Origin of the sequence: Nocardiopsis rhodophaea, from assembly GCF_039530945.1 — a bacterium.
In the GTDB taxonomy this organism is placed as follows: Bacteria; Actinomycetota; Actinomycetes; order Streptosporangiales; family Streptosporangiaceae; genus Nocardiopsis_C; species Nocardiopsis_C rhodophaea.
This window is the reverse complement of the sequence record NZ_BAAAPC010000010.1, coordinates 1-57,671: the sequence shown is the minus strand read 5'-3', so window position 1 is coordinate 57,671 and position 57,671 is coordinate 1. Positions and strand designations below refer to the sequence as shown.

The following is a 57,671-nucleotide window of genomic DNA, read 5'->3' as shown; positions in this document are numbered from 1 at the left end:
CGTACTGGCTGGCGGTATCGGAGGCGCGCGGTTCCTGCGCGGCCTCAAAGCGGCGCTCGGGATGGGAGCGGACACCACAGAGAACGATTCGACCATAACGGTCATTGGCAATACCGGCGACGACATCACCCTCTTCGGGCTCCGGGTCTGTCCGGATCTGGACACCGTGATGTACACGCTCGGCGGCGGCGCCAACGAGGCCCAGGGCTGGGGGCGCGCGGACGAGACCTTCGTCGTCAAGGAGGAGCTGGCCGCCTACGGCATGCAGCCGACCTGGTTCGGCCTGGGTGACCGCGATTTCGCCACCCACATCGTGCGCGCGCAGATGATGGCGGCCGGCTACCCCCTGTCCGCGGTCACCTCGGCCCTGTGCGACCGGTGGAAGCCGGGCGTGCGCCTCCTGCCCATGACCGATGACCGCGTCGAGACCCACGTGCTCATCGAGGACGACCAGGGCCGCCGCGCCATCCACTTCCAAGAGTGGTGGGTGCGGCACCGGGCCGCGCTGCCCGCCGAGCAGATCATCGGGGCCGGAGCCGCCGACGCCACGCCCGCACCGGGTGTGCTGGAGGCCATCGACGAGGCCGACGTCGTGCTGCTGCCGCCGTCGAACCCGGTGGTCAGCATCGGCTCCATCCTCAACGTCCCGGGGATCCGCGAGGCCGTGGCGAGGAAAACGGTCGTCGGGGTCTCCCCCATCATCGGCGGAGCGCCCGTGCGCGGCCACGCCGACGCCTGCCTGACCGCGATCGGGGTGGAGACCAGCGCCGAGGCCGTGGCCGAGCACTACGGCCCGGAGCTGCTGGACGGGTGGCTGGTCGACGAGGCCGACGAGGGGACGCGTGTGAAGGGCATCGAGGTCCGCTCCCGCCCCTTGTACATGAGCGACCCGGAGGCCACCGCCGCGCTGGCGCGGGCCGCGCTGGACCTCGCCCTGGAACTGAAGGAGCGCGAGCCGAGCGGAGAGCCCGGCGCGGGAACGGAGGCACGTTCGTGACGGCGGAGCTGCGGGTCCACGCGGTCACCGGACTTCCGGAGGTCCGACCCGGTGACGACCTGGCCGAGCTCATCGCGGGCGCGGCCGACCTTCGCGACGGCGACATCCTGGCCGTGACGTCCAAGATCGTCAGCAAGGCCGAGGGGCGCATCTACCGGATGGACCGCGAAGCGGCGGTCGACGCCGAGACGGTCCGGGTGGTGGCACGCAAGGGCCCGACACGCATCGTGCAGACGCGCAGCGGCCTGGTCATGGCGGCGGCCGGGGTGGACGCCTCTAACGTCGAGCCCGGGCATGTGCTGCTGCTGCCCGAGGACGCCGACGCATCGGCCCGCAAGCTGCGCTGCGCGCTGCGGGACCGGGTCGGCGTGCGGGTCGGTGTGATCATCACCGACACCTTCGGCCGCCCGTGGCGCAGCGGACAGACCGACGTCGCCATCGGCGCGGCCGGTATCGAGGTCCTGGACGACCTTCGCGGTTCCGCCGACAGCCACGGCAACGTGCTGGACGCGACGGTTAACGCCGTCGGCGACGAGATCGCCTCCGCCGCCGAGCTGGTCAAGGGCAAGATCGGCGGGGTCCCGGTGGCGGTGGTGCGGGGGCTGGAGGACCGGGTGACCGACGCCGACGGAGACGGTGCCGCCGCGTTGGTCCGCTCCGCCGACGAGGACCTCTTCCGGTACGGTTCGCGCGATGTGGTGCCGGCCCGCCGGACGATCCGCGAGTTCACCGCCGAACCCGTCGACCCCGGGGCGGTGCGCCGCGCCGTGTCCGCGGCGATCACCGCACCCGCCCCGCACCACACCACGCCGTGGCGGTTCGTGCTCGTGGAGTCGGCCGCGACCCAGACCCGGCTCCTGGACGAGATGCGGGACGCCTGGATCGCGGACCTGCGCGGCGACGGGTTCACCGAGGAGTCCATCGCCAAGCGGCTCCGCCGCGGCGACGTGTTGCGCAACGCTCCCTACCTGGTCGTCCCCTGCCTCGTGGCCGACGGGGCCCACCCCTACCCCGACGAGCGCCGGGCGGACGCCGAGCGGTCCATGTTCCTGGTGGCGATGGGGGCGGGCGTGCAGAACCTGCTCGTCGGCCTGGCGATGGAGGGCCTCGGATCGGCCTGGATCTCCTCCACGATGTTCTGCCCGGACGTCGTCCGGCGGGTGCTGGAGCTCCCGGAGGACTGGCAGCCCATGGGGGCGGTCGCCGTCGGCCACGCCGCCGCGCCTCCGAAGGACCGCCCCCCGCGCGACCCGGACGCCTTCATCGAGGTCCGGTGACCCCTCCGGCGCGCCGGAGGGGTCACCGGACCTCGCACTCGGCCCCCGGGGACGGCCGAAGCGGCGAGGTGGTGCGAAATCGGCACATCCGCCGCCGGATAGGTGACGAATCAATAGTTTAATCTTTTACTGAAAACTTTCTTTACGATTCCATTGACGCCGCAGCTGTCCTCGGCTTACGTTGCTCCCAATCCAAGATCCGGCCGGATCACGGACACAGCGCTCCGCCGCTCCGGCGGCGCCGGCCTCGCGCGGCCACCGGCTGTGTCCTGCCGTCCCGCTCTACGGATCATTCGGATACTGCGAGGAGCACATCCCCCATGCACGCTCCATCCAGACGCGCGGCCCTGCCGCGCTCGCTCTCCGCCGCCGCGCTTCTCGTGGCCGGCCTGTTCACCGCCTCGGCCCCGGCCACCGCCGCTCCCACTGCCGCTCCCGCTTCCGCTTCCGCTTCCGAAACGGAGCCCGCCGCGGCGCCGGGCGCCTCCAACCTCGGCGGGTGGCTCACCGGGTACTGGCACAACTTCGACAACGGCTCGACGACGCTGCGGGTCAGCGAGATCCCCTCCGACTACAACCTCATCGCGATCGCCTTCGCCGACAACCTGCCGGGCACCCCGGGCGGCATTACCTTCAACCTCGCCAGCGGCGAACTCGGCGGCTACACCGACGAGGAGTTCAAGGCCGACATCGCCGCGGCCCAGAGCGAGGGCCGCAAGGTCGTCATCTCCGTCGGCGGCGAGAAGGGCCACGTCAGCGTCGCCAACCCGGCCGAGGCCGCCAACTTCGCGGACACCACCTACGACCTGATGCGCGAATACGGATTCGACGGCGTCGACATCGACCTCGAACACGGGATGAACGCCCAGTACATGGAGCAGGCGCTGCGTTCCCTGCGGAGCCAGGCGGGCAGTGACCTGATGATCACCATGGCGCCGCAGACCATCGACTTCCAGGCGCCCACCTACGCCTACTACCAGCTCGCCGAGAACGCGCGCGACATCATCACCCTGGTCAACATGCAGTACTACAACTCCGGCTCGATGCTGGGCTGCGACGACCAGGTCTACGCCCAGGGAACCGTGGACTTCCTCACCGCCCTGGCCTGCATCGAACTGGAGATGGGGCTGCGCCCCGACCAGGTGGGCCTGGGGCTGCCCGCCGTCCCCAGCGCCGCGGGCGGCGGCTACCAGCCGCCGGACAACATCATCCGGGCACTGGACTGCCTTGAGGCACGGACCAACTGCGGGTCGTTCACCCCCGCCGAGGCCTACGGGAAGCTCGGAGGCGTGATGACCTGGTCGATCAACTGGGACGCCACCAACGGCTACCGGTTCGCCAGCACCATCCGGCCGCGCCTCGACGGTGAACCGGGCGACCCGGGCGACCCGGGCGACCCGGGCGACTGCACCGCGGCCGCGTGGTCGCCGACCACCGTCTACACCCGCGGCGACCGCGTCTCCTACGACGGCCGCACCTATGAGGCCCGCTGGTGGACCCGGGGCGACACCCCGGGAACCGGCGGCGCGTGGGGCCCGTGGAAGGACCTCGGCGCCTGCTGATCCCCACCCGACGCCGGCCCGACCGGGGTGCGTGCGACCTCCGGTCGGGCCGGACCACGTCCGTCGTACCGAGCCCCCGACCGGCGGCCCTCAGACCACGGGCAGGCGGGGCCGGAGCACGCTCTCGGCGACGCCGTCGTGCGCTTCGGCGACCGCCTGCCGCTCCACGCTGACCTCGCCGTAGGTGGTGGTGCGCTGGCGCAGCGGGCGCCCGGTGGGGGCGACCATCGCCCGGATGTCGCTGATGGTCTTGAACGACCCGTTGTCCGAACCGGCCATCCTGCTGATGGTCTCCTCCATCAGCGTCCCGCCCACGTCGTTGACGCCCCCCGCGAGCAGCTGGCGGCAGGTGTCCTCGGCGAGCTTCACCCAGGAGCACTGGATGTTGTCGATGGCGCCGTTCAGCAGCAGCCGGGCCAGCGCGTGCACCGCGCGGTTCTCCCGCACGGTCGGCCCGGTCCGGGCCAGTCCGGCGAGGTAGATCGGCGAGTTGGTGTGCACGAAGGGCAGCAGCACGAACTCGGTGAACCCGGGCCGGCCGTTGCGCTCCACCGACCGCTGCTGCAACGAGCGCAGCAGTTTGATGTGGGCGACCCAGTGCGCCGGGGTGTCGACGTGGCCGTACATCATCGTCGACGTCGTGGGGATGCCCAGATCGTGCGCGGTGGTGATGACCTCGATCCACTCCGCGGCCGGCAGCTTGCCCTTGGTCAGCACCCAGCGGATGTCGTCGTCCAGGATCTCGGCGGCGGTCCCGGGGATCGAGTCGAGCCCGGCCTCCCGCGCCCGCTCCAGCCACTCGCGGATCGACAGGTTGGTGCGGGCCGCCCCGTTGACCACCTCCATCGGGCTGAAGGCATGGACATGCATGTCCGGGACACGCTCCTTGACCGCCCGCGCGATGTCGAAGTAGGCGGTCCCGGGCAGATCCGGGTGGATCCCGCCCTGCATGCACACCTCGTTGGCGCCGGCGTCCCACGCCTCGGCGGCCCGGTCGGCGACCTGGTCCAGGGAGAGCGTGTAGGCGTCGGCGTCGGTGCGGCGCTGGGCGAAGGCGCAGAAGCGGCAACCCGTGTAGCAGACGTTGGTGAAGTTGATGTTCCGGGTGACGGTGAAGGTGACGTCGTCGCCCACGGCGTCCTTGCGGACGGCGTCGGCGAGGGAGGCGAGCGCCTCCAGCTCCGGTCCGTCGGAGTGCAGCAGCGCCAGCGACTCGGCGTCGCTCAGCCCCGCCGGGTCGGTCTCGGCGTGCCGCAGGGCGGCGCGGATCTCAGGGTCGAAGCGCCGCGGTGCGTCGGCCCCCGCCCCGGCCGGTGCCTGGGGCAGGCGCTCGCGCAGCTCGTCCCAGTCGCCGTACACGGCGTCGAAGTCACCGCGCCGGTCAGTGGTGCGCCCCTCGGTGTCGATTCCGGTGTGCAGATCGGTGCGGCCCGAGGCGGTCATCTGGGTCTCCGGCTCCTGCCAGGGGATGCCCACGACCGGGGCGTCCTCGTTGGCCAGGCCGGTAGCCGGGTCGGCCAGCGCGCGGACGTGCGGTGCCACCCGCGGGTCCAGCCACGGCTCGCCCTGCCGCACGTACTCGGGGTAGGCAGGGAGGCGTTCGCGCAGCTCGAAGCCGAGGTCGGCGCTGCGCTCGGCGAGCTCGTCGACCTGCGGCCACGGCCGCTCGGGGTTGACGTGGTCGGGGGTGAGCGGCGAGACGCCGCCCCAGTCGTCGATGCCCGCGCGCAGCATGAGCTCGTACTCGCCGCCGATGAGGTTGGGCGGCGCCTGGATCCGCATGCGGGGCCCCAGAACCAGTCGCGTCACGGCGATGGTGGCGGCGAGGTCACAGAGCTCGGCGTCGGGGCGGTGCATCATCGCGGTGTCGGGCTTGGCCCGGAAGTTCTGGATGATGAGCTCCTGGATCGCCCCGTACTCGCGGGCGGCGGAGCGCAGCGCGAAGATGGAGTCGGCGCGCTCGGCCAGGGTCTCGCCGATGCCGATGAGGAGCCCCGTGGTGAACGGGACGCTGGAGCGCCCGGCGTCCTGGAGCACGCGCAGCCGCACCTTGGGGTCCTTGTCGGGGCTGCCGTAGTGGGGTTGGCCGCGCTCGGTGAACAGCCGCTCGGAGGTGGTCTCCAGCATCATCCCCATGGACGCCGCGACCGGCTTGAGCCGCTGGAAGTCGCTCCAGCCGAGCACACCGGGGTTGAGGTGCGGCAGCAGGCCGGTCTCCTCCAGGATCAGGATGGACATGGCGCGCACGTAGGACAGGGTGTCGTCGTAGCCGCGCGCGTCGAGCCACTCCTTGGCGGCCGTCCACCGGTCCTCGGGCCGGTCGCCGAGGGTGATGAGGGCTTCCTTGCACCCCATGGCGGCGCCCTGGCGGGCGATCTCCACCACCTCGTCCGGGGAGAGGAAGGGGGCGTGGAGCTTGCCGGGGACCGTGGCGAATGTGCAGTAGTGGCAGCGGTCCCGGCACAGCCGGGTGAGGGGGATGAAGACGCTGCGGCTGTAGGTGATGACGCCGGCTCGGCCGGCCGCCTCCAGCCCCGCGTCGCGGACCCGCTCGGCATAGGTGAGCAGGGTGTCGAGGTCATCGCCTCGCGCGTGCAGCAGCACCTCGGCCTCGGCCGCGTCCAGTGCTTTTCCGTCACGTGCCCGCGCCAGCGCGCGGCGCATGGCCGACGCGGTGGGTTCCTGGTCGCCGTTCACTTCGCCCTCCGTTGGATGCCGTGCCCTTGAGCCCGGTGGCGCATCCCGCTTCCCGCACAGCAGGGCAGGAACGACCGATTCGCCTGCGGGGCGATCGGCGCCCGGTGGAGAGTCCCGGGCTGACGGTACTGCGGAGCGGGAACCAAGCGCGCGTTTCCTTTCCTTAGTGCATGTTTGTGGGCTGGGCCCAGCCCGGCTGGTGCCGATCATGTACGGATCGGTGGTTCGCCGAGCGGCTGAGCAGCGGGATCCAAGGGTCCCACTACTGGTCGAGGGGAGGGGTCAGGGGGTCAGGACTCCTCCGCCCATAACCGCCCACCCTACGCGCCAGTAGCAGGCCCTACCGCCGCCAGGGGCGCAGAATCCGCGACCACGGGGACCGCTTTCGCCGTTGCGACAGGTGACCGTCGAGATACCGCTCCCAGCGGGCGGTGACGGCGTCGATGTGGTACTCCGCCACCGTGGCGGCCGTGGCCGCTCCCATGCGGCGCCGCTCGTCGGCGTCCTCGACGAGTCGCAGCAGACCGGCCGACAGCGCGTCGACATCCTGGTCGGCGACGAGTAACCCGTTGTGGCCGTGGGTGATGAGCTCACGAGGGCCGAAGGGGCACTCGAAGCTCACCACCGGCACGCCTACGGAGAACGCCTCGACGATCGTCATCCCGAAGCCCTCCTGCTCGGAGCTGACGGCGACGACCGACGCTTTGGCGAACTCGTCGGTGATGGCGGGGGTACGCCCCATGAGGGCGACCCTGCCGTTGAGTCCGAGTTCGTCGATGGTGGCCCGGATCTCCCGTCTCTCCGGGCCGCGGCCGTAGATGCGCAGCTGCCACTCGGGGTGCTTGTCCGCGACGGCCGCGAAGGCTCGGACGAGGATCGGGTACTGCTTGACGGGGACGAGGCGCCCGGCGGTGGCGATGATGGGGTTGGTCAGCCGCGAGCTGGCGTACAGCGCGTCGGGAATGGGGTTGGGCATGGTCGTCGCCCAGCTGTCGGTCCGGCCGACGAAGGTCGTGTACGCGTCGCGGTCGGAGTCGGTGAGGACGGTGAGCCCGTCGAGGGCCGTGTGCACGTCGCGGATGTGCTCACGCACGTCGGCGGGCTGCTGGCCGAGGTTCTGGTGCTCCTGGCCGATGCGTAGGTAGTCCGTACGTCCGAACGTCGCCAGCAGGGAGTTGAGGCCAGGGTTGGTAGCCACGACGACGTCCGCCTCGACCCGCTCCAGGTAGCGCCGGACCTCGCGCTCGGTGGCGGCGTTGAAGACGTTGGCCCGCTCTGCCTCGCTGCCGGGAACGTGCGCGGCGGGCTGGAGTTCGAGCTCGGCGGTCTCGGGATCGGGGGCGGGGCGCTCGGTCCAGCCGCGGCTGTGGGTCAGCGTGTGCAGGCGGACCTTGGGGCTGATGGCGAAGAAGGGCTCCGCCGCGTTCTGCGCCAAGCTGACGATCTCGACCTCGTGCTTGTCCGACAGCCCGTTGGCCAGGCTGGTGGTCGCGCGGATCGTCCCGCCCATGCCGTAGATGTTGCCGATGAGGAAGGTGATGCGCATCGTCAGGCTGCCTCGCACAGCGCGCCGTCAGCGTCGTCGGCGTCGTCGGCGTCCTCGGAGGCACCGGCGCCCTCGCCGGTTACGGCGACACCCAGGAGGGACAGGCCGTCCTTGACCGTGTAGTAGGGGCGCAGCCCGATGGTCGCGGCACCGGCCGCGATCCGGGTCTCCCGGAAGCTGACGCGGCCCTTCTTGCCGACGATGTCGTCGACGTGGGAGCCGAGGCGCAGGTCGGTGTCGAGTCCGGGGACGCGCAGCCACAGGTCCCACTCGTTGTGGTCGCGGGCGTCGTCGTGAGCCTCGGCGAGGGGGCGCAGCGGAATCCGGCCCGCGAAGGAACGGCCGGTGAGCTCGGCGGGGAAGATCCGCTCCTCCCCTTCCCGGTGGCGGCCACGGATCACCAGGTGGGGGGTGGCGTCTTCCGAAGCGTCGGCGGAAGGCTCGGGGGCGTAGGCGAGGAAGCCGGCGACGGTGATCCGCTCGCCGAGGCTCCGCACGCGTCGCACTTCGGCGTGGGGGCGGACCGAGCGGACCTTCACGCGCAGGCGGCCGGTGGACGTGCGAACGGCGCTGAACGCGCGGGACCGGGCCCGGGACGCGTAGTCCTCGGCCTCGGCGGCGTCGTAGCAGGGGTCGGTGGTGAGGATCGGCCGCTGGGTGCCGTCCGGCCCCTCCCAGCGCAGCGCCCAGGTGCCCGTGGCGAGCCCACCGAGGTCGGCCAGGGCGCGGTCGCCGTCGGTCCGCAGCGGCAGGACCTCCTGGATGGCACCGGACTCCTTGAGCTTGCCGACCGGCTTGCAGACGAGGTTGGCGCCGGTCGGGTCCGGCGCGGCGGGGATCAGTTCCAGAACGTCGTCCGCTAGGACCCGGCTCGTGGCGACGCGCATAGTTCCCCCGACATCACAGAAATGGTCATTCGTGAACGATCCGACAAAACTAGAGAGGGGCGGTTCACGGCATCACCGCGGTCGTGCCAAGAAACCGCCAAGGATTTCCCCAAATAACGACATTCCACAGTAAAAGCAGGGCAAAAACACCTGCTGTGTTCGGGGGTGGTGCGGAAATCCCCGGCTACGGCGTCCGCATTATCCGAGTGACTTCGCGCGGCGGCGTTCGGCGAAGAACTCTTCCCACTGGTCGGTGATCAGCGAGATGTCGTAGTCGGCGGCCGAGCGCGCGGCCTCCTCGGCCATGCGCAGCCGCTCGTCCCGGTTCTCGACGAGTCGCAGCAGCCCGGCGCCCAGCGCCTTGACGTCTTGGGCGGGCACGAGCAGGCCGTTGCGTTCGTGGTCGATGATCTCCCGCGGGCCGTAGGGGCAGTCGAAGCTGACCGTGGGCACACCCACCGAGAAGCCCTCGATGATCGTCATGCCGAAGCCCTCGACACGGGAGCTGACGGCCAGCAGCGACGCCTTGGCCAGCTCGCCGGTCAGGTTCTTCGTACGGCCCATGAGGGTGACCTGGTTGCTCAGGCCCATCTCGACGATCTTCTTGCGCAGCTTCCCGTCCTTGCTGCCGCCGCCGTAGATGCGCAGCCGCCAGTCGGGGTGCTTCTCGGCGACCATGGCGAAGGCGTCCAGCAGCTTGGGGTACTGCTTGATCGGCGTCATGCGGCCGGCCGCGACGATGATGGGGTTCTCCTGCGTGGAGCGGGGGTACTCCGCGGCGGGCAGCGCGTTGGGCATGACGCGCAGCCAGGCCGGGTCGGTGTTGAGGAATTCCAGGTACGCGTTCCGGTCCGCCTGCGTCAGGACCGTCAGCCCGTCGAGCCGCGGATAATCCACCCCGATGCTGCCGCGCACGTCGCCCTTGTGTTCGGCCAGGTTGACGTGCTCCTGGCCGATGCGCAGCAGGCGTTCGGGCGCCCACCGGGCGATCAGAAGGTTGATCCCGGGCCGCGTACCCACGACGACGTCGGCGTCGGTCTGGCGCAGGTACTTGCGCAGTCCCTGGGCGGCGACGCCGGTGAAAGCGCCGTTCTGCTCGATCTCGGCGGGCGGGACCACCCCGCTGAGGCGGTTGAAGTGCCACCGGTTCAGCAGCCCGCGCGTGGTGTGGTGCGGCCCGCCGACCTGGGTGCCCAGGGGGGCCAGCGGCACCAGGCGGACGCCCTCGGGCACGGTGAAGAACGGCTTCTCCTGGTGCCGGGCGAGGCTGGCGATTTCCACGTCGTGGCGGGCGGCGAGCCCGCCGGCGGTGTTGAAGACGGTCCGGATCGTGCCGCCCATGCCGTAGGCGTTGGCGATGAGAAAGGAGATCTTCACTTTCCGCCCTTATCCGCCAGCGTCGCCAGGAGGGAGAGGTCGTCCTCCGCCGTGTAGTAGGGCCGGACGTGCACGGCGGGCTCTCCCAGCGTCGTGTCGGGGAAGACGAACTTCTTCTTCTTGCCGACGATGTCGTCGGCGTGCGCGGCGAGGCGCAACTCGGTCTGGGAGCCGTCCTCGCACAGCCACAGGTCCCACTCGTTGTGGGCGCGCTCGGGGTCGTGCGCCGCGACTATCGGGCGGAGCGGAATCTCGCAGGTGAAGCGGCCGTCAACGAGTTCGGCGGGCGCCTCCACCACGCCGGAGCGGGCGCGCTGGCGGGCGATGACCCGCGCGGAGGTGCTGCCGTCGCGCTGGGCGGTGTAGGCGAGAAGACCGGAGACGGTGACCGACGCGGCGCCCGTCTCGACCCAGCTCACCTCGGCGTACGGGGTGACCGCGCTGGAACGCAGCCGCAACCGCCCCCGCGGGTCGCGGATCGCCCGGAGTTCACGGCTGCGCGGACGGCGCAGGTAGGCGACGCGCTCGGAGATGCTGAAGCCGGGGTCGCGCGTCGCCACGGGGGTGGACCGCCCGTCGGCTTCGACCCACAGCACGTCCCACGTGCCGTCGTCGAGCTGGAGGCCGTTGAGGTCGGCGCGGACGCGGTCGCCCGCGCGGCGCACCGTGGTGATGGGGATGACGGCCTCGGGGTCACCACCGCGGCGCAGCGCCAAGGAGGCACTGCCGCCCGCCTCGGTCTTGTGGCCGTCGCTCTCGCGGAGACGGAGCTCAAGAACGTCGCCGCTGTCGACTCGACTCAACTCTGCCTGCACTGGCCCCCCACAGCCCATGAGTGTCCCGCGCGCCCCACGCTGCTCGGCGTGGATCACGCTGGCGCCCGATGGTTGGATCATTTCGACCGTGAACGGGACGGTCCGCGCATCAGTGGCGTCGTCGCGCAACCATCCCCCGATGGCGCGTCCGCCCCACCTACGCCTTGAACCGTACATTTCCGCTTTTAAAGCGCAAGTAAGAAACTGCCCGCACACACGCCTGGAATGTGATCTATTCCGTCACGTCAATGCGGGTATCGCCGGTATGGGCGAGAAAGGTTTACATGAGAAAAATTATGGCCGGATGCGGCCAAGGTCACATAAAAGCGTGGTTATGTGAAGCGCTTCCGCGCCCTCACCAGGACGATGCTGCCCCGCGCGTTCGGCTGTCGCGTGTCGCCGAACGCCACTACGGGAATCAGCGGTGCGGCGGCGTTGAAACCGGCGCGCCCGCCGTGCGCCGACAGGGCCAGGTAGGTGCGTTCCGCAAAGCGGCCGCGGAACTGATAACTGTGCTCCACCACGTCCAAGCCCTGCCCGCTGAGCAGCTCGGCCAGCGTCTCGTGGGTGTAGGTGCGCCGCACGTGGTAGCGCCTTCGATGTTCCTCGAACAGGTCGGGCCACTCCGTGCGGCGCGAGAGGCAGTCGGCCGACATGACGAGTTCGCCGCCGGGCCGCAGAACGCGCGACATCTCTCGCAGCGCGGCCGGGCCGTCGTCGAAGTGCTCGATGGCGCAGATCGACATCACCTTGTCGACCGAGGCGTCGCGCACGGGCAGCCGTAGCGCGTCGCCCTCGACGAGGGCCGGAGCGTGACGCAGCCGCGCGCCGCGCACCATCTTGTGCCGCGCCAGGTCCACCGAGACCGCGTTGGCGCCGCGCCGCCGGGCCTGCCCGGCCCAGTATCCGTCGCCGCCGGCAACGTCGAGCACGGTCTGCCCGCGCAGGTCATCGCCGAGCCAGCGGAGCAGGGTCCGCGCCTCGCGGTAGCGGCAGACATGGACCTGGTGGCCGGCGAAGGCGACAACGTCTGGCATTCCCACGGGGACACCCTAGGACACGCCCCGGTTCCGGCCGCCCCTCCCCATTCCCTCTCTCCCCTTCCGTCCCTTTTGCCGCCTCTGTTCCTCAGTGGCCCGTCAGCGAGATATCAGGCGGATGGCCGCACCCCGGCCTAACGTGCTCACACAGGCGGCTGAACAGGCCGGGACCGCAATTGGAAGGGGGCAACCGTCGATGGCGAAGACCGTTCCGGCGCCGCCGCGCGAGGTTCGGATCGCGGGAGCGCCGGCCCTCGCGGTACGGGTCCGGGAGCCGGAGTTCGCGGAAGACGGCGCGCCGGGACCCCCCATCGTGCTGGTGCACGCCCTGGGCCGGACCCTGGAGGACTGGGAGGCCATGACCCCCCTCCTCACCCGGCGGCACCCGCTGTACGCGATCGACCTGCGCGGTCACGGCCGGTCCGAGGACGGCGCCTGGACGCTCGACGGCCTGCTCGACGACCTCATCCGGGTGATCGGGCACTTCGGCCTGGAGCGGCCGGTGGTGGTCGGCCACCAGCTGGGCGGGATGCTCGCGGTCGCCTACGGGGCGCGCTCGTCGCGCCTCACCGCCGTGGTGAACATCGAGGGGCATGGGTGGCCGCACGCGAAGGACGTCAGCGAGCGCCTCGGCCTGTCGTTGGAGGAGGCCGAGGGCCACGTCGCCGCCTTCCGCCGGTACGTCGTGGAGCAGGTGTCGTGCACGCTCGCGCCGATGCCACCCGGCGCCTTCGACCGCATGGTGGAGGCCTATCGGAGTGGCGTCATGGGGCTGCCCGGACCGGTGCTGGCGGCATCCGCGCTCCGTTCGGCCGTCATCGCCGACGGTGTCGTCTCCCCCCGACCCGGCCCGCGCGCGGCCCGCGCCCTGTGCTCCGCCTTCGACCCCTTCGACCCCGACCTCCATTACCGCGAGCTGAAGACTCCCGCCCTCACCCTCGTCTCCACGGCCCCCGCTGCTACTCCGCCGGGGGCACCGGCCCGGTTCTCCGAGATCCTCACCATCCAGGCCGAACACGAGCTGATCCCGCGCGGCGACCACCTCCCGTCCCGCGGCGTGGACGCGCACTACGCCATGCACATGTCCCACCCCGAACGCGTCACCTGGCTCATCGAGGACTTCCTGGCCGGTATCTGATCGCCCCTCTCCCGTTCTCCCGTTCTCACGCCGCCCACGCGGGCGCGCGGCGGGTGGGCGACCACACCGAAGGCGCCTTACGCTGGCGACGTGCTGAGCCGGTTGCGCGACCACCGTTGGGTGCGCCTGATCACCATCGTGATCGTTTTGGGCTGCGCGGGATACGCGCTGTACGCCCGCTGGGACGAGGCCGAGGACGCGCTGCGCACGCTCTCCCTGGAATTCGTGGCGGCGTCGGCGGTGGCGGCGCTGGCCGGGCTCGGCGCGCAGATGATGGCGTGGCGGGCGATCCTCGCGGACCTGGGGTCGCCGCTGCCGGTCGGCGCCGCCACACGGGTGATGTTCGTCGGCCAGCTCGGCAAGTACCTACCCGGCTCGGTGTGGGCCTTCGTCGCCCAGGTGGAGCTGGCCCGGGACCGCGACGTGGCCCGGCAGCGGGGCATCACCGCGACCGTGCTGGCGGTAGCGGTCACGCTGACGGTCAACCTGGCCGTGGCCGCCGCGACCCTGCCCTTCGCCTCCGAGGAGGCGGCCCGCCGCTGGTGGTGGGTGCTGGTCTGCGCGCCCTTCCTGCTCGCAGCGCTGCACCCGCGCGTCGTGACCTGGGTGATCCACACGGCGCTGCGGCTGGTCCGGCGGTCCCGGGGCGTCCCCGACACCGAACTGGAGCGGGTCAGCAGGCGCGGCATGGCGGCCGCGGTGGGCTGGTCGGTCCTCGCGTGGGTGCCACTGGGCGCGCACATCTGGGTCCTGGTCCTGGGCGCGGGCGGACAGGGGGCCGCCGCCCTCCCCGCTGCTGTCGGGGCCTACGCGCTGGCCTGGACGCTGGGCGTCCTGTTCGTCGTCGCCCCCGCCGGGATCGGCGTCCGCGAACTCGTCCTCGTCGTCGCGCTGTCCCCCGTCCTCAGCCCTGGCTCCGCGCTGGTCGTGGCCGCGCTGTCGCGTCTGGTCATGACGGTGGCCGACATCCTGTGGGCAGGCGCGGCGCTGGCGTTCACCCGGTCGGCGGCGCGGTCGCGGTGAGGGCCGCGACGTAGGCGTCCCAGTAGGGGTCCGGGTCCACACGCCGCACCCCGCCGCGCAGCCGCAGCGCCTCACCCTCGGCGTAGAACGCGTCGAGAGCGCGGGCCAGGTCGGCGGTGTCGTCCGGTTCGCAGAGCAGACCGTCCACGCCGTGGCGAACGTGGTCGGGGAGGGTGCCCGCGCGCGTGGCGATGACGGGCACGCCGTGCGCGTGGGCGAGCCACACGTTCTGGGTGGCGGTCGCCGATCGGTACGGCAGCACGACAGCGTCGGCACCGGCGAACAGGGCGGACAGCTCAGTGGCCGGGACGTAGCCCGCGCGGAAGTCCACACGGTCAGCGACCCCGAGGGCGGCGGCGAGCGACCGCAGCTCGGCCGACCCGCTCCAGAACTCCCCCGCGATGGTCAGCCGCACCGTCGGCGGTGCCCCCTGGGCGAAAGCCCGCAGTAGCACGTCCACGCCCTTGTAGGGCCGCACGATCCCGAAGAACAGCAGGTGGTGGAGGACGCCGTCGGGGCGCGTGGGCGCGGGCCCGATCGTCTCCGGCAGGTGCGGAGGCATCTCGGCCGTCCCCACCCGGGTGTCGGTTCCCTGGACCAGCCCGCGCGCGAGGTGCGCCTGGTCGGGCGAGTGAGCGAGCACGCCGTCGACGCGCCGCAGCAGGGCGCGCATCAGCGTGGCGTCGGCGGGTCCGGGCTCGTGCGGCAGAACGTTGTGGCAGAGCGCGACCGTGCGGCCGCCGCGCCCCACACCCGCCAGGACACCCAGATAAGGCGGCACCTGCACCGGGGAGAACACGGCCAGCACGGTGAGGTCGCTGAACCGGCCCGCCCGGCGCCCCACGCGCCACCAGCCGTCGGGCCGGTACCAGGCCAGGTCGTCGCGCGTGTCGGGGAAGAGCTCCCCTTCGGGAACGTCGATGGTCTGGCGCCCGGGGTAGAGAACCGACGGGTACTGCGCACGCCAGGACTCGACGACGACCTCGTGGCCCCGCTCCGCGAGCCGGTGCGCGAGTTCCGTCGTGTGCCGAGCGCCGCCGCCCTTGTACGGATAGGCCGGGCCGACCAGTGTGATGCGCATACGCCCCCTTTCCACTCCCCTGTCCGCCCACTCCCCTGTCCGCCCACGTACCCCTCGTCGGATTCCAGACTCAGGAGTTGTTGCGCGACCGAACGATCAGGTCCGCTAACAGCGCCATGGACCCCACGATCAGCCCCGTCATGAACAGCATGATCGTGTTGTTCGGGATGTACAGCGGCTCCTTGACCATGTCGAAGACGAACTTCACCGAGCCGATGCCGATGAGCCACAGGGCCAGCGGCATCAGCACCTTCAGCGGGTTGAAGTACATGACCATCCGCAGCACCTGAAGGATGTAGCGGTAAGCGTCGCGGACGAAGTGGAACTTGGAGTTGCCCGCCCGCTTGGCGTAGGTGATGGGCACGTAGTGCACCGGGTGCTGGTTGGACAGGAACGCCAGGGTGATCGTGGTGACACAGGAGAAGCCGGGCGGCAGCAGCCGCAGGTAGGGCAGGGAGACCTCGCGGCGGAACGCGCGCATGCCGGAGTTGAGGTCCGGGATGGTGGTGTTGGTGAGCCGTTCGGCGATCTTGCGGATCACCCACTTGGTCGGGACCCGGAGGAACTTGTGGCTGCCGGACTCCTGCGTGCGCGCGCCGACCACCTGGTCCATCTCGGGGTTCTCATCGAGCATGGCGACGAATTCGGGGATGCGCTCGTTGGGGTAGGTCATGTCCGCGTCGGTCCACACGACGATGTCGCCGCGTGCCCGCTGGGTGCCGATCCGCCGCACGGTCCCGGAGCCGCCGTTGTGCCCGAAGGCGATGACCCGCATACGCGGAAAGCGCCGCTTGGCCGCGCGCAGCCGGGCCAGCGTCGCATCGGTCGAGGCGTCGTCGATGGCGAGCAGCTCGTAGGCGTAGCCTGACCCGTCCATCGCCGCACAGATCCGCTCGACCTCCGCCACCACGTGATCCTGCTCGTTGTAGCAGGGAAGCACGATGGTGACGCGCGGGCTCGCGGCCTCGGCGTCGGCGGCTGCTCTCTCCGGTACTTCCTGCATCTCGCTCACGGTCGGCCAAGAATAGCGGGGGGTCTTCGGGCCGCGGCGCTCACCCGGCCACGGCGATCCACACGTCGCCGTTGAAGGCCCAGGGGCCGGACGGCGGCTCCATCAGGGTGCTCGGATCCGACGCGCTGTGCACGTCGAAGGGGTGTTCCTTGGGGGTGGTGGGCGGGACGTAGCGGTCCAGGGTCTCCGGTGAGGACGCCGCGAGGACGGGGGTCCGGCCCCGCTCCCGGATCCGGGCCGTCACACGGTCCACCACCGCAGCCTCATCGGTCAGGGTACGGGCGGTCGGAACCCCGCACACACCCCGGATGAGCTGCATGTAGTTCCCCGCCGAACCGTCCACCATGAGGACGCTCGCATCCTTGGGCAGCGCCGCGCAGAGCTCCCGTGTCCCCGCGACCGATCCGATATCGGATCGATAGCTCATCACCCCGGCCGCGGTGACCGCCGTGGGGACCAGCATCACCAGGGCACCGGCCGCGGTCACCACGGCGGCGCCCCTGCGCCCGGCGCCCGGACGACTCCCGACCAGCGAAGGAAGCTCGGTCGCGAACCGCCGCGCGAGCCAGGCCACGAACCAGACGGCGAACAGGATGAACGCCGGGATCACCAGGACGATGAGCCGCCGACTGGCCCACGGGTGGTCGGGGGTGATCGCGGGCCGGAGCAGGGTGGTGGCGACCGTCCAGACCAGCACCATGGTCGGCAGCACCCACTGTGGCTCCCGGCGGAGCAGGATCCGGCGGAGCAGCAGGGCCACGCCCAGCGTCGCGAGGAGCACGGTGCTCGCCCCCACGTACCAGCTCACCCAAAAGAGGCTCATCTCCTCATAGGTGCGCTCCGGGTCGACGGGCAAGCCCTCGATCTCCTGCACCTGGCCGATGAAAACGCCGGTGGCCTCGTCACCGTGCCCGTACTGGACGAAGAACAGGGGCCGGAGGGCGAGCGCGACCACCACCAGCACCGCCAGCACGGCGACGGCCGTGGGCAGCCAGGGCGGACGGTCCGTTCGCGGAACACCGTGCCGCCACAGCAGTGCGGTCGCCAGCGCGACGCCGACCACGACGACCGCGCTGAGCACCAGCAGCGGATCGAGTGAGTCCGAGAGGTAGTCGAGGTAGGGCTTGGACAGCCAGAACCCGGCGACGAACCCGTATCCGAGTCCCAGCGCCAGCCCGGCGAGCATCGGCAAGGCCTGGCTCCGGCGGGCGAGCAGCAGCAGGGCGATGAAGCCGACGACCGGGAGGAGGTCGCGGATCGCGTCGATGCGCACGACCAGACCGAGGCCGAACACCAGACCCGCCGCCCCGGCGAGGGCGTGCGTCGCCCCCCAGCGCGCCCGCAGGCCGGTGCGCCGGGACAACGCGTTGGGTGTGCTGGCGCGGCCGCTCGCCCACATGTCGAAGGCGAGCGCCAGCGCGCCGAGCATCAGCACCTGGGCGGCGATCTCGCTGTAGGTCGAGCGGCTGATCCACTGCTGGGTCTGGCAGACGGCGAGGATCAGGGCGGCCATCGGGGCCCACCGCACCCCGATGAGCCGGGCGGCCAGCCCCGCGAAGGTCAGCACGCCCAGCGCGCCGATGAGCGGGGCCATCACCAGCATGCCGGGGATGCCGCCGATCCAGTACCCGACGGACAGGATCAGCGGAAGCCCGGAGAGGAACTGCGGCCAGACGTCCGTCCCGACCTCGTAGTAGGCGAGACTGCCGTAGCCGAGGGCGGGATCATCGCCCGCGATCAGATCGCGGTCCTGCGGGATCGGGAGCGACCCGTGCTGCGCGATCCACGCGGTGAACTGGGCGTAGGAGGCGGGGTCGCGGCGGATCACCAGCGCCTCGGCGTGATAGGCGACCTGCACCGCCGCGAAGGCCACCGTGATGAGGACGACCGCGGCGACGGGCCACCACGGCACGCCGTCCTCGGGAGGCTCGGGGACCCACCGCGGCACGAACAGCAGCGCGGCGATCACGGCCGGTCCGCCCAGGAGGGCGCCCGTCAGCGGGGTGAAGTGGCCGATGAGCAGCAGGGGAAAGGCCACCAGCAACCAGGCGGCCAGGGCGACGGCGGGAACGATCGTGAGGCGGGCGAGCAGGCGACCGGCGGTCAGGCGCATGGGGGCAACTGTTCCAGTTCTCGGCCGCGCACCGGGTAAAGAGCAGACCGCGCCCGCACGGGTCGTGGGTCTTCCCGGCCGCGGCGCGGCGGCGGGTCGTGGGGCCTCATGTCCTCACCGGCACGCTGAGCGGGGTGCGGAGATCTCGGATATCCCGGCGAACCTACCGAACACCCGGGTCGTACCGCACCATCCGACCCCGATTCGGGCGGTACGGAACCCGCGACGTGGCGGCACGACGCCGAGGGACAGCCGACCAGCGCGACCCGCACGTAGCATGTGCGCGACCCCGTCCATGCCCGTCCATGCCCGTACAGCCCCGGGCCGAACACGAAGGACCCCTGGTGACCGCGGAAACCCCATGGGCGCTGTGGCGCGCCGTTGTATCCACCGACCAGTCCCGCCCGTTCCTCACGGCTTATGACGCCGACACCGGCGGGCGTGTGGAGCTGTCGTACGCCACGTTCGACAACTGGGTGGCCAAAACCGCCAACATGCTGCTCGACGGCCTCGCCGCCGAACCCGGAGACCGCGTCGTGCTCGCCCTGCCGGTCCACTGGCAGTCCCTGGTCTGGCTGCTGGCCTGCTGGTCGACCGGTCTGACCGTCGTCCCGGCCGCCGCCGGGGAGGTCCCCGAGGGGGACATCGCCGTGGCCGACGCCGCCCGCCTGGAGGCCGCCTTGGACACCGGCGCACGCGAAGTCGTGGGGACCTCCCTGCACCCGCTGGGCGCCCCACTAGCCGACTGCCCGCCCCCGGCGATGGACTACACGGTCGAGGTGCGCTCCTACGGCGACCACTTCACGCCGGAGGTACCGGTCACCCCGGACACGGTTCATTTGGATGGGAAAACCCGGCTTACTGGTGCTGATCTGGTGACCGGAGCCCGGAACACGGCAACGGATTGGCAGCTGACAGTCGACGACCGAGTGGCTATCATCACGTCAGCGTCGGATTCCCTCACGGTGCTTGGAAGCGACCTCTCCCACTTCCTCGCCCCGGTGTCCTGCGCCGTGCCGCTTGTGCTCCTTCCCGGTATCGATTCGGCTAACCTGCAATCACGGCTTGATATGGAGCGTGCCACCGCCCTCGTTGGCGCGCCGCCCGACACCCCCGCGCTTCCGGGCAACATCAGGCCGTTGTCCTGACGCCTACTTCGTTGGTGCCCAATGCCCAGAAAACGCCCCTCATCTCGCGGCTCCGCGCGGGGCCACGCCGCGCCGAAGAACCTGTCCAGGTCCCTGCCCGCGAAGAAGCGCCTCTCCCCCAGCGCGTGGATCGCGGTCATCACGACGGGGGTCGTCATCGGCAGCAGCCTGACCGCCTACGCCGCCTACGTCGACATCACCGGCGGCATCAACCGGGAGAACGTCGACACCGACGCCTTCGGTGACCGGCCAAGCAAGGTCGAGGGCGTGGTCAACATCATGATCATCGGATCCGACAAGCGCGACGGGGCCAACGCCGAATACGGCGAGGCCGAGGGGGAGCGGCCCGACACCCTCGCCATCGCGCACATCTCTCCGGAGAAGAAGTCCGCGACGATCGTCAACCTCCCGCGCGACTCCATCGTGCAGCTGCCCGCCTGCAAGAAGACGGGCGACTACCCCGGGTCCGAACCGCAGCAGGGGATGATCAACTCGGCGATGAGCTACGGCGGTGTGAGCTGCCAGTGGGACACCGTCGAGAAGGCGACCAACATCCGCATCGACCACTTCGTCAGCCTCGACTTCACCGGGTTCAAGGGCATGGTCGACGCGCTCGGCGGCGTGGACATGTGCATCCCCCACCCGATCCACGACCCCAAGGCCGGCAACCTTGAACTCGACGCCGGGGAGCAGACCCTCACCGGTGAGGAGGCGCTCGGCTACGTGCGCTCCCGCAAGGGGCAGGGCGACGGCAGCGACCTCATGCGGATCGACCGCCAACAGGACTTCATGGCCGCCATGGCGCAGAAGGTCATGAGCGGGGACACCCTGAAGAGCCCGTCCAACCTGTACTCCTTCCTCAACGAGGTCACCAGCTCCATCACCAGCGACGACGAACTCACCGTCGACACGATGGCCGACATCGCCATCGCCATGCGCGAGGTCGACCTCAAGGACGTCAACTTCGTCACGGTCCCCAACCACCCCTGGGAGCAGAACAAGAACCGGGTCGCGTGGGACGAGCCCGACGCCCAGCAGCTGTTCCAGGCCATCGCGACCGACGAGTACGGCGGCGATGACGACAAGGACAAGCAGGACGACGACTCGGGAGACGACGCGAAGGACGTCGACCCCGGCGATGTCAGTGTCGAGGTCCTCAATGGAATCGGCACGGCCAACCTGGCCAACCAAGTCTCCGGGATTCTGACCGAGCGCGGATTCGGCGTCAGCGGCACGGGCAACCCGCAGGGCATGGTTCCGGAGGCGAGCACCGTCTATTACGGACCGGACGGCAAGGCCGCGGCCGAGCTCCTCGCCCAAGAACTGACGAACGCCACCCTCGCGGAGGACCCCTCGCTCAGCGGCAACTCGGTCCGACTGGTGATGTCCGACGACTGGAGGGGATTCAAGACCGCGGGCGGCACCGGCGGCGTGCCCGGTTCGGTGAAGAGCAAGAACGCCGCCGACAGCAGCAAGGAATCGGCCTGCTGACCCCCACGTCCCTTCGTTGATCTCGGCGATATCGACGGAGGTGGCGGCGTGACGGCGAAGTCCCGCACCCGGATCCGGGTGCGGGATTTCGCATGTGTCGCGAATCGAACGCGCGGACTCAGGCGGCGATCGCGCCCTGGAGGTCGACGGGCTCGGGGACGGTGCCGTTGACGATCAGGTCGGTCCACAGGGAGCACACCCGCTCCAGCGCGTAGTTCCCGGTGATCTCCGCCTTCGCGGCCAGGCGCGCGGCGTCGAAGCGGCCCTCGCTGACGGTCGCGTGGATCGCGTCGGCCATCGCCGCGGTGTCGTCGTGCAGCCAGCGGCGCGAGTAGATGGTGTCGGCCCCCGGCCAGCTGAGGACGGCGGGCACGCCGCCCGAGGCGGCGCACTCGGCGGGGGCGAGGTGGAAGCTCTCGTCATCACTGGTCGACAGCATGAACCCGACCCGGCGCAGCCAGGCCGCCACGTCCGGACCGAACGGGTCGAACACCACGCCGTCGGCGAGGAGCGGGTCGCGTTGGACGGTGCGGTAGACGCGCTCGTAGTACTCGCGCTCCTCCGGCCGGTTCCAGATCCACCAGTAGTCCCAGGGCTGCTTGGACTTGACCGCGAGCGTGTAGCGCGGGTCGCGTCTCCGCAGCTCGGCGAGGACCTCCAGGCCCCGGTCGAGCCGCTTGCGCGACGGCGCGATCCCGATCATGCCCAGGGTGAACTCGGCGCCGGGCAGTTTGGGCCGGTCCAGCTGCCGGTCGTCCACCCAGTTGGGCAGGGTGACCACCTTGTCGGCCGGCCACGCGGCCAGCTCCCGCGTGAGGGACGCGTAGTGCGGGCTGACGCAGATGATGGCGTCGACCTTGTCGATGTCGAGCTTGCGCGGCCATTCCGCGTACAGCTCGAAGCGGTGCAGCCGGACGACCAGCCGCTGCCCCGGGCGCTTGTGCTGGGAGTAGAACAGCGCGTTGGGGCCGCACCACTCGCAGATGACGACATCGGCCCAGGCGGCCAGTTCCCTGCTGCGGTACTGGTCGTGGTCGCGCAGGCCGTCCCACTCGTCGAGGCGCACGTCCAAGCCGGGCAGGGACATCAGGTGGTCGGCCAGCCGGGTGAAGAACTTCAGGTCGTGCCCGGCGATGACCACCTTCAGCGGGCGCTGGGGATCGGTTCCGGCCGGGGCGGTGGGGTGCGCCAGGTCCAGGTAGCCGCGCAGCCGATCGGCGGCCTTCTCCAGGGTGAAGCGGGCGGCGGCGTCGCGGCAGCGCTCGGCCGCCTCGGCGTAGATCCCAGGGTCGGCGGCGAGCGTGAGCGTGTCGGCGACTGCGTCGACGCCGCCGCCCCCGTCGGCGAACAGCGGGTAGTCGGCGCCGAGCAGATCCTCGTGCATGGGCGTGCGGTTGAGCACGACCGGCAGACCGAGCGCTCCCAGCTCCAGGACCTTGGTGGACAGCTCCAGACTGGCGTCCAGCTCCGGGTCGCGCCAGGACAGCCCGATGTCGCACTCGGCCGACAGCCGCAGCGCCTCGGCGCGCGGCTTGCCGCCGTGCCACCGCACGTCCGGTGTGCCTTCCAGGGCCTTGGCCATCCGCTTGGCCCACTCGGGGGAGTCGCGGTGGATCTTGTCGCCGATCATGTGCAGCTCGGCGGAGACCCCGCGCTTGGCGAGCGCGGCGGGCAGCTCGGTCATCTCCAGCGTGTTCCAGCGCGGCGCGAACTTGCCGGTGTAGACGAGGCGCAGGCGATCGCTCGGGGCGCCGGGGCCGGACACGCCCTCGGGGACCACGACCACCGGCGGGAACAGCACGCTCTTGCCGCAGGCCGCGGGGACCGCCGACTCCAGGAAGCAGCGCAGCTCCTCGGTCTGGCAGAGCAGGAAGCGGGAGGCCACCGCGATGTCGGTGAGTTCGGAGACGGCCGTGGAGGTCATCTCGGCGACGTTCTGCGGCACGTCGGTGAGGTAGGTCCACAGCCGCCCGGCCAGCACCTCGGACTGCGCGGCGATCGAGGCCAGCCTGCGCCCGCGCACGACCACGAGGTCGAAGCGCTCGTCGGCGTCGAGCCGGGTCATCAACGTGACGGCCTGGTCCGGGGTGAGTCCGCGCGGTCCCAGGTCGCTGAGCAGCTTCTCCTCATAGGGGCGGCGCAGCGTGACACCGGCCGCACCGTCGAGCGGCGCCACCAGCCGGTCGGTGGTGACCGGGGCCTTGAGCAGCAGGGTGACCTCGCATCCGGCGGCGGCCAGGCCCTGGGTCATCGACTGCGCCCAGATGGCCGAGCCGTCGATGATGTTCAGATCGACATCCCCATAGACGAGGGCGCGTAGCGGCTTCGCCCGTTGTTGGTCGGTCACGTGTTTCCCTTCAAGACCCGTCCCCGGGGCTCACCCCGGGTGACGCCTGCGCGGCCGCCGTGCTCGACGGAGCGGGGCGGACACGGATGTATGGCCGCTGACTCTTCATTCGTGCGCGTCGACGCCGTCCGCTCACCCCGCATCGGGCGTGCTCCCCACCTGGCCGGGCTCTGCCTCCCGATCGGCGTCGGGCTGGGGGCCGAGGGCGAGCAGCCGCGCCCCGTGCCGGTTCCACACCCCTGGCTGCAGACCGCGCCGGACCAGCTGCGTGCGCGCCAGATCCGGCTCGATGGCGCTGACGAAGACATAGTCCTGGCCGGCCACGGCGTCATCGATGGCGCTGCCGCCGTCGCCGCCATCGGCGGACGCCGGGGCGCCACTCCCCCACCAGGGCACCGCGGGGCCGACGGCGTCGGCCCCGGAGCATTCGGCGGCGCACAGCACGTCGGCGAGGAACGCCGCGCCTCTGGGCGCCCGCCACAGCGCCACCCACGGAGAGGTCGCCCCGCGGGCCAGCGCGGCCCACGCGGCGGGGCCGGGCGCGCTCCCGGACTCCGCGTCCGTGTCGATCCCCCGCACGGTCCGCATCGGGATGCCCGCGGACCGCAGGCGCGCCACCCCGGCGAGGTGGTCGACGCCGTCCGGCAGCACGATCTCGGCCGGGGCGTACTCCTGGTTGAGGATATCGTCGGCGAACGCCAGCGCGGTGATGTCGTCCGCCGGGGCGGCGAGCACCGAGACCTGGCGGATCCGCAGCGAGGCCGACGGACTGCCGGAGCCGGGCGCGAAGTCGACCCGGCCGAGGATGTCGGCGAGCCGGACGGGGGTGGCGTCGGTGAGGAACACCGAGCGCAGCACCAGCCGCAGCTCCTCCGGGCTGAGCGGACCGGCGGCGCGCACGCGGGCGAGCCCCTCGGCCGCCGCGCCCGAGCTCAGCGCCGAGGCGTCGACCGGAACCCGGACACTGCCCGGCGCGCGCCCGGCGCCGTTCGGCGGCTCGGCGTCCTCCTCGGGTGAGCCGCCCAGCAGCAGGGCGCGGGCGCCGCACGCCATGGCGCGGTCGGCCAGGGCGGGGTCATCGACGACCACGGTGCTGGCGGCGCGCAGCGTAGCGGGTTCCTCGGCCCACCCGGGGTCGGCGCGGCGCAGGCCGCTGTCCCGGACGAGCATGTCGACGAGCCGGTTGGCCACGACGCCGCTGTTGCCGACCGACGGCAGGTGGACGGGGTCGGCCTGGCGCTCCGGTTCGGCCGCGATCGGGTTGAACCGGTGGAGCGGAACGCCGACGCCGCCATCGTGGACGAGGTCGAAGGGCAGCGTGGCCAGCGCGGGCGGGGCGGGGGCGTCGTTGAGCAGGATCGACGGCACGCCGCGCGACGCGGCGGCCTCGACCAGCCAGTTCAGCGCGCGGGTGCGGTCGCCGGAGGAGGGGTCGCCGACGTGGGCCCACAGGCTGCCGGTGGCCGCCGCGGAGGCCGAGACCAGGACGGCGTCGACGTCGACGGACTCGAACACGACCTGGGCGTCCTGCGGGCGCAGCGCGATGACGCGCACGTAGGGCTCGACGGCGGCGTGCACCTCGGGCGAGAGGACCCCGGCGACGACGAGGCGGTCGTCGCGGTTGCCGATGTTGCCGGCGAGCAGCCGCGCCTCTTGGCGCTCGGCGTCGTAGGAGCGCACCGGCTGGGGCCTGCGGCGCCCGCCCGCGCTCTGCCGCGTGGTGCCGCTCTTGCGCCACAGCCGGAACAGGTCGCGCGGCAGCCGGACCAGGCCGCGCCCGGGCCGTTTGGCCGCTGCGGTCAGTGCCCGCCCGACCTGCAGGGACGTTGAACCTTCCAGGGCGGCGAGGCGGGCCTGTGCTTCCCGCAACTGGGCTTCTCTCTCCGAGAGCGCCTGCCGCAGCTGTTCGGTCTGGCTCTGTTCACGCCGTTTCACGGATGTCATCCTGCCTTGCGGTGTCGAACGGTAGGGGATCGGTGGCGGGGTGCGCGTGTCATCGTGTCGCGGCGCCGTTCGCCAGGATGGTGGCGATGCGTTCTCCGGCGTGGCCGTCCCAGAGCGGGGGGACGTCGGCCACGGTGGCGGTTCCGGTTCCCTGCCCCGCCAGGATCGCGCCGACGAGGCCGGGGAGCTCGGCGTCGACCACGAGCCGGTTGGTGCCGTGGGTGATGGTCACGGGGCGCTCGGTGTTGGGGCGCAGGGTCAGGCAGGGCACGCCGAGGATGGTGGTCTCCTCCTGCACGCCGCCCGAGTCGGTGATGACGGCGGCAGAGCCGCGTACCAGGGTGACGAAGTCGATGTAGCCGAGCGGCTCCAGCAGCCGCATCCGCGGGTGGCCGCCCAGTCCCGCGTCGTCGAACGCCCGCCGCCCGCGCGGGTGCACCGGCATGACCACGTCCACCTGATCGGCGACCTCGTGCAGGCGCTTGGTCAGGCGCGCCACGATCTCGGGGTCGTCGACGTTGGCCGGGCGGTGCAGGGTCCCCACGACGTAGGTGTCCGGCAGGTCCAGGCGCCTGCCCAGCTCGGCGGTGTCGAAGCGGTCCAGGTTGCCCAGGAGAGTGTCGATCATGGGGTTGCCCACGAAGTGGACGCGGTCGGTCGCAACGCCCTCGTGGGCCAGGTGGCCGACGGCGTCGGGGCTGGTGGCGAAGCAGATGTCGGAGAGCTGGTCGGTGATGCGACGGTTGACCTCCTCCGGCATGGTCCAGTCGAACGACCGCAGCCCCGCCTCCACGTGGGCAACGGGGATGTGCAGCTTGGCCGCGACGAGCGCGGCGGCGACCGTGGAGTTCACGTCACCGTAGACGATGACCAGTCCGGGTGAACGGGAGATGAACTCCTTTTCCAGGCCCACCATAAGGGCGGCCGTCTGCTCGGCGTGCGAACCGGACCCCACGCCCAGGTCGACGTCGGGCCGCGGCAGTCCCAGTTCGCGGAAGAAGATCGCCGACATCCGGTCGTCGTAGTGCTGACCGGTGTGCACCACCGACTGCCGGACGCCCCGCTTCTCCAGGGCCGCCACCACGGGTGCCGCCTTCACGAAATTGGGCCGCGCACCGACGATGTGCACGACCTCGGCGGCCTCGGTCCCGACTGACGACATCACATTCCCTTCGAAGACGAATCGATCTTGACCAACGCTGGACGCCGTGGCGTCACCGGCAGGTCACTCCGGCGTGATTCCATGTCCCACCGTGCGCAACACCCTGAAAGCGGCGACCTTCACCGCGACCCTGACCTGGCGGCACCTGCGGACCGAACCCGCCCGGATGCCGTTGCTGGCCCTGCGGCTGCTGCCGGGAGGTGTCCGCCGACGCATCCGCGCAGCCGCCGGACGGCTCGGTACGCTGCCCCACGCCTACGCCCTGTGGGACGCCGGCCGCCGCGACGAGACGCTGCGGACGATCCGCGACGCCGCCGCGGGCGCCGCCCCCGGCTCGCTCACCCGCATGGCGGCGTTCGCCCTGGCCATCGAGGAACCCGCCCTGGTGGAGGAACTGCTGGACCGGCTGCCCGAAGGCCCGCGCCGCGCCCGGTTGGCGCACCGGTTGGACGTCACGAGGGGACGTGCCGTCCCCGCCGACGCCTCTGACGCTCTCCCCAACCACGCTCTCCCCAACCAGCGGCACGACATCACGGTAACGCCGGGGCAGAAAACGCGACGCGACGACACGATGAACGCTGGGAGATACGCAACCGACGGCCTCCGCGTGCTGCACGTCGTCACCAACGCGCTGCCGCACACGAACGCCGGATACACCCAGCGAACCCACCGCATCGCGCTCGGCCAGCGCGCGGCCGGGCTCGACCCGCACGTGGTGACCCGGCCCGGCTACCCGCTCACCAAGGGCGTCTGGGACGCGCGTCCCCGCGTGGACGTCGACGGCGTGCCCTACCACCGCCTGCTGCCGTGGATCGCGCCCGCCGACGACGCCCGGGCGCTGCGCGCGGGGCTGCGCCGCGCGGCCCCGCTGGTCGAGCGGCTGCGCCCGCGCGTGCTGCACGCGGCGAGCAACCACCTCAACGCCCGCCTGGCGCTCAGCCTGCGCGAGCGCTTCGGCCTGCCCGTGGTCTACGAGGTGCGCGGGTTCCTGGAGGAGTCGTGGCTGTCGCGCGATCCGTCCCGCAGCGTGAACGACGCCTACTACCGGGCCGAGCGCGCCCGCGAGACCGCGTGCATGCAGGCGGCCGACCTCGTGGTGACGCTGGGTGAGACGATGCGCGCCGACATCGTGGCACGCGGTATCGCCCCGGAGCGGGTCGCCGTGGTGCCCAACGCGGTGGACGAGGCGTTCCTGGATCCGTTGCCCGACGGTGCCGATCTCCGCCGTGAGCTGGGCATCGGCCCCGAGGACTTCGTGGCCGGGACCACCACCAGCTGCTACGGCTACGAGGGGCTCGACACGTTGGTGGACGCCGTGGCCGAGCTGCGGCGCCGCGAGATTCCGGCGCACCTGCTGATCGTGGGCGATGGCCCGGAACTGGGGGCGCTACGCGAACGGGCCGCGGCGGCCGGGCTCGGCGGGGCCGCGCACTTCACCGGCCGGGTTCCGGCGGAGGCGGTCCGGCGCCACCACGCGGTCCTGGACGTGTTCGTTGTGCCGCGGCGCGATGCGCGTGTCAGCCGGCTGGTCACCCCTCTGAAGCCGGTCGAGGCGATGGCCGGGGGCCTCCCCGTCGTGGCCAGCGACGTCGAGGCGCTGCGCGAGATCGTGGAACCAGGGATGACCGGTGAGTTAATTTCTCCGGACGACTCGGAAGGTCTAGCGGACGCGCTGGAAAAGCTGGCTTACAGTCGTGAAACGCGAGAGGCGTTCGGTCTCGCGGGCCGCCAGCGGGTCGGGAATGCCCGAACCTGGCGAGCGGCCGCTTACCGCTATATCGAGGCTTATGAGGCAGTTATCTGAAAAGTGTCCGAACTAGGCCACGGTCTGTAATCGAGACCAGCCGCGAAGTACCCTCGGGCGTCTAGTCAGTATTCGGAAGTCCTCGATCGCTACCTCGATATTCCGCACCGAAAAAGAGAACCCGAGGGGGACCCCCTGTGGATGTCGCTACCTCTACGTCCGACCTGGTCGTCATCGGCCTCGGATATGTCGGCCTGCCTCTGGCGCACGCGGCGAGCCGCGTCGGCCTCCAGGTCACCGGGCTCGATGTCAGCCCGCGGGTCGCCGACGGGCTGAACGCCGGACAGTCGCACATCGACGACCTGGAGCCCAGCGACATCGCCGAGATGGTCGACGCGGGGTTCCGGGCCACCACCGACGCCGACGTCCTGAGCGGTGCCCACACCATCGTCATCTGCGTTCCCACCCCGCTGTCCGATGAGGGAGGACCCGACCTGGGCGCCGTCTCGGCGGCCGCCCGGTCCGTGGCCACCCGGCTGCGCCCGGGCACCCTGGTCATCCTGGAGTCGACCACCTACCCGGGCACGACCGAGGAGGTCGTGCGCCCGATCCTGGAGGAGTCCGGACTGGTCGCCGGGGCCGACTTCCACCTCGCCTTCTCGCCGGAGCGCATCGACCCCGGCAACCCGGCCTTCGGCATCGCCAACACCCCCAAGGTCGTGGGGGGCATGACCGAGCGCTGCGGTGAACTCGCCGCCACCTTCTACGGCAAGTTCGTGAACTCGGTCGTCCAGGCGCGCGGCACCCGCGAGGCCGAGATGGCCAAGCTGCTGGAGAACACCTACCGGCACGTCAACATCGCGCTGGTCAACGAGATGGCGATCTTCTGCCAGGAGCTCGGCGTCGACCTGTGGGACGCCATCGCCTGCGCCTCCACCAAGCCGTTCGGCTTCCAGGCGTTCTACCCGGGGCCGGGTGTCGGCGGGCACTGCATCCCCATCGACCCGAACTACCTCTCCTACAAGGTCAAGACGCTGGGCTATCCGTTCCGGTTCGTGGAACTGGCCCAGGAGATCAACGCCCGGATGCCCACCTACGTGCTGCAGCGTGCCCAGGAGCTGCTCAACGACAGCGGGCTGGCGCTGTCGCGGTCCAAGGTGCTGCTGCTCGGCGTCACCTACAAGGCCGGCATCGCCGACCAGCGCGAGTCCCCGGCCCGCCCGGTGGCCCGGAAGCTGGCGGCCAAGGGGGCCTCGCTCACCTACCACGACCCGCACGTCGACGAGTGGTGGGTCAACGGCGAGCGGGTCCCGCGCGCGGAGAACCTGGAGCAGGCCCTGGCCGATGCCGACCTCACCATCCTGCTCACCGACCACCCCGACTACCGGCCCAAGCTGCTCACCGAGCGCGCCCGCCTGCTGCTCGACACCCGCGGCGTGCTGCGCCGCCTCGACCCCGACGAGAGCGACGGCCGCCGCACCACCAGCCCGATCACCCGCGACGGCATCCAGGTCCTCTAGGGCAGCGTTCCTCTAGGGCAGCCGCACAGCGTTTTCCCCGGCCCCGGCCCCGTGGCGGTCCGGGGCCGTTGCCGTCCCCATCTCCCTCGCGCCTCGCGGACCCGCGGCACCGAAGGCAAGGAATCGCCAAAAATTGGGGCAATTTGACCCGGCGATGACGTCCCATGCCGGGGCATATCCGTGCTTTCCGGCCAGACGCGGCGACATCGGCACAGGGTCATTCACCCCCCTCACGTCTGTCCGTAACCCGACTTTTCACCTGTTGTTTCCCTAGCCGCATAGCGTGGCACGCGGACATTCGCACCTTTTCGCGCGAATGTTGGTCTAGGCCCCTTTGTGGCTACAAGAAGCAGGTGAAATCGGATATGCACGCTGTCGTGGCCACTGTGGTCCACCATCCGGAGGACGCGCGCATCCTGCACCGCCAGATCCGCGCCCTGCTGGACGCCGGACACACCGTCACCTACATCGCGCCGTTCCGCGAACGCGGGGTCACTCCGTGGCCGGAACTGACCGCCATCGACGTGCCCAGGGCGGCGGGACGGCGGCGTCTGCACTCGCTGCGGGCCGCCCGGCGCCTCCTGGCCGAACACGCGCCCAGCGCCGATGTCCTGCTCTTCCACGACCCCGAGCTGCTGCTCGCACTGCCCCGGAACCGCCCGGTGACCGTCTGGGACGTCCATGAGGACACCGCGGCCTCGGTGCTGACCAAGCCGTGGCTGCCCCGACCGCTGCGCCGCCCGCTGGGGCCGGTCGTCCGCGCCTGCGAGCGCCGCGCCGAGCACCGGATGCAGCTCATCCTGGCCGAGGAGGGCTACCGCGACCGGTTCGCGCTGCCGCACCCCGTCGTCCCCAACACCACCTACGTTCCCGAGCGCCCGGGGCGCCAGCCCGGCACCGACCGGGTCGTCTACCTGGGGCAGCTGTCGGCCGCGCGCGGCGCGGCCGAGCTGGTGGAGCTGGGTCGGCTGCTGCGGCCGCGCGGCGTGCGGGTCGAGGTGATCGGGGCCGCCGACCCGGAGATCCGGCCGATGCTCCGCCAGGCCCAGCGGGACGAGGCGATCCGCTGGTACGGGTTCGTCCCCAACGACCAGGCGCTGCGCATGGTGAGCGGCGCGATGGCCGGGATCTGCATGCTGCGGGACGCCCCGAACTACCGGCACTCGCTGCCCACGAAGGTCGTCGAGTACATGGCGCACGGCCTGCCGGTCATCACCACCCCCAACCCCGTGGCGGAGGATCTGGTCTCCGGCCGCCCCGAGGGCGACTGCGGCATGGTGGTCCCGTTCGGCGACGCCGAAGCGGCGGCTGAAGCGGTCCTGCGACTGCGTTCGGACCCGGCCCTGCGCCACCGGTTCGCGCGCACCGGCCACGAGATCGCGCGAACGGCCTTCCACTGGCCGGTCCACGCCGACGTGTTCGTCCGCCAGCTGGAGGAGTGGGTCAAGGCCACACCGGGCCACTGGCGCCAGATGGCCGACGACCCCGAGCAGGTCCCGCGGCAGAGCGCGGCCGTGCGGGCGCCGCAGCGGCTTCCGGTGGTGGACGCGGCGGTTTCCGACGGCACGGCCTGATCTGTGGCATTGCGTGCGTCACACGCGCCCACCCCACCGGAATACTTTCCAAGGAAGAAGAGTTGGGTCCGATCGACCGTGAAGTCCACGGTCCCCGCGACCCACGAGGGATGCCATGAGCGACACCGCCGAGCGGCTCGAACTCTCCAAGGAAGCCCAGGACCTTCTGTTCCGCGACGCGCGCACGGTCGGTGCCTTCACCGACGAGCCGGTCACCGAGGAGCAGATCCGGGCCATCCACGACCTGGTCAAGTACGGCCCGACCTCCCTGAACACCCAGCCGCTGCGCGTGACGCTGGTGCGCTCGGCCGAGAGCCGCGAACGCCTGGTCCAGCACATGATCGAGTCGAACCAGGGCAAGACGCGCGCAGCCCCGCTCGTCGCGATCCTCGCCTTCGACACCGCCTTCCATGAGAAGGGCGAGGAGGTCTTCCCCGGCCGCGGGGACATGATCAAGGGCATGTTCGCCGACGAGGCCGCCCGCGACGCCAACGGGCGGCTCAACGCGACGCTGCAGATCGCCTACTTTCTGATCGGCATCCGCGCGGCCGGACTGGCCGCCGGACCGATGTCCGGCTTCGACGCCGAAGCGGTGGACCGGGAGTTCTTCGCCGACGGCTCCCAGAAGAGCCTCGTCGTGGTGAACATCGGCACACCGGCCGAGGGGCAGCCGGCCTTCCCGCGCCTCCCCCGCTTCGAGTACGACGACGTCGTCACCGAGCTGTAGGTGGGGCCGGCCCCACCGCTCTCTTCCCCCGTCCCTCCGTTGATCTCGGCGAAGGGCCTCGGACCGCGGTGTGCGGTCCGAAGCCCTTCTCGTGTCGTAGGTCGGGTGTCCTCAGATGATCGGGGGGCGGCCGGTGCGGGTCATCCGCCACGCGGTGGACCACTTCATCGGCGCGCGCGGCCCCGCGTCCTCGCGCCACCCCTCCATGAACCCCCGGAACCAGGCGCGGAGCGCAGCGCCGTTGCGCTCCCGCAGGACGGTGATGCCCACCCAGTTCGCCAGGTAGACGGCGGCCAGCGGCCAGGGCAGGTTGCGCCGGGCCAGCCAGACCCGGTTGCGGGCGTTGAGCCGGTAGAAGTTGTCGTGCCGGGTCGGCGCCACCGCCGGGTGGTACATCACGGCCTCGGCGTCGTAGACGATGTGGAAGCCGGCGTCCATGATCCGCCAGGCGAGGTCGGTCTCCTCGTGCGCGTAGAAGAACTCGCCGGGCAGGCCCCCACCCTGCTCGAACGCGGTGCGCCGGATCGCGCACGCACCGCCGAGGAAGGTCGTGACCCGGCTGGAGCGCTGCGCGTCGCCTACCCGCAGCCGCGGCACGTGCCGCCGCTGGTCGGGTCCGCCGTCGGGGTCGGCGATACGGAAGGAGATCGCGCCCAGGCCGGGGTCGGCGGCGAACGCGTCGTGCACGTGTCGGGCGAGATCGGGCGAGCGGTACCAGCCGTCGTCGTCGAGGAACAGGATGATGTCGCCGCGGCACTCCTGGACGCCGAGGTTGCGGCCCTCGGGGATGCCCACGTTCTCCGGCAGCCGCACCGCGGCCACGTCTTTGGGCAGTTCCGGCAGGTCGGCGCCGTTGCCCACGACGGTGACGTCGATGTCGACGCCCCGCTGCTCGAACACGCTGTTGATCGCGCGGCGCAGCTCGGCCGGACGGTTCCCCATCGTCAGCAGCACACAGGAGATCTTCATCTTCTGCATACCTCCCCGACCAGCACCGTCCAGGTTGCCGTCAACTGTACGGGAGGCGGCGGCTTCGGCCGGCGTCGGTCCGGAGGGCTCCGGCCCGGGGGCGGAGCCCGACGCGGGGGCCTTGGAGGAAGCGGGACTACTCATGAGAACCGTTCGTGAACGTCAGGAGACACAGGTCTGAAGCGTTGACCATCGCATGGTGAGGTTAACCGAGAGATAAAAAGCGATGCTCACCGCTCGTGCACGCATTCTACGGAGCGTGACCACGGATGATCTCGGATTTCGGGGAAGACGCCGGTCCCGCGGCGTGCGGGACCGGCGCCGAGGGTCAGGAGAGGCGGCGCGAGGCCAACACACTGACCAGGTGCAGCACGGTCTGCAACCCCGCCACGGCGACGCAGGCGACCACGAGTGCCTGGGTGGCCAGCAGGTCACCGCGGACCGCGTCGGCGATCGCGACGACCACCACCAGCAGCGAGAGCTCGACCGCCTGGATGACGCGGTGGAAACGCAGGGCCGCGGCGGCCTTGCGGGCCAGGCCCAGCCCGGCCGAGCGCGGCGCCAGAGCCGAGTCCGGGATCTTCTCCGGCAGTCCGGCCTTAGCGCGGGCCACGACGACGTTATCGGTCTCGACCTTGATAAGCGCGGCGCCCAGCGCCGCCGCCATCCCGGCGATCACCCAGCCGCCGGCCGCGAACTCGCCCTGGGCGCGGATGCCCAGGCCGATCAGCAGCGCGATCTCGGATAGGTAGTGCCCGATGCGGTCGAGGTAGATCCCGGCGACGCTGGTGCGCTGGGTGTAGCGGGCGACCTCGCCGTCCGAGCAGTCGAGGAGCAGGTAGACCTGGATGAGCACGGCCGCGGCCAGCGCCGACCACAGCCCGCCGAAGGCGAGCGTGACTCCGGCCAGCACGCCGAACGCCATCATCAGGTAGGTGATGGCGTTGGGGGGGACACCCAGCCGGACGAACACCGTACTCACGTACGGCGAGACGTCCCGCATGTAGAGGCGGCCCGCCCAGTGCTCCTCGTTGACGCGCTGCTTGATGCCCTCGGGCTGCCCTCCCGCGCGGACGTCAGCGACCGAGGGTTTCGACATACTCACCGACGCTCCGTCGAATCTCGTCATCCGCCAGGGCCAGATGCTCCAGGATGGTGTAGCGGCCCGGCCGGGTCGAGGGGGCGTAGGCCACCGCGCGCGCGAAGGCCTCCTCATCCAAGCCGACATCGCCCGGGAGGATGGGCAGTTCGTGCCGGAGCAGGCAGGCGCGGATGTCGCGCATCCGCCGCTCGCCCTCGCCCAGGTATTTCTGCCGCAGGAAATAGGTGAACAGAGCGCCGATCCCGGCCAGCTCACCGTGGTTGCTCGTGCCCGGGAAGAGCTGGTCGATGGCGTGCAGCACCTCGTGGCAGCCGCCGCTGGCCGGGCGGCTCGACCCGGCGACCGACATCGCCATGCCGCTGAGCACCAGCGCCTCGGCCAGCACGGTGAGGAACTCCTGGGACTCCACCGAGTCCGTCCGGTGCAGCAGCGCCTCGGCGGCCACCCGGGCGAAGGTGACGGCCATTCCGTCCACCGGCTCGCCCTGCTCGCGCCCGGCCAGCTCCCAGTCGGCGATGGCCGAGAAGTTGCTGATGGCGTCGCCGATCCCCGAACGCACGAGGCGCTGCGGGGCGGCGCGGACGTAGTCGACGTCGATGACCACGGCGATGGGCATGCCGACGCCGTAGGTGCCCTTGCCGCTCTCGTGTTCGAGTGAGGCGGTGGGCGAGGCGATGCCGTCGTGGGCCAGGTTGGTGGCCACCGCGACCATGGGGATGCCCGCCATGGACGCGGCGAACTTGGTGACGTCGATGGTCTTGCCGCCGCCGATGCCGGCCACGGCCTCGTAGTGGCCGGACCGCAGCTTCTTACCGAGCTCGGTGGCGACGTCGATGCTGCCGTTCTCGACCCGGAAGACCTCGCAGTTGGGCAGGTCGAGGCCGGCCGCGATCTGGGCGCCCTGTCCGGGGCCGACCGCGACGGCGACGCGCCCCTCGGTGGCGATCCGGCGGTCCGCGAGGACCGCGCCGAGGGAGGAGATGGCCCCCTGCCGGACGTCGATCGTCAGGGGGGAAGGGAGCATCCGGGCTAGTAGCGGCATGCGATCTCCCGCGCGCGGTTCAGGTCGTCGTGGTCGTCCACCTCGACCCAGTCCACCTTGCCGATCGGAGCGATGGCGACCTTCTCGCCGCGGTTCACCAGCTCCTGGTAGCCGTCCTCGTAGTACAGCTGCGGGTCGCGCTCCCAGGTGGCCTTCAGGGCGTCGGCCAGGCGGTCGCCCAGCGAGCCCTCGATGAGGGTGGCGCCGATGTACTCGCCCGCGGCGGTGGCGGGGTCCATGAGTTTGGTGATGCCCGACAGGTGCCCGGAGGAGTCCAGGGTCACCTTCATCTCCTCGTCGGCGAGAGTTTTGACGTTGTCCACCGCCAGGAGAAGCTCCGGCCCCCGTGCGGCGAGTAGCGTCTCCTCAACGCTTACCGGGTGCACGGTGTCGCCGTTGACGAGGAGGACGCCTTCGGAGAAGAACTCGCGCGCGGTCCACAGGGAGTAGGCGTTGTTCCACTCCTCGGCCTTGTCGTTGTAGCAGAGCCTCAGCTTGACGCCGTGGCGGCGCTCCAGGGCCTCCTTGCGCTCCTCGACCGCCTCGGCCCGGTAGCCGACGACGACAACGACGTCGGTCAGCCCGGCCGCGGCGAGGTTGCGCAGAGAGATGTCCATGATGGTGGTGTCGTCACCATCGACCGGCACGAGCGCCTTGGGCAGTGTGTCGGTGTATGGGCGCAGACGGCGGCCCGCTCCAGCGGCCAGAACCATACCGAGCATGTACGCGCCTTCCTCCTTAACCGGTGGAGGCGTCCCTGCCTCCACGTTCGTTTCGCGGAACATCCGCCAGGGTCGTGACGGGGGTTGCGAGCCAGCTCCGCGTGGCCTCTCCTACGAGCAGCACCACGAGGTAGCCCGCGAGCACGCCGTAGGCGAACGGCAGCCAACCGAGCACACCGCCGCAGGCGATCAACAGCATCCGGCCGTCCCAGCCCAGCATCGCCCTGGTGATCCAGGCGGGTGGGCGTACGCCGCAGCCGGGCCGGCGCACAGCGTCGCGATGGTGCAGTACGACCGCAGTCAAGAGTACGAACACCAGCGGACCCGGCACACCGGATCCGTAGCCGAGCGCGAGTAGGTAAAGGTACTCGGTTCCGCGCAGGACCGGCGGGACCATCCAATCAAATCGTCCGTCGTGTGGATGCCCCGACGCCACTCCCGCGAGCAGGAGGGCGGCGGCCGGTGCGAACAGGGTAATGCCTGACAAGCGTCCAAGACCGGCGAGCAGCAGCACTCCCACCACGAGCGCACCGGCCAAAGCCGGGAGCAGTGGGGGGAGCGCTCCGGCGGCTAACCGGCCGAGCGCGACGCTGAGGTGACCATCGTCACGGAGATCTCGCAGGTCAACCGCGCTGTGCCAGCGCGGTCGCAGTGATGCGACCATGTCCGCCGATCACCCTAACTCGCCTCGGCGCGGACCGGCTGGTCCACGACCTCGGCCGTGACCGCCACACCGCAACCGACGATCAGTGCGATGAACGTCACCCGGGGGTCCCAAATCGTTATCGTCAGTGCCACCGTCGCGAACCGGGCGGCCTGTGGAAAGGCCAGGAGCCGACGTACCGCGGCGGGTAGCGCGGAGTCGGCGCTCATCCCCGCGGGGGCGTCGGGGGCGCTTCGGGCGCCGCCGGGCCGCGGTCGACGCTGGGGCCGCTCGCCCTGGCCCGTGCCGCTGCCCCCATCACCGCTGGCGGCGGCGGTGCCGAACAGCTTCGCGGTGAGCTCCGGGTCGCTGGGCGAGCGGTCGGCGGCGGCGCCGCTGGGATCGACGGCGTCGATGGGCGAGGCGCCGCCACCGCCGCGCCGCTGGGCGGGCACGTTCACCGCCTGCGGCGGTCCGCTCAGGTCGGGGCGTGCGCGGCGGGCGGCCACCACCGAGTCGCGCAGCGCCACCGCGATCAGCGCGCCGGCGGACCACCCCCAGGCGTCGGGCACACCCGACAGCGTGCCCGCGATGGCCAACCCCAGGTACACGATGTACTCGCGCAGCCGCGCCAGCATGGCGGTCAGCCACGTCTCCAGGGCGTCGCGTTGCTCGCCCGCCAGCTCCTCGGCGACGGCGTCGGTGAACAGGGCGGCGGCAAGGAACAGCGAGCCGATGAGGGCGCCCCGCGGGCCCGGCTCGGTGAACCAGACGGCGGCCGGCACGGTGAGGACCAGGCCGATCCTGCCCAGCGCGGAGGGTGTGAGGTGGGCGCGTCGCGCCAACCGCCCGCTGGGACGGGTCAACGGCCCGAGCCAGTGGTCGGTGCGTGCGTCGGCATTGGCCATGGTCGTGCCCCTCCCCGAGCGGCCCTGCGCAGAACCGTGACCCAGGATGCCGCGCCAGGCAATCATCGCCACGCGGAATTCCGGAGAAAAGAGGGAAAACCGGCCCCGCACGTCCGGCTGGGGCACACGGAGGAGCGCGCCGGAATCAGGCCGCCTGGTCGCCGCCCTCGGACTTCTTGGCGTCCTCGGCGGCCTTGTTCTCCGCCGGGGCGCCCTTGCGCTTCTTGGCGTCGAGTTCGGCCTGGGTGTCGGCGTTGTAGGCGTCCAGCGCGCTCTTGATGTCGGTGTCGAGCGCCACCGACCCGTCCTTGATGTACAGGCCGCGGTTGCAGAACCGCTTGAGGTCGCCCTCGCTGTGCGAGACCAGCACCATGGTGCGGTTGTCCTGCAGCATCTCGGAGATCTTGGCGTAGCACTTGCGCTTGAACGCCTTGTCGCCGACGGCCAGGACCTCGTCGACGAGCATGATCGGGTGCTGCAGCTGGGAGATGAGCGCGAAGCCGAGGCGCACCTTCATACCGCTGGAGTAGTGGCGCACCGGCATGTCGATGTAGCCCTCGCGGATCTCGGCGAAGTCGACGATCTCGTCGAACTTCTCCTCGATGGTCTTGGGGTCCATCCCGTGCAGCGATCCCACGAGGTACACGTTCTCCCGGCCGGTGAGCTGGTCGGAGAAGCCCGCGCGCAACTCCAGCAGCGGGGCGACCCTGCCGCGCACGGCGACCTTGCCCTCATCGGGGATGAGGACGCCCGCGATGAGCTTGAGCAGCGTGGACTTGCCCGTGCCGTTCTTGCCGACGATCCCCACGCAGTCACCGCGGGCGATCTCGAAGGAGACGTCGCGCAGCGGCCAGAAGTCGTTTCCGGCCGCGTTGGGGTCGCGCTTCTTGCCGTGGATGAACATCTCGCGCAGGCTGCGCTTGCGCCGACGGTTCACCGCGAACTTGACGCCGAGCCCCTTGGCCTCGATGACCGGCTGCGTCATCACAACTCCTTCAGGACGGACATTTCCAGACGCCGGAACGTCGAGTACCCGATGATGAACATGATGATCGCGCCACCGATGGCACCCCCAAAGGCGATCGACGACGGGGTACCGACTGGGAACCAGACGGACTGGTGCATCTGGAAGATCCCGACGAGCGGATTGAGCTGGTACACCACCTTGAACCACCCCGGCGCGGCCCCGCTGTCGAGCACCAGGCTGGCCGGATACACGACGGCGGAGGCGTAGAACAGCACCCGGTTCAGGATACGCACGATCCGCTCGATGTCGCGCAGCAGCACGTTGACGGAGGACAGCAGCAGCGTCACGCCCAACGTGAACAGGAACTGCACGACCAGCGCGAGCGGCAGCCAGACCAGCACCCCCATCAGCCAGGTCCGCCCGCCCAGCACGAACACGAAGAGGAGCAGGACCGGCCAGGTGAACAGGTACTCCACGAACTTCGTGGTGACCACCGCCAGCGGGAAGATCTCCCGCGGCACCTTCATCGTGGTGATGAGCTTGGCGTGGCTGATGAGCGCCCGCGGCGCCTCGCCCAGTGACGCGCTGAAGGACAGCCAGGGGAGCAGACCGCAGATCAGGAACAGCATGTAGCCGCCGGGCGCGTCCGACCCGCCGGGGGTCCCGCGGTCGGCGTTGAGCAGCACACCGAAGACGAGGAAGTAGACCCCCGACATCGCCAGCGGCTCCAGCATCGACCAGGCGTAGCCCAGGATCGACTGCTGATACTTGACCTTCAGGTTGCGTCTCACCAGGAGGCCTACGACCTGCCGGTTCTGCCAGACGGCCAGCGCCCTCGACGCCACCGCCACCTCCTCGGGGATACTCAACACATACTCGAAAACACGGTGTGCACGTGCCGACGGACGGCCGACGGCGGCGCCACTCACAACGGGGACGGACACCGGCGCGCTCCCGGGCCGGGGCCTGCCTGCGGGAGACCGCGGGCACACCGCAACGATCAGCGCTGCGGTCCCGCGGAGCATCGGGCCGGGGGCTCTGGTCGGCCACGGCCGTCGAGGCGCGCCCCCGGTCTCGGCGCCCTGATCCTGTCACAACCGAGGACAACCGGGAACCCGTTCAGGCGTCCTCAGCGTACCCGCGCTACCGGGAGGATGGTTCAACCAGGGCGTATTGTCACGCGCTGTGCCGCCATCGTTGGCCGATCGAGAACATGAGCACGCCGACGCGATTCCGCTAACCTCGGCAGACGGGCACCGCCGCGGCCGCCCCCGACGGCGGGAGGTGCTCACCGCAGACAGGTGACGAGAGGTCGAGCGATGCCGACTGAGACCGCCGCCGGACCCGCATCCGGCGGACGGACCCGCCCCCATGTGACCGCCGCCGTACTGGCGGGCGGAACCGGCACCCGCATGGGAGTCGAGCTCCCCAAGCAGCTGCTTCCCCTGGCCGGGCGGCCGATCATCGAGCACACCATCGCAGCGTTCTGCGCGACGCCGGACGTCGATGACGTCATCGTGGTGATGGTCGAGGAGCAGCTGCCGCGGGTCGAGAAGATCGTCGCCGACGCCGGGCTCGGCAGCGGTGCGGGCGGCAAGGTCACGGCGGTCCTGCCGGGCGGCACCACGCGCACCGCGTCCTCCTACGCCGCGCTGCGGGCGCTCGACGCCCGCCCCGGAACCGACCTCGTCCTGCTGCACGACGGCGCGCGCCCGCTGGTCTCCTCGGCCACCATCCGCCGCTGCGTCGACGCGCTCCTGGAGGTCGGCGCTGTCGGGGTGGCGGTGCCCTCCTCCGACACGGTCGTGGCGGTCGAACGGGGCGCTTCGGGCGGCGAGGCCATCCGCGACGTCCCACCGCGCACCTCGCTGCGCCGGATGCAGACCCCCCAGGGCTTCCAACTGGACGTGATCCGCCGCGCCTACGACCTGGCGCTGGCCGACCCCCAGCTGGTCGCCACCGACGACTGCGGCGTCGTGCTGCGCTACCTGCCCGACGAGGAGGTCCGCGTCATCGAGGGTGAGGAATCCAACATCAAGGTGACCAACCCCGGCGACGTCGAGATCGCCGAGGTCCTGCTGCGCCTGCGCGGCGAACGGCACGGGCCGGCCAGCGCGCGGGCCACCGGGGGAACGGCGTGAGCGGCGTCTTCACCGCGACCGAGGTCATCGGGCACCGCGGGGCGGGCCGCACCACCGCCAGCGAGGAGCGGGAGAACACCATCGCCTCCTTCCGCGCCGCGGTCGAGCAGGGCGCCACCTGGATCGAGATCGACGTCCGCCGCAGCGCCGACGACCGGCTGCTGGTCCACCACGACGCGGCCCTCCCGGACGGGCGCCCCATCGTCGACCTCCCGGCCGCGGAGTGCCGGGCCAGCGGACTGGTCGCGCTCGACGAGGCCATCGCGGCCATCCCCCAGCACATCGGCCTGGACGTGGACGTCAAGACGGTGATGGAGGACGCCGCCGACCCGCCCGCGCGGCGCACCATGTCGCTGCTGCTCCCGGTCCTCCGGCGGGAAGCGCGGCGGCGCCGGGTCTTCGTCTGCTCCTTTGACCCGGCCGCGCTGCTAGCCGTGCACGCCGAGGCGCCGGAGATCCCCACGGCGTGGATGCCGTTCGTCCGCAACCCGCTGGACCAGGCGGTCGCCGGAGCGGCCGGGCTGGGATGCGCGATGGTGGCGATCGACGCCCGCTCGTTCGGTCTGACCGGCGACGACCCGCGGCCGGGACGGCGCGGGGTCGGGTACACCGTCGACATCGCGCACCGGGCCGGGCTGGAGGTGATCTCCTGGTGCCCGGACCCGCTGGACGCGGCGCGGTTCGCCGACGACGGCGTCGACGCGGTGGTCGTGGACGATGTGTCCGGCGTGGTCGCGGCCCTGGCGAAGCGCCGCTCCGCGTGCTGATCTCAAAAGTTGGGCTGCTGATCCCGGGGACGTCGAACGAACAACGCCGGATCTTCGGGCGACATCCCCGCGGCCAACGCAGCGGTCAGGCGTTGGCGTGCCCGGCCCGCGCCGTGCGGGAGTCCGCGCCCAGCCCGGGCGGGCTGGTGATGAAGCCGACGCCCCAGGCCATGTGCATCGTGGCGAGCGCGACGGGGATCATCGGCCACGCCTTGAGGGGCAGGCCCCGGCCCAGCGGCAGCGACGCCACGAGGATCGCGGCGATATAGCCGCCCGGGATGAGCCAGGCGGGCCAGAAGGCGAACCCGGCCACCAGTCCGACCAGGATGGCGGTAACCGCGAGCGGCGGGGCGAGATAGCGGAGGTTGATCGTGCCCTTGTGCTGCCGGGCCACCACACGGCGCCAGCGGCCGTAGTGGAAGTACTGCTTGGCCAGCGCCCTGACGTTGGGGCGCGGCCGGTAGGAGACGCGCATGCGCGGCTGGAACCACACGACACCGCCGGTGCTGCGGATCCGGTGGTTCATCTCCCAGTCCTGGGCGCGCAGGAACGCCTCGTCATACCCGTCCACCCGGTCGAGTGCCGAGCGGCGGAAGACGCCAAGGTAGACGGTGTCGGCCGGGCCGCCCTCGCCCCCCGTATGGAAGCGCGCGTTGCCCACGCCGACCTTGGAGGTCATGGCGGCGGCCACGGCCTTCTCCCAGGGGGTCTCGCCCTCGGCGGCCATGATCCCGCCGACGTTGTCCGCGCCCGTCTCCTCCAGCGTCTCCACGGCCACCCGCAGGTAGTCCGACGGCATCATGGCGTGGCCGTCGACGCGGGCGACGATGGAGTGGGTGGAGCCGTGGATGGCCGCGTTGAGCCCGGCCGGGGTGCGGCCGGTGGGGTTGGCCACCACCTTCACGCGGGGGTCGGCGGCGGCCAGCGCGTCGGCCACCTCCTGGGTGCGGTCCGTCGACGGTCCGACGGCGAGCACCACTTCGAGCTCGCCCGGGTACTCCTGGGCGAGGACGTGCCGCACAGCGGCTTCGAGGTGGCGCTCCTCGTTCAGGATGGGCATGACAACCGATACGGCAGGCCAGGTCACGGTCGCTTCCAAGTGGTCACCAGAGGGGCTGTTCGACACAGAAGTCCGCCGACGGGTCGGCCATCGCGACGCGGGGACCCGGTGTCGGCGTGCTCCGCAGGTAACGGTACCGGCAGTTGTGGCCAATACCGGCCTGCTCACCGGTTGGCCCTCGGTTGGCGGGCACCGGCCGCGCCGCGCCCGCGCCCACCTGGCGGGCCCGCATCCGCTGACCGGATCGCTGTCGCCACGTACCGGGTGACAACACGCCGAGGACCGACATGCGGTGACCCATCGGTGGATTGGGTGACAACCTAGGGAAGCCAAGAAGCGCGGGCGACACGCGGGTGTCGGGGAGGGGACGCATGAGCGAGCGGCACGACGGGCCGGAACTCCGCCGGGTGCGTTCGGCGCCGACGCCGCCCGCGTCACCGCGCCGCCCCACGCCGACGCGTACCACTATGGCACTCCCCAGCCGCGCGGCGCGCCGAAAGCAGTGGTCGCTGCTGCTCGCGGGGGCGATGTCGGTCATCGTGCTGCTGGCGTCGGCCACCGCTTGGGGGGTGACCGGCTGGATGTCGGGACAGCTGAACCGGTTCGACGTGTTCGGGGAGCTGGAGGGGGAGCGCCCGGCCCCCGGGCCCAAAGGCGCGGTCAACGTCCTGCTGATCGGGTCCGACAGCCGCGCCGGCGTCGATGACAAGGAGAAACCGGGTGTGGGCCATGTGGACGGACAGCGCTCCGACACGATGATGCTCGTCCACCTGAACAACGACCGCGACCGAATCACCGTCATCGGCATCCCCCGCGACTCCTGGGTGGACGTTCCGGGACACGGCAAGAACAAGATCAACTCCGCCTACGCCTTCGGCGGCCCGCAGCTCACCGTGCGCACCGTGGAATCGCTGACGCGGGTGCGCGTCGATCACTACGTCGAGGTCGACTTCACCGGTTTCGTCGACGTCGTGGACGCTCTCGACGGGATCGAGGTGTGCCTTCCCGAACCCATCTCGGACCCCAAGGCAGGACTGGACATGGACGCGGGTACCCACAAGGTGAACGGCGACCAGGCGCTCGGCTTCGCCCGCACCCGCAAGACGGCGGGCGGCGACCTCGACCGCATCGACCGGCAGCAGCTGGTGATGTCGGCACTGCTGGACAAGGCTCTGGACTCCAACACGCTGAGCGATCCGGGCCGCTTCACCGCCTTCCTCGACAGCGCGCTCAGCTCCATCACCGTCGACGAGGGCCTGGACACGACGACCATCAACGAGCTCGCCGGCCAGATGCGCGATATCGGGCTGGACGACGTCTCCTTCACCCAGGTCCCGCTGGACGACACGGCCTACTGGACGCCGCGCGGCGACGTCGCGGTCACCTGGAACCGCGCGGCCGCCAGCGCCATGTTCGCCCAGATCGCGGCGGACAAGCCGGTCAGCGAACCGCCGAAGAAGGGGGAACCGGGCAAGGAACAGCCAGGGCCGGACGCGCCGGGCGGCGGCGACATCCGCCTGCAGATCTTCAACGGGACCGGCACGCCGGGCCAGGGAGGCCGGGCGAGAGCGGCGTTCCGCGACGCCGGGTTCCAGGTGCCCGAAACGGCGCAGAACTGGCCGTCGAAGGACGTCTCGACGACGCTGGTGCGGCACGCCCCCGATCGGAAGAAGGAGGCCGAGGTCGTCGCCGATGTCATCCCCGACGCCGAATTACGGGAGGACCCCGCACTGGGTCGGGAGGTGCAGGTCGTGATCGGCTTCAACTACACGGGCATCGACGCACCCGAGGCGCCCCCGGCCCCGAAGGCGTCCGCCGCACCGACCGCGGGAGAACGCGGCAAGGTCCGCACCTCCACCGCCCGGGACAACGTCTGCTCCCCATGATCTGCTTTCCATCATCTGCTCCGTCTCATCTGCTGCGCCTCAGCTGCTCCCCATCGTCCGCCCCCTCATCGTCTGCTTCCCGAGCGTCCGCTCCGAACAGGCGGATTCGCGGTGACCGCGCCCCCGGATAGCGGCACGCCCGCCGGTATCCTGAAGGAACACGACCGAATTGGGACGGGGCCGGGTACCGACGCCGCGAGGAGGCCTCATGTTGCGCCACCTGATTGGGCTGGTGATCGGTCTGATCGTCGCTCCCCTGCTGTGGCTGGGTGTCTCGTGGGCGGCCACCGCCATCGGACCGGCCCTGCGGGGCGAGGGCTTCGGAGCCCCCATGGCGTTGCCCGCGATCGCCGTGCTGATGCTCGTCGGGGTGATCTGCGGGTTCCTCGCCGGTACACGCGTGTCGCCCCTGGCGGCGCTGGTCTCCGGCGGGCTGATCCTGGGCTTCTACCTGTGGCCGGTGCTGCACCCCGCCTCGGCCACCACCGTTCTGTCCGGATGGATCGACCAGGGCACCTTCGCCCACCCTGTGAGTGCGGCGCTGCCGGTCGCGCTTGTGCTGGGAACGCTGCTGTTCTTCTCCGCGCTGGCGCCCTCGCGCTGGCGGTGGTCCGCGGCGCCGGAGACCGCGCCGGCGGAAACCGCCCCTCGGGCGGACGAGCCCGGCACGGGGACGGCGGGCCTCGGCCACGCCGGACCGGGCGCGCTGGAGTCCGATGCGCCGATCCCGCCTCCGTCGCCCCATGCCGACAGCGGCGCCAAGACGACCCTTCCGTTCCGCCGGAACCCCGCGACGGGCGCGGCGGAACGCGGCGGTGCCACGCCGCCGGGGTCGGCGTCGCACCCCCGCGTGTTCGGCGAGGACGACCGCCCATGACGCGCCGCTGCGGCGCGAGGCGTCACGGCGTGCCCAGCCATCGGGGGTCCCACGTTGACCCACAGGTAATCTCGGGCTCGACGAGGCACCCCCGAACTGCCACAATTCAGTGCACGGCACGACGAATCACGCATCCATTGCGCCATCCCTACCGTCGTGAGATCTCCCACGGGTTGTACCGGGCGCGTCCCGCGGCACTGTCAGAACTAACGGACGCGACCGATCATCGGCACTCGGGGGCGCACAGTGCGGGAAATCCACCGACCGCGGAACACCACCGGTGACACCCCGCCCCACCACGTGACACCACTCCCCCAATACGGCCCGGGGCCCGCTCATCCCCAGGCCCACCAGGCGTCGCGGCGGTACTACCATGCCAAGGCCGGTTCACCTGGGCGCACCCAGGCGATCGAACACGCACGAAGGGCGTGAACGCGGCAGCAAGTCGAGAGAGGAACTTGGACCATTGGTCGCAGACAAGCAGCGGCTCAGCGGCGCTGAGCCCACGCGGACGCGCCCCAGCACGATCTCGGTCATCGGGACGGGGTACCTGGGTGCCACACACGCCGCCTGCATGGCCGAACTCGGCTTCGATGTGCTGGGCCTCGACGTGGACCAGGCCAAGATCGACGCCCTGTCCTCCGGCCACCTCCCCTTCTACGAACCCGGCCTCGAAGAGGTTCTGACCCGCAATTTGGCCAACGGCCGACTGCGGTTCACCACCTCCTACGACGAGGTCGCCGAGGTCGCCGACGTCCACTTCATCTGCGTGGGCACTCCGCAGCGCGGCGACTCCAACGCCGCCGACCTCACCTACGTCGATGCGGCCATCGAGACCCTGGGGCCCCGGTTGACCCGTCCGGCGGTGGTGATCGGCAAATCCACCGTGCCGGTGGGCACCGCCGCCTGCGCCGCGGCCCGGTTGCAGACCCTGGCCCCAGCCGGAGACGCAGTCGAGCTGGGGTGGAGCCCGGAGTTCCTACGCGAGGGCTTCGGCGTGGAGGACACGCTGCGCCCCAACCGGATCGTCATAGGCACCGACTCCCCCCGCGTCGAGGCCGCCATGCGCGAGATCTCCGCCACGCAGATCGAGCAGAAGATCCCCTTCCTGGTCACCGACCTGCAGACCGCCGAGCTGGTCAAGGTCGCCGCCAACGCTTTCCTGGCCACCAAGATCTCCTTCATCAACGCCATGGCCGAGGTCTCGGAGGCCGCGGGCGCCGACGTCATGCAGCTGGCCACGGCTCTGTCGTACGACGACCGGATCGGCGGCAAGTTCCTCGGGCCGGGCCTGGGCTTCGGCGGCGGGTGCCTGCCCAAGGACATCCGCGCGTTCATGGCCCGCGCCGACGAGCTGGGGGTGGAGCCCGCGCTGTCGTTCCTGCGCGAGGTCGACGCCATCAACCAGCGGCGCCGTGCGCGGACCATCGACATCGCGCGCACGCTGATCGGCGGAGGGTTCGCCGGGCGCACGGTCGGCGTGTTGGGTGCGTCGTTCAAACCCAACTCCGACGACATCCGCGACTCGCCCGCGCTGGACGTCGCGTCCACGATCGCTTCGCTGGGGGCGACGGTGACGGTGTATGACCCCGAGGCGCTGGAGAACGCGCGGCAGGCGCACCCGGAGCTGAACTACGCGCACTCGATGCTGGAGGCGGTGCGCGACGCGGAGGTCGTGCTGCTGCTGACCGACTGGGCCGAGTTCCGCGACGCCGACCCGGATGAGCTGGCCAAGGTGGTGGCCGAGTCGCGGATCGTGGACGGTCGTAACGCGCTGGACCCGACCCACTGGCGCTCCCGGGGGTGGACCTACCGCGCCCTCGGACGCCCCTAGCCAGGACGGCATCCACCCACATCCCCGACACAGCAGGCCCTTCCGGCGGCGACCCGACAGCGGGTCGCCGCCGTTTCTCTACTCCCCAGTAACCTCCAATTGTCCTAATACGCCCAATATGGGTGGTTATGTACAAGCGAATAGCCTTGATCTTGCTGACCGCTGTCGTGCTCCCCGGGCTCACCGGGATCGCGCCAGCGGCGGCGGATAGCAGGCCATCCCCCACGATCGCCACGTACAACGTCTTCTTCCTGCCCAAGGCCCTCTATCCGAACTGGGGCCAGGACAAGCGCGCCGACCTCATCGCCGAGGACGGCATCGTCGCCGACCCGGACGTGGTCGTCTTCCAGGAGCTGTTCGACAACTCCAGCGCCGACCGGCTGCGGGCGGCCGTCTTCGAAACGCACCCCTACGCCACCCCCGTCGTCGGCCGGTCCCGGTCGGGCTGGGACGCGACCACCGGGTACCGAGACGAGACCACGACCAACGGGGGCGTGAGCATCCACAGCGTGTGGCCGGTCGTCCGCAGGGAGCAGCACATCTACTCGTCGTCCTGCGGCTCCGACTGGTTCGCCAACAAGGGCTTCGCCTACGCCGAGATCGCGGCCCCGGACGGCCCGCTGCACGTGCTCGGCACGCACATGCAGTCCGAGGACAGCGCCTGCAGCAGCGGCCAGGCCGCGCGTATCCGCTCCGCGCAGCTCACCCGGATCCGTTCCTTCCTGGACCGCAAGCAGATCCCCGACGACGAGCAGGTCTACCTGGCGGGTGACCTCAACATCATCGGCGGCTCCACCGAGTACGAGGAGGCGATCGACGCACTCGACGCCGTCGCTCCCAGCTTCAGCGGGGCCGAGTACTCGTGGGACCCCTCGACCAACTCGGTCACCGCGGACCAGTACCCGGACTACGACCCCCAGCACCTCGACTACGTCCTGCCCCTACGCAACGGGGCCGCACCGCGGTCCTTCGCCAACGAGACGCGTGCGGTGAAGAGCGAGCCCTGGACGGTCTATTCCTGGGGCAGGGAGTACACCTACACCGACTACTCCGACCACTACCCCGTATTCGGCGGCGCGGCCTGACCCCTCCGCGACCGGCGGCCATGGGACGGGCACAATCGGGTCATGAGCAACAGCACCCACGCCAGCGGCGCGGACGTCAGCGATGACGTGATCCGCCGGGTCCTGCGGGAGAGCGAGGTCTGGGCGATCGTCGGCCTCGGGGACAACCCCCGCCGCCCCGCCTACGGCGTCGCCAGGTTCCTGCAGGCCCACGGCAAGCGCATCGTCCCGGTGCACCCAACGGCCGCCACCGTGCACGGCGAGCGAGGCTACGCCTCGCTCGCCGATATCCCCTTCGAAGTAGACGTGGCCGACGTGTTCCGGCGGTCAGAGGACGCCGGAAGCGTCGCCGACGCGGCGCTGGCCCGCGACGACATCACGATCGTCTGGTTCCAGCTCGGGGTCATCGACCACGCCGCGGCCCAGCGGGTACGCGACGCCGGGAGGACCATGGTGATGGACCACTGCCCCGCCATCGAATGGCCCCGCCTTCTGGGTTCACCCACGCTCGGCGGGGAATAGCGCGACGCACCCCTCGCCGCGCGGCATTCACATCCCCGCTCCGCCGCACACCCCGTCTGCTCTGCGTCGATTCGCGGAGGCTCACGTGGGGTAGAGGCAAGAACATGCGACGTTCCCGGCTTCTCCGCATATTCGGCCCGAAGCCCCCGCAGCCCACTGCGGGCGGCGAGTCCACCGCGCCCCACACAGGTGACGGGCTCCCAGAGGATGACCGCACGCCGGAACGAAGGGAACGCGCCGCACACCGACAGCAACTCGCGCGCGAACACGGCTGGACCTACGTCGAGTGCGACACCCCCGCGATCCAGGGCTGGCCGCGCACGGCCCTGCCACCGGGACCGCTGGGCCGCGTGCGCGACGAGGTCACCGGCCGCTATCGGGGACGCGCGTTCCGATTCTTCGACTACATCCACCGCGACTCGGCACACGCCCCCTGGCGCACCCTCTCCGTCTGCGCCGTGCGCATCCCGGTCCAGGTGCCCTACCTGTACGTCCGCGACCCCGACGGCACCGGGCACGACCTCTACGCGGAGAGTCCGGAGGCGGACTTCGCTGTGGAACTGCTCTCCGACGACGTACGCGACGATATCCGCGAGAACGGCTTCACCGACCTCGTACTCGACCGCGACCTGCTGATCTGCACCGCGGCGGGCGGAGGCCCCCAAGACATCGAACCCCGCCTCGACGCCCTCACCCGCCTGATCGCCCACGTCCCGGCCGACGTCTGGGCCCATTGGGGCCGCTGAGGGCGAGGGCGGCACCCCGCCGGCAGGACGGACCGCGACTCACCATGCCTCTTGACATATCGTTTTTCGATATTATCGTTCTTCGATGCCAACGATAAACGATATGCCGAGGAGAGCCGATGGCCCCGGACCCGGCACGACGTCCGAAAACGTGGCTCGGCCCACTGTCGACGATCACTGACATCACCATCGGCGGCTGTGTCGTGCTGCTGGCCGTGACGGTGCTCTTGGCCGGAACCAGCGCGACCGGCCTCCGCCCTAACGGCTTGAGCTTCGAGGCCCACGTCCCGGCCCACTTGATCGAGGGCCTACGGGCCGCCCCCGACGCGCTCGCACCCGGAGCCGAGTTCGACGGCGACGTGAGCGTGCGCATGACCGCCACCACCGCGGCCCAGACGGCGCTGTCTGTGCTCACCCCGGTGTCGGGCGTGCTGTTCGTCCTGGCCGGGGCGGTCATCCTGCGCCGCGCGCTCCGGGCGGCTATGTGGGAGGGGCCGTTCACGCTCACCGTCGCCACCCGGCTGCGCTACTTGGGCTACCTCGCCATATTCGGCGGCCTAGCCCACGCCCTTATCGCTGCGATCACGGACGCGCTGCTGCTCAGGCGTGTGCTTCCGGACGACCACGTCGCATTCAGCTGGGTGTTCACGTTCCCAGCACCGGAGATCGTGATCGGGTTCGGCATGCTGGCCGTCTCCGAGATCATCCGGCACGGGGTCCGCCTACGCGAGGACGTGGAGGGAACGATTTGACGGCGCCCACAGAGAACGGCGAGGCGGCGGCTCAGGGCATCGTCGTCCGGCTCGACGACGTGCTGGCCGACCGCGGCATGACCCTGGCCGAGCTCTCCCGACGCGTGGGCGTGACCGTCGTCAACCTGTCCGTCCTGAAGAACGGCCGGGCCAAGGCGATCCGCTTCTCTACCCTGGCCCGCATCTGCGAGGCGCTCGACTGCCAACCGGGGGACCTCATCGAGTACCGAAACCACACCTGAGAGTCCACACCCCGCTCGACGAGCGCCCGGCGTCATCGGGGCTCCGCGCGTCCATTCAGCCCCCTCAGCTCCCCGTCAGACGCCGAAGCCCATGGAGTTGCTTCCGGTGACATGGCGGCGGAGGCGTTCGCCCTTGGCTTCGGCCTGGGCCTTCAGGTCCTCCTGGAACTTGGCCATCTTGTCGCGCAGGTCGGTGTCGTGGGCGGCCAGTATGCGGACCGCGAGCAGGCCGGCGTTGCGGGCCGCGCCGACCGCGACCGTGGCGACCGGGACGCCGGCGGGCATCTGGACGATGGACAGCAGCGAGTCCATGCCGTCGAGGTACTTCAGCGGGACCGGGACACCGATGACCGGCAGGGTGGTGACCGAGGCGAGCATGCCGGGCAGGTGGGCGGCACCGCCCGCTCCGGCGATGATGGCCTGGAGACCGCGGTCGGCCGCCTGTGCGCCGTAGGCGATCATCTCGTGCGGCATGCGGTGGGCCGAGACGACGTCGGCCTCGTAGGTGATCCCGAACTCGTCCAAGGCTTTGGCCGCCTCCTCCATGACGGGCCAGTCGGAGTCGCTGCCCATCACGATGCCGACGGTCGGCGCGGTCTCGCTCACTGCGGGTCTCCCTTGAGGTAGGCGACGGCGTCACGGGCGCGGGCGAGCAGGTCCTGGTAGTCGTCGCCGGCCACGTTGACGTGTCCGATCTTGCGGCCGGGGCGGACTTCCTTGCCGTAGAAGTGCACCTTGAGCGCGGGGTCCTTGGCCATGACATGAATGTAGCGGCTGTAGACGTCGGCGTCCGCGCCGCCGAGCAGGTTGGCCATCACCGTGTACGGGGCGGTGGGGAACGGCGATCCCAGCGGCAGGTCCAGGACAGCGCGCAGGTGCTGTTCGAACTGGCCGGTGCAGGCGCCGTCCATGGTCCAGTGGCCGGAGTTGTGCGGGCGCATCGCCAGCTCGTTGATGACGACGCCGTCGGCGGTCTCGAAGAGCTCCACGGCGAGCATGCCGACCACGCCGAGCGCCTGGGCGAGCTCGATCGCCAGCTCCTGGGCGCGGGTGGCCTTGTCCTCGCCGAGGCCGGGGGCGGGGGCGATAACCTCGTGGCAGATGCCGTCGCGCTGCACCGTCTCGACCACCGGATAGACGGCGACCTGGCCGTAGGGCGAGCGCGCGACCTGCACCGCCAGCTCGCGCCGGAAGGGCACCTTCTCCTCGGCCAGCAGCCGGACCCCGGCCTCGGCGGCGCGGTCGAGGACGACGAGGGCCTCCGCGGGGTCGTCGACGATCCACACGCCCTTGCCGTCGTAGCCGCCGCGCGCCGCCTTGAGGACGACCGGCCAGCCCACCTCCTCGGCGAACGACTCGATGTGGGTAATGGTGGTCACCGCACGCCAGCGCGGGCAGGGGGCGCCCAGCTCCTCGGTGCGGGTGCGCATGCGCAGCTTGTCCTGGGCGTACCGCAGTGCGTCCCGGCTGGGGCGGACGACCACGCCCGCGGCTTCCAGCTCGCGCAGCACGGGGTCGGGCACGTGCTCGTGGTCGAAGGTGAGGACATCGCAGGACTTGCCGAACGCCAGCAGGTCGTCACGGCCGCGGTCGTCGCCCAGGCGCACATCGCCGCAGACCAGAGCGGCGCTGTCGGCCGCTGAGGTCGCCAGGACCCGGAAGTCCACGCCCAGGGCGATCCCCGCCTGGTGGGTCATCCGGGCGAGTTGGCCGCCGCCGACCATTCCAACGCTGGGGACGGGCCGATTACGCTCGCTCACAATGCCTCACTCGTTCGATCACCGGTGCGGGAGGGGCCGTAGGCTGCCCGGGGGCCTTCCCTGGCGCCCCCCGGAATTCTAGTGACCGACCCGGACCTGGATCGGAACGCCCCTTGCGTATCGCCCACGCCCTCTATCAGCGGTTCTCCCAACTCATCCACGAACTGGCCAAGTTCGGCACCGTCGGTGCCCTGGCCTTCGTGGTGCAGCTCTCCACCACCAACCTGATGTGGACGGTGTTCGGCGTGTCCGCCCTGGCGGGCCAGGCGGTCGGCACCGTGGTCGCCACGATGGTGGCGTTCCTCGGCCACCGGCACTGGACTTTCAACACCCGCGCCAGGACCGGGCTCGGCCGCGAGTATCTTCTCTTCTTCATCATGAACGGCGTTGGCCTGCTGATCCAGCTCGGCTGCGTGGGGACCACCGTCGGCATCCTCGGCCTCGACAGCCCGCTGGCCCGCAACATCTCCGGCAACTTCATCGGCGTCGGCCTGGGCACCCTGTTTCGGTTCTGGAGCTACCGCCTCTGGGTGTTCCCCGCCGAAGCAAAGCACATGTCGGTAGCAAGCCACGAGACCACGGCACCCCCTGCGGCCAGGGCCGCTGAGGAACCCGCACGACAGGCGTGACACGGCAGAGCTCTGTCCTGTCAAGATCTTTATTCCGAAGCAGGAATATTCCAACCGGATCCATGGACGGCTCCCAGATCCCCTTCTAACGTCATGGACGTGGCCGGAACGGCCCTGACGAAGGGAGATCCGTGGACATCAGCGAACACCTCATTCGCTTGACCGGTGGTGGCGGACCTGTATGCGACGGAGACGACTGCCCCAACGTCTATGCGACAAGGCATGGCACGTTCGTGGTCCAAGGCGACCGGTACCACTCTTTAAAGGTCCCTGAGGGCGAGGGTGCGGTGGAGATCCCGGAAAGCGTACTGAGGGAGGCTGTCCGTGTACTTGGATGGTGACGCGTGGGTCAAGTTCTTCGACGCCTTCAAGCGCGAGGCGTTCCGGCTTGAAGTCCAGCCGACGTACACAATGCCTGCCGAAGCTGAGAGCTTCGCCCGATTCCTCCGGGGCGAACCGAAACGCTCAGACCACAACGCCAGGTGGCACAAGCGGCTCAACGAATTCGTGGGCGAGGGCAAGTCCGTAGGCCGAGTCCGGGTCGTGCGTCGCCCTCTGACCGACTACCAGCGGTACCAGTTCTCCTGGGGAATTCCCGGAAACATTGCGAACGGCGAGGACATCCGTGTTCTCGATGTAACCGACGGAGCACCCGATGGACTGCCCATCGACCAGGACTGGTGGATGTTCGACGAGGAACGACTCGTCCACCTGAACTATCGGCCGGACGGCACCCAGATCAACCGCGAGGTTTTCGAGGGGGATCTGCAGCCATATCGCGAGTGGAAACGGATCGCTCTTAAACATGCCGTCCCCTTCGCGGACTACCTGAAAGCGCACGGTGACGTTCTCCCCTGAACAGCTCGGTCAGTCGAAGCGTGATCTCGCGGAGACACTGAAGAAGCTCAGGAAGCAAGCCGGACTCACAGGAGACCGGCTAGCTCGGCGTTGCAACATGTCGCAGAGCAAGATCAGCAAGATCGAGACAGGGAAGATGGTCCCGACCCTCATCGATGTGGAGAGCATCCTCCAAGCTCTCGACGCACCACCGGCCCTGGTGGACGAGGTGGCGGAACTGACGCGCATCGCCAACACGGAGTGGAACGCCAGTCGCTCGTCGTGGCGCAGAGGCCTGGAAAAACGGCAAACCGAACTAGCTTACCTCGAATCTGAGGCTACGGAGATCCAGTATTTCCTTCCATCCATGATCACCGGCCTCCTCGCCACACCCGAATACATCCGGGCCAGCCTTGAACACGCCCCCGTCGACGCCTCAAAGACCGTAGAGCGGAAGCTGAAGCGCCAGGAACTTCTCTATGACACGTCAAAGTCACTGACCTTCATTCTCACCGAGCAGGCCGTAAAATGGTCTATGGTCCCGCTTCCTGCCATGGCGGTACAGATCGATCGGTTGGCGTCGGTGTCCCTACTCCCAAGTGTCCGGTTGGGCGTAATCCCCCTGGGCGTGTCGACACTGCGCGGCCCCCTGAGCACCTTCACCATCTACGACGCCCGGCTGGCGACCGTGGAAACCCTCACCGGAAGGATTGTCTTTCGGAACCCGAAAGACATCGCCCAACACCAAGAGATCTTTTCTTCGTTCAAAGAGAAGGCAACCTTCGACAACGATGCACGCGATCTATTGCACGCGTGGGCCGACAGCTTCCGCTAGAGGATGTCCAACGACCCCAGGGGATGAAAAACGAATTCCCGACAGATCGTGTTTATTCATATTCGAGAATAAGCCTTCCGCACCGAACCTCTTCACACGTACCTTTGCATCAGTCCACTGATAGCCACAGCGGACGAGAAAGGAAAGGAACCTGTGAAGACTACCTCCCCTGTCTTCTCGGAGCAGCGCGTGAGCCCTGAAGCTGCCCGCACCGAGCTCGCGAAGTTCTTCGTCATCGCAGACCTGGCGTCTGAATCGCCGGAGATGTTCTCGGCCTACATCGATGCCGAGTGGCACCGCATGCTCGGCACCAAGGAGTACCGCGCCCTATGCCGCGAAGCGGTCGGGCACCGTGTCTGCCATGTCACTGCTCCCGGCTCGGGTACGCCATCGTGGCTGAACCTCTATCACGAGCGCTACGGGACGCTTCCGTCAGTGTGGTTCGCTGATAGGAACGGGACCGTCGACCAGGAGCTGTACGGTCACTACCTCCGCAATCGGGGCGGTCTTCTCAGTTCGGAGAAGTCTGCGGCCCAGGCACCGCTCATCGTCACCTGGGACTGCCAACCGACCACGAACGACGAAGACGACTTCCAGACCGCTACTCCACCGAAGACCAACTAGTCAGGACGGCTGACATAAGGCCGGAGTGGCAAGCCGATCTGACACGGGCGGGGCGTTGAGGGGCGTCCCGCCCGATTCCAAACGCTGACGGAGACAAGGGAGCTCGCCATCGATGATCCGCCAACGCATCACCGCCACGACCGACCCCGCGGCCGTCCACCCTGGCCTCGCTGAACACCAGAGCGACATGATTCGCCGCTGCCCCTATCTCGGCCCCTCCGTCGATCGCGGGCTGACGGTCTGGTCGGCCTACGACGCCGAGCCCGGCGACCAGCCTGGGCTATTCGCACTCCTCGTAGAGACCGCTGAGGAGCTCCGAACCGCACGCCGGGAGTCCGGTCCGCTGGCTTGTCGCAACATCGCCATCCTCGACCCAGAGGACAGCGAAAGCGCCCGCAAGATCATGCAGTGGCCAGCGTGGCTCGCCCGCAACCTCTATGCTCCGGTGCAGCTGATGGTCGGACGCTTCTGGACAGGGGTGGAACTGGACGACAGCAAAGGCCGGGCGATGATGCCACCGCCCGTCTCCTTCTTCTCACTGCGCAACGCGATCCCCAGCAAGGACGGCCTCTTTCTCTCCGAGAAACTGCCGGAGATCATGGCGATCCTGGAGCAAGGACCGGGCGACGACGGCCGGGACGTGTTCGCGGAACCGCTAGGACGGCGCGTCGACGATCCCGCCTCTGTCTATAGGGAACTCAAGGGCCTGTTTCCACCTCCGAGCCTGGCCACTGCTGGGTGAAGGCGGCCCCATGCTCTCTCATCCGTTGACCCAGGACGCTGAGATGCGCCCTTTGGAGCCATGGAACGCCGAGGAACTCCACGATTGCGTGGAGCGGGCCAGAGAGCATCTGGCCTCGTGGACTGTGCTCGCGTCCCGTGTCACCGACGTATCCAGCGCACGGCGACTCCTCCAGGACTACGCCGACCGCCAAGCGGCCGACTCAGGTCGATACTTCGGCATCTGGTGGGACGAGTCCCTCGCGGGCGGCGCCCTGTTCCGCGTCTTCGACACCCGATCAGCCTCATGCGAGGTCGGCGCCTGGCTGGTCCCTCAAGCGCAAGGGCACGGCCTGGCGACCCTCGCCCTACGGCACATGCTCGATTGGGCGTTCCTGACGCGGGAGATGCGCCGGGCCGAACTGCGCGCGAGCCCGGAGAATGCCCACGGCGTCGGCATCGCCGTACGCCTCGGCATGACTTACCAGACAACGCTGAGAGGGAGCTTTCCGCTCAACGGAGTACACCACGACACCGAGGTCTGGGCCATCACCGCCGAGGGTTGGCAAGTCCAACAGAGCAGCGGATGAGTGAAGTTGCTTCGGTGCTGTAGCCACCGGTGAGCGTGGGTTCTACCCGGCCTCGGACAGCGCCTCGGGCTCCTGTCGGGCGACCGTCAATGAGGTTCTTCAGCCACAGCTCGCCGAGAGAGTTCTCCTCCGACCATTCGCGGAGCCGCTCGGGATCGGGGCGGCTGAAGAACGAGGCACCGCCACGGCATTGCGCGACGATCAGGTTCTCAAGCGCGAACTGATCCATGAGCGTGACTGACTGGGTAGCGAGGACGACCTGCCTGTCCTGACTCGCCGAGCGCAACATGTCGGCGAGCTGAACCAAGGCGTAGGGGTGCAGGCCGAGTTCCGGCTCGTCCAAGACAATCAGGGCGGGTTTTTCCGGAAGATTGAGCACTGCGGCGAGACAGATGAACCGCAATGTGCCGTCTGACAGTGCGCTGGCGGGAAAGACCGTGTCGGCGCCCCTGCTTCCAGCGGAGTTGGACCCGCTCGTTCCGCTCGACAAGCACGAAGTCCCGGAAGAAGGGCGCGACCCGCTGGATGTCGCGCACGATTCGCCCATAGACCGCCGCCTCTTCTTCCCTCAGTCTGAGCAGGACCGCTGCCAGGTTGCCGGCGTCGGGGTGGAGTGTCAGGTTGTCCGCGACGTACCCGGATTGCTTCACGGGTGCGCTCGTGCTTGTGTCGTGGAAGTGGAAGACCCGGCATCCGTGCACCACGTCCGCCATGGCTTTGAAGGCCGTGCGCAAGCGCGGAGACGTTGCCAGGGTGAGAGAGTCGAATCCAGCACTTAACAGGCCCGGAACAACGCTCTCTCGCGTCCCTCCATCGATTCCAAGGCCTATGGGCCCGCTGTCTCGCCCGAGTGTTGGGGACCCCTCACGGGCGAACACGAGTCCATCATCGGCTGTGGGGAGAAGGTCGGCCCTGTAGCCGCCATCATCAGACCGCAGCACCAGACCGATTGCCCTGCTGGCCTTAGGGCCACCGTGATTGAACGAAGTCTGCGGCGTTCCATACGTCAGCCCTAGGTACAGGCGGCAAGGCAACGGCGGGTTACTGGGGGTGGCTCCCCAAGTCCAACGGGAGCCACCCCGCTGATGTTGCTTCGGTTCGGTGGACAGGTGTCCGCTTTCGGATACTTTGTCACTGAACGAGGAGATCAACGTGCCCAAGACCCGACCCGCCTACCCGCCGGAGTACCGCGAGCAGATCATCTCGCTGG

General features: G+C 70.2%; 50 protein-coding genes and 1 pseudogene (1 of these 51 running past the window's edge). 27 read left to right on the top strand and 24 right to left on the bottom strand.

The window, feature by feature from the left end:
* From cofD to ABD259_RS12845, 3 genes are all read left to right on the top strand, one after another.
* Positions 1 to 997, top strand: partial view of a 2-phospho-L-lactate transferase gene (cofD, locus tag ABD259_RS12855; RefSeq protein WP_344102089.1) — the 3' portion only. The gene continues 11 nt to the left of window position 1, outside the view; only the last 997 of its 1,008 coding nucleotides appear in the window; its start codon lies off the left edge, out of view; it ends in the stop codon at positions 995 to 997.
* Positions 994 to 2,274, top strand: coding sequence for a coenzyme F420-0:L-glutamate ligase (locus ABD259_RS12850; protein ID WP_344162497.1), 1,281 nt, complete (start codon positions 994 to 996; stop codon positions 2,272 to 2,274). Before cofD ends, ABD259_RS12850 begins: the two co-directional genes overlap by 4 nt.
* 320 nt (positions 2,275 to 2,594) lie before the next feature.
* Complete coding sequence (locus tag ABD259_RS12845; protein ID WP_344162494.1) at positions 2,595 to 3,836, top strand: glycosyl hydrolase family 18 protein; 1,242 nt, start codon at positions 2,595 to 2,597, stop codon at positions 3,834 to 3,836.
* 90 nt (positions 3,837 to 3,926) lie between these two features.
* On the opposite strand, the gene ABD259_RS12840 is transcribed toward ABD259_RS12845, so the two are convergent.
* From ABD259_RS12840 to ABD259_RS12815, 6 genes are all read right to left on the bottom strand, one after another.
* Positions 3,927 to 6,533 (bottom strand): bifunctional FO biosynthesis protein CofGH, encoded by a 2,607-nt coding sequence (locus ABD259_RS12840; protein ID WP_344162491.1) that lies wholly within the window; start codon positions 6,531 to 6,533, stop codon positions 3,927 to 3,929.
* A gap of 340 nt (positions 6,534 to 6,873) precedes the next feature.
* Positions 6,874 to 8,079: a glycosyltransferase family 4 protein gene (locus ABD259_RS12835; protein ID WP_344102097.1), complete on the bottom strand. Its 1,206-nt coding sequence runs from the start codon at positions 8,077 to 8,079 to the stop codon at positions 6,874 to 6,876.
* Between the two features lie 2 nt (positions 8,080 to 8,081).
* Complete coding sequence (locus ABD259_RS12830) at positions 8,082 to 8,966, bottom strand: hypothetical protein (protein ID WP_344102099.1); 885 nt, start codon at positions 8,964 to 8,966, stop codon at positions 8,082 to 8,084.
* 198 nt (positions 8,967 to 9,164) lie between these two features.
* A complete protein-coding gene (locus tag ABD259_RS12825; RefSeq protein ID WP_344162488.1) occupies positions 9,165 to 10,343 on the bottom strand; it encodes a glycosyltransferase family 4 protein in 1,179 nt (392 codons plus the stop codon).
* A complete protein-coding gene (locus ABD259_RS12820) occupies positions 10,340 to 11,158 on the bottom strand; it encodes a hypothetical protein (RefSeq protein WP_344102103.1) in 819 nt (272 codons plus the stop codon). Before ABD259_RS12820 ends, ABD259_RS12825 begins: the two co-directional genes overlap by 4 nt.
* 332 nt (positions 11,159 to 11,490) lie before the next feature.
* A complete protein-coding gene (locus ABD259_RS12815; protein WP_344162657.1) occupies positions 11,491 to 12,195 on the bottom strand; it encodes a class I SAM-dependent methyltransferase in 705 nt (234 codons plus the stop codon).
* 199 nt (positions 12,196 to 12,394) lie between these two features.
* On the opposite strand from ABD259_RS12815, the gene ABD259_RS12810 reads away from it, so the two are divergent.
* On the top strand, positions 12,395 to 13,336 hold the full coding sequence (locus ABD259_RS12810; protein WP_344102105.1) for an alpha/beta fold hydrolase: 942 nt from the start codon (positions 12,395 to 12,397) through the stop codon (positions 13,334 to 13,336).
* A gap of 90 nt (positions 13,337 to 13,426) precedes the next feature.
* Entirely contained in the window at positions 13,427 to 14,359 is a 933-nt protein-coding gene (locus ABD259_RS12805) for a lysylphosphatidylglycerol synthase domain-containing protein (RefSeq protein WP_344102107.1), read from the top strand.
* Here ABD259_RS12805 and ABD259_RS12800 read toward each other — a convergent pair.
* The 3 genes from ABD259_RS12800 to ABD259_RS12790 form a co-directional block, all read right to left on the bottom strand.
* A complete protein-coding gene (locus ABD259_RS12800) occupies positions 14,331 to 15,440 on the bottom strand; it encodes a glycosyltransferase family 4 protein (RefSeq protein WP_344102109.1) in 1,110 nt (369 codons plus the stop codon). The genes ABD259_RS12805 and ABD259_RS12800 overlap by 29 nt on opposite strands.
* Positions 15,441 to 15,510: 70 nt before the next feature.
* Positions 15,511 to 16,443: a glycosyltransferase family 2 protein gene (locus ABD259_RS12795; protein WP_344102254.1), complete on the bottom strand. Its 933-nt coding sequence runs from the start codon at positions 16,441 to 16,443 to the stop codon at positions 15,511 to 15,513.
* Positions 16,444 to 16,492: 49 nt separating this feature from the next.
* On the bottom strand, positions 16,493 to 18,565 hold the full coding sequence (locus ABD259_RS12790; RefSeq protein ID WP_344102111.1) for a hypothetical protein: 2,073 nt from the start codon (positions 18,563 to 18,565) through the stop codon (positions 16,493 to 16,495).
* A 344-nt stretch (positions 18,566 to 18,909) separates the two neighbouring features.
* Between ABD259_RS12790 and ABD259_RS12785 the strand changes: the two genes are divergently transcribed.
* Together ABD259_RS12785 and ABD259_RS12780 are read left to right on the top strand one after the other, a co-directional pair.
* Positions 18,910 to 19,713, top strand: a complete 804-nt coding sequence (locus ABD259_RS12785; RefSeq protein ID WP_344102113.1) for a TIGR03089 family protein — start codon at positions 18,910 to 18,912, stop codon at positions 19,711 to 19,713.
* 21 nt (positions 19,714 to 19,734) lie between these two features.
* Positions 19,735 to 21,204 carry an LCP family protein gene (locus ABD259_RS12780; protein WP_344162485.1) on the top strand — a complete coding sequence of 490 codons (1,470 nt, stop codon included), beginning with the start codon at positions 19,735 to 19,737 and terminating at the stop codon, positions 21,202 to 21,204.
* A 118-nt stretch (positions 21,205 to 21,322) separates the two neighbouring features.
* Here ABD259_RS12780 and ABD259_RS12775 read toward each other — a convergent pair whose 3' ends face one another.
* The 3 genes from ABD259_RS12775 to wecB form a co-directional block, all read right to left on the bottom strand.
* Positions 21,323 to 23,455, bottom strand: coding sequence for a glycosyltransferase family 4 protein (locus tag ABD259_RS12775; RefSeq protein WP_344102257.1), 2,133 nt, complete (start codon positions 23,453 to 23,455; stop codon positions 21,323 to 21,325).
* Between the two features lie 228 nt (positions 23,456 to 23,683).
* Entirely contained in the window at positions 23,684 to 25,486 is a 1,803-nt protein-coding gene (locus tag ABD259_RS12770) for a hypothetical protein (RefSeq protein WP_344162483.1), read from the bottom strand.
* 58 nt (positions 25,487 to 25,544) lie between these two features.
* The gene (gene wecB, locus ABD259_RS12765) at positions 25,545 to 26,657 is read right to left on the bottom strand and encodes a non-hydrolyzing UDP-N-acetylglucosamine 2-epimerase (RefSeq protein ID WP_344102120.1); all 1,113 of its coding nucleotides are present in this window, start codon (positions 26,655 to 26,657) and stop codon (positions 25,545 to 25,547) included.
* Between the two features lie 91 nt (positions 26,658 to 26,748).
* Between wecB and ABD259_RS12760 the strand changes: the two genes are divergently transcribed.
* The 4 genes from ABD259_RS12760 (at position 26,749) to ABD259_RS12745 (ending at position 32,222) form a co-directional block, all read left to right on the top strand.
* Positions 26,749 to 28,461, top strand: a complete 1,713-nt coding sequence (locus ABD259_RS12760; protein WP_344102123.1) for a glycosyltransferase family 4 protein — start codon at positions 26,749 to 26,751, stop codon at positions 28,459 to 28,461.
* 137 nt (positions 28,462 to 28,598) lie between these two features.
* Positions 28,599 to 29,921, top strand: coding sequence for a nucleotide sugar dehydrogenase (locus ABD259_RS12755; RefSeq protein ID WP_344102126.1), 1,323 nt, complete (start codon positions 28,599 to 28,601; stop codon positions 29,919 to 29,921).
* Positions 29,922 to 30,286: 365 nt separating this feature from the next.
* Positions 30,287 to 31,495: a glycosyltransferase family 4 protein gene (locus tag ABD259_RS12750; protein WP_344102128.1), complete on the top strand. Its 1,209-nt coding sequence runs from the start codon at positions 30,287 to 30,289 to the stop codon at positions 31,493 to 31,495.
* A gap of 115 nt (positions 31,496 to 31,610) precedes the next feature.
* The gene (locus ABD259_RS12745; protein ID WP_344102130.1) at positions 31,611 to 32,222 is read left to right on the top strand and encodes a malonic semialdehyde reductase; all 612 of its coding nucleotides are present in this window, start codon (positions 31,611 to 31,613) and stop codon (positions 32,220 to 32,222) included.
* Between the two features lie 111 nt (positions 32,223 to 32,333).
* Here the strand turns inward: ABD259_RS12745 and ABD259_RS12740 are convergent, their stop codons facing one another.
* The 8 genes and pseudogenes from ABD259_RS12740 to ABD259_RS12705 form a co-directional block, all read right to left on the bottom strand.
* Positions 32,334 to 33,191 carry a glycosyltransferase family 2 protein gene (locus ABD259_RS12740; RefSeq protein ID WP_344102259.1) on the bottom strand — a complete coding sequence of 286 codons (858 nt, stop codon included), beginning with the start codon at positions 33,189 to 33,191 and terminating at the stop codon, positions 32,334 to 32,336.
* A gap of 328 nt (positions 33,192 to 33,519) precedes the next feature.
* Entirely contained in the window at positions 33,520 to 34,290 is a 771-nt protein-coding gene (locus ABD259_RS12735; RefSeq protein ID WP_344102262.1) for a CDP-alcohol phosphatidyltransferase family protein, read from the bottom strand.
* Positions 34,268 to 35,317, bottom strand: coding sequence for an iron-containing alcohol dehydrogenase family protein (locus ABD259_RS12730; protein ID WP_344102264.1), 1,050 nt, complete (start codon positions 35,315 to 35,317; stop codon positions 34,268 to 34,270). The genes ABD259_RS12735 and ABD259_RS12730 overlap by 23 nt, the downstream gene beginning before the upstream one ends.
* 5 nt (positions 35,318 to 35,322) lie before the next feature.
* Positions 35,323 to 36,057, bottom strand: coding sequence for a phosphocholine cytidylyltransferase family protein (locus tag ABD259_RS12725; protein ID WP_344102133.1), 735 nt, complete (start codon positions 36,055 to 36,057; stop codon positions 35,323 to 35,325).
* Positions 36,058 to 36,073: 16 nt separating this feature from the next.
* Positions 36,074 to 36,721, bottom strand: a complete 648-nt coding sequence (locus ABD259_RS12720; RefSeq protein WP_344102136.1) for a DUF5941 domain-containing protein — start codon at positions 36,719 to 36,721, stop codon at positions 36,074 to 36,076.
* 14 nt (positions 36,722 to 36,735) lie between these two features.
* Complete coding sequence (locus tag ABD259_RS12715; protein ID WP_344102138.1) at positions 36,736 to 37,608, bottom strand: hypothetical protein; 873 nt, start codon at positions 37,606 to 37,608, stop codon at positions 36,736 to 36,738.
* 145 nt (positions 37,609 to 37,753) lie between these two features.
* Positions 37,754 to 38,422 (bottom strand): annotated as a pseudogene (locus ABD259_RS12710) (ABC transporter ATP-binding protein); the annotation flags it as partial.
* Between the two features lie 170 nt (positions 38,423 to 38,592).
* Positions 38,593 to 39,420: an ABC transporter permease gene (locus tag ABD259_RS12705; RefSeq protein WP_344102266.1), complete on the bottom strand. Its 828-nt coding sequence runs from the start codon at positions 39,418 to 39,420 to the stop codon at positions 38,593 to 38,595.
* A gap of 474 nt (positions 39,421 to 39,894) precedes the next feature.
* Here ABD259_RS12705 and ABD259_RS12700 point away from each other — a divergent pair, with 474 nt between their 5' ends.
* Positions 39,895 to 40,716: an IspD/TarI family cytidylyltransferase gene (locus ABD259_RS12700; RefSeq protein ID WP_344102141.1), complete on the top strand. Its 822-nt coding sequence runs from the start codon at positions 39,895 to 39,897 to the stop codon at positions 40,714 to 40,716.
* On the top strand, positions 40,713 to 41,483 hold the full coding sequence (locus tag ABD259_RS12695) for a glycerophosphodiester phosphodiesterase (protein WP_344102144.1): 771 nt from the start codon (positions 40,713 to 40,715) through the stop codon (positions 41,481 to 41,483). Before ABD259_RS12700 ends, ABD259_RS12695 begins: the two co-directional genes overlap by 4 nt.
* A gap of 85 nt (positions 41,484 to 41,568) precedes the next feature.
* Here the strand turns inward: ABD259_RS12695 and ABD259_RS12690 are convergent, their stop codons facing one another.
* Positions 41,569 to 42,570, bottom strand: coding sequence for a glycosyltransferase family 2 protein (locus ABD259_RS12690; protein ID WP_344102269.1), 1,002 nt, complete (start codon positions 42,568 to 42,570; stop codon positions 41,569 to 41,571).
* A gap of 344 nt (positions 42,571 to 42,914) precedes the next feature.
* On the opposite strand from ABD259_RS12690, the gene ABD259_RS12685 reads away from it, so the two are divergent.
* From ABD259_RS12685 to ABD259_RS12650, 8 genes are all read left to right on the top strand, one after another.
* Entirely contained in the window at positions 42,915 to 44,429 is a 1,515-nt protein-coding gene (locus ABD259_RS12685; RefSeq protein WP_344102146.1) for an LCP family protein, read from the top strand.
* A gap of 208 nt (positions 44,430 to 44,637) precedes the next feature.
* A complete protein-coding gene (locus ABD259_RS12680; RefSeq protein ID WP_344102148.1) occupies positions 44,638 to 45,306 on the top strand; it encodes an ABC transporter permease family protein in 669 nt (222 codons plus the stop codon).
* A 466-nt stretch (positions 45,307 to 45,772) separates the two neighbouring features.
* Entirely contained in the window at positions 45,773 to 47,140 is a 1,368-nt protein-coding gene (locus ABD259_RS12675) for a UDP-glucose dehydrogenase family protein (protein WP_344102150.1), read from the top strand.
* Between the two features lie 128 nt (positions 47,141 to 47,268).
* Positions 47,269 to 48,225 (top strand): sphingomyelin phosphodiesterase, encoded by a 957-nt coding sequence (sph, locus tag ABD259_RS12670; protein WP_344162481.1) that lies wholly within the window; start codon positions 47,269 to 47,271, stop codon positions 48,223 to 48,225.
* 42 nt (positions 48,226 to 48,267) lie between these two features.
* Positions 48,268 to 48,726 carry a CoA-binding protein gene (locus tag ABD259_RS12665; protein ID WP_344102154.1) on the top strand — a complete coding sequence of 153 codons (459 nt, stop codon included), beginning with the start codon at positions 48,268 to 48,270 and terminating at the stop codon, positions 48,724 to 48,726.
* Positions 48,727 to 48,830: 104 nt separating this feature from the next.
* A complete protein-coding gene (locus tag ABD259_RS12660; protein WP_344102156.1) occupies positions 48,831 to 49,472 on the top strand; it encodes a type III secretion system chaperone family protein in 642 nt (213 codons plus the stop codon).
* Positions 49,473 to 49,591: 119 nt separating this feature from the next.
* Positions 49,592 to 50,224, top strand: coding sequence for a DUF2975 domain-containing protein (locus tag ABD259_RS12655; RefSeq protein ID WP_344102158.1), 633 nt, complete (start codon positions 49,592 to 49,594; stop codon positions 50,222 to 50,224).
* Positions 50,221 to 50,466 (top strand): helix-turn-helix domain-containing protein, encoded by a 246-nt coding sequence (locus tag ABD259_RS12650; protein WP_344102160.1) that lies wholly within the window; start codon positions 50,221 to 50,223, stop codon positions 50,464 to 50,466. Before ABD259_RS12655 ends, ABD259_RS12650 begins: the two co-directional genes overlap by 4 nt.
* Before the next feature lie 75 nt (positions 50,467 to 50,541).
* Here the strand turns inward: ABD259_RS12650 and purE are convergent, their stop codons facing one another.
* Together purE and ABD259_RS12640 are read right to left on the bottom strand one after the other, a co-directional pair.
* Positions 50,542 to 51,072, bottom strand: a complete 531-nt coding sequence (gene purE / locus ABD259_RS12645) for a 5-(carboxyamino)imidazole ribonucleotide mutase (protein WP_344162479.1) — start codon at positions 51,070 to 51,072, stop codon at positions 50,542 to 50,544.
* Positions 51,069 to 52,226 (bottom strand): 5-(carboxyamino)imidazole ribonucleotide synthase, encoded by a 1,158-nt coding sequence (locus ABD259_RS12640; RefSeq protein WP_344162477.1) that lies wholly within the window; start codon positions 52,224 to 52,226, stop codon positions 51,069 to 51,071. The genes purE and ABD259_RS12640 overlap by 4 nt, the downstream gene beginning before the upstream one ends.
* Positions 52,227 to 52,339: 113 nt before the next feature.
* Here ABD259_RS12640 and ABD259_RS12635 point away from each other — a divergent pair, with 113 nt between their 5' ends.
* The 6 genes from ABD259_RS12635 (at position 52,340) to ABD259_RS12610 (ending at position 56,461) form a co-directional block, all read left to right on the top strand.
* Positions 52,340 to 52,855: a GtrA family protein gene (locus ABD259_RS12635; protein WP_344102166.1), complete on the top strand. Its 516-nt coding sequence runs from the start codon at positions 52,340 to 52,342 to the stop codon at positions 52,853 to 52,855.
* A 324-nt stretch (positions 52,856 to 53,179) separates the two neighbouring features.
* Positions 53,180 to 53,713: a DUF6879 family protein gene (locus ABD259_RS12630; RefSeq protein WP_344102168.1), complete on the top strand. Its 534-nt coding sequence runs from the start codon at positions 53,180 to 53,182 to the stop codon at positions 53,711 to 53,713.
* Positions 53,697 to 54,527, top strand: a complete 831-nt coding sequence (locus ABD259_RS12625) for a helix-turn-helix domain-containing protein (RefSeq protein WP_344102171.1) — start codon at positions 53,697 to 53,699, stop codon at positions 54,525 to 54,527. Before ABD259_RS12630 ends, ABD259_RS12625 begins: the two co-directional genes overlap by 17 nt.
* Before the next feature lie 189 nt (positions 54,528 to 54,716).
* A complete protein-coding gene (locus ABD259_RS12620; RefSeq protein WP_344102173.1) occupies positions 54,717 to 55,151 on the top strand; it encodes a hypothetical protein in 435 nt (144 codons plus the stop codon).
* A 112-nt stretch (positions 55,152 to 55,263) separates the two neighbouring features.
* A complete protein-coding gene (locus tag ABD259_RS12615) occupies positions 55,264 to 55,893 on the top strand; it encodes a hypothetical protein (RefSeq protein WP_344102175.1) in 630 nt (209 codons plus the stop codon).
* 10 nt (positions 55,894 to 55,903) lie between these two features.
* Positions 55,904 to 56,461, top strand: a complete 558-nt coding sequence (locus tag ABD259_RS12610; protein WP_344102177.1) for a GNAT family N-acetyltransferase — start codon at positions 55,904 to 55,906, stop codon at positions 56,459 to 56,461.
* On the opposite strand, the gene ABD259_RS12605 is transcribed toward ABD259_RS12610, so the two are convergent.
* Complete coding sequence (locus ABD259_RS12605) at positions 56,421 to 57,008, bottom strand: AAA family ATPase (protein ID WP_344162475.1); 588 nt, start codon at positions 57,006 to 57,008, stop codon at positions 56,421 to 56,423. The genes ABD259_RS12610 and ABD259_RS12605 overlap by 41 nt on opposite strands.
* Positions 57,009 to 57,671: the final 663 nt, after the last annotated feature.

Coding starts and splice junctions, on each gene's coding strand:
- ABD259_RS12845 (WP_344162494.1), top strand. CDS start 2,595: ATGCACGCTCCATCCAGACGCGCGGCCCTGCCGCGCTCGCTCTCCGCC.
- ABD259_RS12835 (WP_344102097.1), bottom strand. CDS start 8,079: ATGCGCATCACCTTCCTCATCGGCAACATCTACGGCATGGGCGGGACG.
- ABD259_RS12830 (WP_344102099.1), bottom strand. CDS start 8,966: ATGCGCGTCGCCACGAGCCGGGTCCTAGCGGACGACGTTCTGGAACTG.
- ABD259_RS12815 (WP_344162657.1), bottom strand. CDS start 12,195: ATGCCAGACGTTGTCGCCTTCGCCGGCCACCAGGTCCATGTCTGCCGC.
- ABD259_RS12810 (WP_344102105.1), top strand. CDS start 12,395: ATGGCGAAGACCGTTCCGGCGCCGCCGCGCGAGGTTCGGATCGCGGGA.
- ABD259_RS12800 (WP_344102109.1), bottom strand. CDS start 15,440: ATGCGCATCACACTGGTCGGCCCGGCCTATCCGTACAAGGGCGGCGGC.
- ABD259_RS12795 (WP_344102254.1), bottom strand. CDS start 16,443: ATGCAGGAAGTACCGGAGAGAGCAGCCGCCGACGCCGAGGCCGCGAGC.
- ABD259_RS12790 (WP_344102111.1), bottom strand. CDS start 18,565: ATGCGCCTGACCGCCGGTCGCCTGCTCGCCCGCCTCACGATCGTTCCC.
- ABD259_RS12780 (WP_344162485.1), top strand. CDS start 19,735: ATGCCCAGAAAACGCCCCTCATCTCGCGGCTCCGCGCGGGGCCACGCC.
- ABD259_RS12775 (WP_344102257.1), bottom strand. CDS start 23,455: ATGACCCAGGGCCTGGCCGCCGCCGGATGCGAGGTCACCCTGCTGCTC.
- wecB (WP_344102120.1), bottom strand. CDS start 26,657: ATGTCGTCAGTCGGGACCGAGGCCGCCGAGGTCGTGCACATCGTCGGT.
- ABD259_RS12750 (WP_344102128.1), top strand. CDS start 30,287: ATGCACGCTGTCGTGGCCACTGTGGTCCACCATCCGGAGGACGCGCGC.
- ABD259_RS12745 (WP_344102130.1), top strand. CDS start 31,611: ATGAGCGACACCGCCGAGCGGCTCGAACTCTCCAAGGAAGCCCAGGAC.
- ABD259_RS12740 (WP_344102259.1), bottom strand. CDS start 33,191: ATGAAGATCTCCTGTGTGCTGCTGACGATGGGGAACCGTCCGGCCGAG.
- ABD259_RS12735 (WP_344102262.1), bottom strand. CDS start 34,290: ATGTCGAAACCCTCGGTCGCTGACGTCCGCGCGGGAGGGCAGCCCGAG.
- ABD259_RS12730 (WP_344102264.1), bottom strand. CDS start 35,317: ATGCTCCCTTCCCCCCTGACGATCGACGTCCGGCAGGGGGCCATCTCC.
- ABD259_RS12725 (WP_344102133.1), bottom strand. CDS start 36,057: ATGCTCGGTATGGTTCTGGCCGCTGGAGCGGGCCGCCGTCTGCGCCCA.
- ABD259_RS12720 (WP_344102136.1), bottom strand. CDS start 36,721: ATGGTCGCATCACTGCGACCGCGCTGGCACAGCGCGGTTGACCTGCGA.
- ABD259_RS12715 (WP_344102138.1), bottom strand. CDS start 37,608: ATGGCCAATGCCGACGCACGCACCGACCACTGGCTCGGGCCGTTGACC.
- ABD259_RS12700 (WP_344102141.1), top strand. CDS start 39,895: ATGCCGACTGAGACCGCCGCCGGACCCGCATCCGGCGGACGGACCCGC.
- ABD259_RS12685 (WP_344102146.1), top strand. CDS start 42,915: ATGAGCGAGCGGCACGACGGGCCGGAACTCCGCCGGGTGCGTTCGGCG.
- ABD259_RS12680 (WP_344102148.1), top strand. CDS start 44,638: ATGTTGCGCCACCTGATTGGGCTGGTGATCGGTCTGATCGTCGCTCCC.
- sph (WP_344162481.1), top strand. CDS start 47,269: ATGTACAAGCGAATAGCCTTGATCTTGCTGACCGCTGTCGTGCTCCCC.
- ABD259_RS12665 (WP_344102154.1), top strand. CDS start 48,268: ATGAGCAACAGCACCCACGCCAGCGGCGCGGACGTCAGCGATGACGTG.
- ABD259_RS12660 (WP_344102156.1), top strand. CDS start 48,831: ATGCGACGTTCCCGGCTTCTCCGCATATTCGGCCCGAAGCCCCCGCAG.
- ABD259_RS12655 (WP_344102158.1), top strand. CDS start 49,592: ATGGCCCCGGACCCGGCACGACGTCCGAAAACGTGGCTCGGCCCACTG.
- ABD259_RS12615 (WP_344102175.1), top strand. CDS start 55,264: ATGATCCGCCAACGCATCACCGCCACGACCGACCCCGCGGCCGTCCAC.
- ABD259_RS12610 (WP_344102177.1), top strand. CDS start 55,904: ATGCTCTCTCATCCGTTGACCCAGGACGCTGAGATGCGCCCTTTGGAG.
- ABD259_RS12605 (WP_344162475.1), bottom strand. CDS start 57,008: ATGGGCGAATCGTGCGCGACATCCAGCGGGTCGCGCCCTTCTTCCGGG.